Annotated in this window: 45 protein-coding genes and 2 pseudogenes (1 of these 47 running past the window's edge); 21 read left to right on the top strand and 26 right to left on the bottom strand. The window is 42.7% G+C overall.

What is annotated here, in order from left to right; all coding sequences use genetic code 11:
- Positions 1–45, bottom strand: partial view of a M3 family metallopeptidase gene (locus RMY16_RS15930; protein WP_322737216.1) — the beginning only. The gene continues 2,061 nt to the left of window position 1, outside the view; the window shows 45 of its 2,106 coding nt (coding positions 1–45); the start codon lies at positions 43–45; the stop codon falls past the left edge of the window.
- A 451-nt stretch (positions 46–496) separates the two neighbouring features.
- On the opposite strand from RMY16_RS15930, the gene RMY16_RS15925 reads away from it, so the two are divergent.
- Both RMY16_RS15925 and RMY16_RS15920 read left to right on the top strand, forming a co-directional pair.
- A complete protein-coding gene (locus tag RMY16_RS15925) occupies positions 497–1,171 on the top strand; it encodes a Uma2 family endonuclease (protein ID WP_322737215.1) in 675 nt (224 codons plus the stop codon).
- Positions 1,172–1,478: 307 nt separating this feature from the next.
- Positions 1,479–2,435 carry a hypothetical protein gene (locus RMY16_RS15920; RefSeq protein ID WP_322737214.1) on the top strand — a complete coding sequence of 319 codons (957 nt, stop codon included), beginning with the start codon at positions 1,479–1,481 and terminating at the stop codon, positions 2,433–2,435.
- Between the two features lie 330 nt (positions 2,436–2,765).
- On the opposite strand, the gene RMY16_RS15915 is transcribed toward RMY16_RS15920, so the two are convergent.
- On the bottom strand, positions 2,766–4,586 hold the full coding sequence (locus RMY16_RS15915; RefSeq protein ID WP_322737213.1) for an ABC transporter ATP-binding protein: 1,821 nt from the start codon (positions 4,584–4,586) through the stop codon (positions 2,766–2,768).
- A gap of 87 nt (positions 4,587–4,673) precedes the next feature.
- Positions 4,674–5,474 carry a DUF6816 family protein gene (locus tag RMY16_RS15910; protein ID WP_322737212.1) on the bottom strand — a complete coding sequence of 267 codons (801 nt, stop codon included), beginning with the start codon at positions 5,472–5,474 and terminating at the stop codon, positions 4,674–4,676.
- Positions 5,475–5,682: 208 nt separating this feature from the next.
- Between RMY16_RS15910 and RMY16_RS15905 the strand changes: the two genes are divergently transcribed.
- Complete coding sequence (locus tag RMY16_RS15905; RefSeq protein ID WP_322737211.1) at positions 5,683–6,021, top strand: carbon dioxide-concentrating mechanism protein CcmK; 339 nt, start codon at positions 5,683–5,685, stop codon at positions 6,019–6,021.
- A gap of 5 nt (positions 6,022–6,026) precedes the next feature.
- Here the strand turns inward: RMY16_RS15905 and RMY16_RS15900 are convergent, their stop codons facing one another.
- The 7 genes from RMY16_RS15900 to RMY16_RS15870 form a co-directional block, all read right to left on the bottom strand.
- Positions 6,027–6,431, bottom strand: a complete 405-nt coding sequence (locus RMY16_RS15900; RefSeq protein ID WP_322737210.1) for a ChuX/HutX family heme-like substrate-binding protein — start codon at positions 6,429–6,431, stop codon at positions 6,027–6,029.
- Between the two features lie 25 nt (positions 6,432–6,456).
- Positions 6,457–7,410 (bottom strand): PhoH family protein, encoded by a 954-nt coding sequence (locus RMY16_RS15895; RefSeq protein WP_322663290.1) that lies wholly within the window; start codon positions 7,408–7,410, stop codon positions 6,457–6,459.
- Positions 7,411–7,935: 525 nt separating this feature from the next.
- Positions 7,936–8,367 carry a KH domain-containing protein gene (locus RMY16_RS15890; protein ID WP_322663291.1) on the bottom strand — a complete coding sequence of 144 codons (432 nt, stop codon included), beginning with the start codon at positions 8,365–8,367 and terminating at the stop codon, positions 7,936–7,938.
- Positions 8,330–8,590 (bottom strand): 30S ribosomal protein S16, encoded by a 261-nt coding sequence (gene rpsP, locus RMY16_RS15885; RefSeq protein ID WP_292783039.1) that lies wholly within the window; start codon positions 8,588–8,590, stop codon positions 8,330–8,332. Before rpsP ends, RMY16_RS15890 begins: the two co-directional genes overlap by 38 nt.
- A gap of 223 nt (positions 8,591–8,813) precedes the next feature.
- On the bottom strand, positions 8,814–10,277 hold the full coding sequence (gene ffh, locus RMY16_RS15880) for a signal recognition particle protein (protein WP_322663292.1): 1,464 nt from the start codon (positions 10,275–10,277) through the stop codon (positions 8,814–8,816).
- Between the two features lie 256 nt (positions 10,278–10,533).
- Positions 10,534–11,208, bottom strand: coding sequence for a response regulator transcription factor (locus tag RMY16_RS15875; protein ID WP_322737209.1), 675 nt, complete (start codon positions 11,206–11,208; stop codon positions 10,534–10,536).
- A gap of 1 nt (position 11,209) precedes the next feature.
- Positions 11,210–12,313, bottom strand: coding sequence for a HAMP domain-containing sensor histidine kinase (locus tag RMY16_RS15870; RefSeq protein WP_322737208.1), 1,104 nt, complete (start codon positions 12,311–12,313; stop codon positions 11,210–11,212).
- Between the two features lie 274 nt (positions 12,314–12,587).
- On the opposite strand from RMY16_RS15870, the gene RMY16_RS15865 reads away from it, so the two are divergent.
- From RMY16_RS15865 to RMY16_RS15840, 6 genes are all read left to right on the top strand, one after another.
- On the top strand, positions 12,588–12,869 hold the full coding sequence (locus tag RMY16_RS15865; RefSeq protein ID WP_322737207.1) for a TrkA C-terminal domain-containing protein: 282 nt from the start codon (positions 12,588–12,590) through the stop codon (positions 12,867–12,869).
- A gap of 27 nt (positions 12,870–12,896) precedes the next feature.
- Positions 12,897–14,582, top strand: coding sequence for a potassium-transporting ATPase subunit KdpA (gene kdpA / locus RMY16_RS15860; protein WP_322737206.1), 1,686 nt, complete (start codon positions 12,897–12,899; stop codon positions 14,580–14,582).
- Between the two features lie 76 nt (positions 14,583–14,658).
- The gene (kdpB, locus tag RMY16_RS15855; protein WP_322737205.1) at positions 14,659–16,728 is read left to right on the top strand and encodes a potassium-transporting ATPase subunit KdpB; all 2,070 of its coding nucleotides are present in this window, start codon (positions 14,659–14,661) and stop codon (positions 16,726–16,728) included.
- A 35-nt stretch (positions 16,729–16,763) separates the two neighbouring features.
- Positions 16,764–16,985 (top strand): potassium-transporting ATPase subunit F, encoded by a 222-nt coding sequence (locus RMY16_RS15850; RefSeq protein ID WP_322737204.1) that lies wholly within the window; start codon positions 16,764–16,766, stop codon positions 16,983–16,985.
- Positions 16,985–17,566, top strand: a complete 582-nt coding sequence (gene kdpC / locus RMY16_RS15845) for a K(+)-transporting ATPase subunit C (RefSeq protein WP_322737203.1) — start codon at positions 16,985–16,987, stop codon at positions 17,564–17,566. Before RMY16_RS15850 ends, kdpC begins: the two co-directional genes overlap by 1 nt.
- A 140-nt stretch (positions 17,567–17,706) precedes the next feature.
- Positions 17,707–18,828 carry a sensor histidine kinase KdpD gene (locus RMY16_RS15840; protein ID WP_322737202.1) on the top strand — a complete coding sequence of 374 codons (1,122 nt, stop codon included), beginning with the start codon at positions 17,707–17,709 and terminating at the stop codon, positions 18,826–18,828.
- Between the two features lie 231 nt (positions 18,829–19,059).
- Here RMY16_RS15840 and RMY16_RS15835 read toward each other — a convergent pair whose 3' ends face one another.
- The 8 genes from RMY16_RS15835 to RMY16_RS15800 all read right to left on the bottom strand — a co-directional run bounded on the left by RMY16_RS15835 (position 19,060) and on the right by RMY16_RS15800 (position 37,376).
- Positions 19,060–22,263, bottom strand: coding sequence for a GAF domain-containing protein (locus RMY16_RS15835; protein ID WP_322737201.1), 3,204 nt, complete (start codon positions 22,261–22,263; stop codon positions 19,060–19,062).
- Positions 22,264–23,108: 845 nt separating this feature from the next.
- Positions 23,109–23,345 carry a 50S ribosomal protein L28 gene (gene rpmB / locus RMY16_RS15830; RefSeq protein WP_322663302.1) on the bottom strand — a complete coding sequence of 79 codons (237 nt, stop codon included), beginning with the start codon at positions 23,343–23,345 and terminating at the stop codon, positions 23,109–23,111.
- A 202-nt stretch (positions 23,346–23,547) separates the two neighbouring features.
- A complete protein-coding gene (htpG, locus tag RMY16_RS15825; protein WP_322737200.1) occupies positions 23,548–25,533 on the bottom strand; it encodes a molecular chaperone HtpG in 1,986 nt (661 codons plus the stop codon).
- A 222-nt stretch (positions 25,534–25,755) separates the two neighbouring features.
- Positions 25,756–26,397, bottom strand: a complete 642-nt coding sequence (locus tag RMY16_RS15820; RefSeq protein WP_322737199.1) for a class I SAM-dependent methyltransferase — start codon at positions 26,395–26,397, stop codon at positions 25,756–25,758.
- Positions 26,398–26,963: 566 nt separating this feature from the next.
- A complete protein-coding gene (gene metH, locus RMY16_RS15815; RefSeq protein ID WP_322737198.1) occupies positions 26,964–30,482 on the bottom strand; it encodes a methionine synthase in 3,519 nt (1,172 codons plus the stop codon).
- Positions 30,483–31,173: 691 nt separating this feature from the next.
- On the bottom strand, positions 31,174–31,611 hold the full coding sequence (locus RMY16_RS15810; RefSeq protein WP_322663306.1) for a DUF6918 family protein: 438 nt from the start codon (positions 31,609–31,611) through the stop codon (positions 31,174–31,176).
- A gap of 371 nt (positions 31,612–31,982) precedes the next feature.
- Entirely contained in the window at positions 31,983–35,294 is a 3,312-nt protein-coding gene (locus tag RMY16_RS15805) for an efflux RND transporter permease subunit (protein ID WP_322737197.1), read from the bottom strand.
- Between the two features lie 414 nt (positions 35,295–35,708).
- Entirely contained in the window at positions 35,709–37,376 is a 1,668-nt protein-coding gene (locus tag RMY16_RS15800; RefSeq protein ID WP_416211674.1) for a mechanosensitive ion channel family protein, read from the bottom strand.
- A 387-nt stretch (positions 37,377–37,763) separates the two neighbouring features.
- On the opposite strand from RMY16_RS15800, the gene ahcY reads away from it, so the two are divergent.
- The 5 genes and pseudogenes from ahcY (at position 37,764) to RMY16_RS15775 (ending at position 40,702) form a co-directional block, all read left to right on the top strand.
- The gene (gene ahcY, locus RMY16_RS15795; protein WP_322737196.1) at positions 37,764–39,041 is read left to right on the top strand and encodes an adenosylhomocysteinase; all 1,278 of its coding nucleotides are present in this window, start codon (positions 37,764–37,766) and stop codon (positions 39,039–39,041) included.
- A gap of 156 nt (positions 39,042–39,197) precedes the next feature.
- Positions 39,198–39,588, top strand: a pseudogene (locus tag RMY16_RS15790) (XisH family protein).
- A gap of 11 nt (positions 39,589–39,599) precedes the next feature.
- Entirely contained in the window at positions 39,600–39,932 is a 333-nt protein-coding gene (locus RMY16_RS15785) for a XisI protein (RefSeq protein ID WP_322737195.1), read from the top strand.
- A 25-nt stretch (positions 39,933–39,957) separates the two neighbouring features.
- Positions 39,958–40,320 (top strand): hypothetical protein, encoded by a 363-nt coding sequence (locus tag RMY16_RS15780; RefSeq protein WP_322737194.1) that lies wholly within the window; start codon positions 39,958–39,960, stop codon positions 40,318–40,320.
- Positions 40,321–40,372: 52 nt separating this feature from the next.
- The gene (locus tag RMY16_RS15775; protein WP_099102638.1) at positions 40,373–40,702 is read left to right on the top strand and encodes a hypothetical protein; all 330 of its coding nucleotides are present in this window, start codon (positions 40,373–40,375) and stop codon (positions 40,700–40,702) included.
- A gap of 35 nt (positions 40,703–40,737) precedes the next feature.
- Here RMY16_RS15775 and RMY16_RS15770 read toward each other — a convergent pair whose 3' ends face one another.
- Positions 40,738–41,019 (bottom strand): hypothetical protein, encoded by a 282-nt coding sequence (locus RMY16_RS15770; RefSeq protein ID WP_322737193.1) that lies wholly within the window; start codon positions 41,017–41,019, stop codon positions 40,738–40,740.
- Positions 41,020–41,231: 212 nt separating this feature from the next.
- Complete coding sequence (locus RMY16_RS15765) at positions 41,232–41,477, bottom strand: hypothetical protein (protein ID WP_322737192.1); 246 nt, start codon at positions 41,475–41,477, stop codon at positions 41,232–41,234.
- A 33-nt stretch (positions 41,478–41,510) separates the two neighbouring features.
- On the opposite strand from RMY16_RS15765, the gene RMY16_RS33045 reads away from it, so the two are divergent.
- Together RMY16_RS33045 and RMY16_RS15760 are read left to right on the top strand one after the other, a co-directional pair.
- The gene (locus RMY16_RS33045; RefSeq protein WP_416211675.1) at positions 41,511–41,711 is read left to right on the top strand and encodes an element excision factor XisH family protein; all 201 of its coding nucleotides are present in this window, start codon (positions 41,511–41,513) and stop codon (positions 41,709–41,711) included.
- A 47-nt stretch (positions 41,712–41,758) separates the two neighbouring features.
- Positions 41,759–42,094, top strand: a complete 336-nt coding sequence (locus tag RMY16_RS15760; RefSeq protein WP_094353379.1) for a XisI protein — start codon at positions 41,759–41,761, stop codon at positions 42,092–42,094.
- A 100-nt stretch (positions 42,095–42,194) separates the two neighbouring features.
- Here RMY16_RS15760 and RMY16_RS15755 read toward each other — a convergent pair whose 3' ends face one another.
- Positions 42,195–43,001 (bottom strand): pentapeptide repeat-containing protein, encoded by an 807-nt coding sequence (locus RMY16_RS15755; RefSeq protein ID WP_322737191.1) that lies wholly within the window; start codon positions 42,999–43,001, stop codon positions 42,195–42,197.
- A 10-nt stretch (positions 43,002–43,011) separates the two neighbouring features.
- Positions 43,012–43,653: a hypothetical protein gene (locus tag RMY16_RS15750; protein WP_322737190.1), complete on the bottom strand. Its 642-nt coding sequence runs from the start codon at positions 43,651–43,653 to the stop codon at positions 43,012–43,014.
- A gap of 389 nt (positions 43,654–44,042) precedes the next feature.
- On the opposite strand from RMY16_RS15750, the pseudogene RMY16_RS15745 reads away from it, so the two are divergent.
- A pseudogene (locus RMY16_RS15745) lies at positions 44,043–44,690 on the top strand (nitrogenase component 1); the annotation flags it as partial.
- Positions 44,691–44,740: 50 nt separating this feature from the next.
- Positions 44,741–45,994, top strand: coding sequence for a glycoside hydrolase family 10 protein (locus tag RMY16_RS15740; protein ID WP_322737227.1), 1,254 nt, complete (start codon positions 44,741–44,743; stop codon positions 45,992–45,994).
- Between the two features lie 63 nt (positions 45,995–46,057).
- On the opposite strand, the gene RMY16_RS15735 is transcribed toward RMY16_RS15740, so the two are convergent.
- Together RMY16_RS15735 and RMY16_RS15730 are read right to left on the bottom strand one after the other, a co-directional pair.
- Positions 46,058–47,539: a site-2 protease family protein gene (locus RMY16_RS15735; RefSeq protein ID WP_322737189.1), complete on the bottom strand. Its 1,482-nt coding sequence runs from the start codon at positions 47,537–47,539 to the stop codon at positions 46,058–46,060.
- A 927-nt stretch (positions 47,540–48,466) separates the two neighbouring features.
- Positions 48,467–51,184 carry a DUF3536 domain-containing protein gene (locus RMY16_RS15730; RefSeq protein ID WP_322737188.1) on the bottom strand — a complete coding sequence of 906 codons (2,718 nt, stop codon included), beginning with the start codon at positions 51,182–51,184 and terminating at the stop codon, positions 48,467–48,469.
- A gap of 531 nt (positions 51,185–51,715) precedes the next feature.
- On the opposite strand from RMY16_RS15730, the gene cax reads away from it, so the two are divergent.
- Positions 51,716–52,807: a calcium/proton exchanger gene (gene cax, locus RMY16_RS15725; RefSeq protein ID WP_322663323.1), complete on the top strand. Its 1,092-nt coding sequence runs from the start codon at positions 51,716–51,718 to the stop codon at positions 52,805–52,807.
- A gap of 51 nt (positions 52,808–52,858) precedes the next feature.
- On the opposite strand, the gene RMY16_RS15720 is transcribed toward cax, so the two are convergent.
- A complete protein-coding gene (locus RMY16_RS15720; protein WP_322737187.1) occupies positions 52,859–52,981 on the bottom strand; it encodes a hypothetical protein in 123 nt (40 codons plus the stop codon).
- Positions 52,982–53,531: 550 nt separating this feature from the next.
- Positions 53,532–54,497 (bottom strand): acyltransferase, encoded by a 966-nt coding sequence (locus RMY16_RS15715; RefSeq protein WP_322737186.1) that lies wholly within the window; start codon positions 54,495–54,497, stop codon positions 53,532–53,534.
- Positions 54,498–54,556: 59 nt separating this feature from the next.
- Between RMY16_RS15715 and RMY16_RS15710 the strand changes: the two genes are divergently transcribed.
- Both RMY16_RS15710 and RMY16_RS15705 read left to right on the top strand, forming a co-directional pair.
- The gene (locus RMY16_RS15710; protein ID WP_322663327.1) at positions 54,557–54,712 is read left to right on the top strand and encodes a hypothetical protein; all 156 of its coding nucleotides are present in this window, start codon (positions 54,557–54,559) and stop codon (positions 54,710–54,712) included.
- Between the two features lie 260 nt (positions 54,713–54,972).
- On the top strand, positions 54,973–57,671 hold a 2,699-nt coding region (locus RMY16_RS15705; RefSeq protein ID WP_322737185.1), incomplete at its 3' end, for a DUF4347 domain-containing protein.

The raw sequence follows: 57,671 nt of genomic DNA, 5'->3' as shown, positions 1-57,671 counted from the left end.
GCCTTGGAGTAAGGGATTATCGGAAATAATGGTACTTGCACTCATGATTTTGTGTGAACTGCGAACGAAAAAAAATCATTGTTGATTTTTATTTATATATCTTCTAATGTAACGATCGCTGTGCTATTTAGTATTGCCATTGTGGCAAAAAGGTAAAAAAAACGATAATTCCTCACAAAAGTATCCCGATATGACTATTTTGTTTGGTATTTGAACAAAATTGTTGGGGATTGGGCATTGGGCAAAACGCCCGCTAACAGCACTCATTACTCAGCACTCTGGAGGGACATTGGACATGGTTATTCTCTCATCACCTTTATCTCCTTCATTTACTCGGCAGTTCTAGAAATTTCAAGGAAAGTCCTTGAGATAATATAATCATCCAGGCATCTTCTCAACAGGTGGCTAATGATGACCGAAACAGAAAAGGATACAGGCAATTAAATTTATTTATGGAAATTGTTAATTTTGAATTTTGAATTCGGAGCGAAGCGACGTGACTAGCCTCTTACCCAGTTCTCGATCAACAGAAGTTTTTTACCCAAGCTCGGATGGTGAACCATTGGCAGAAAGTTATGTTCATTTATATGCTCTACTGGTAACTTTAGAAGTATTGAGGCAATATTTACTGGGTCGGCAAGCAACGGTTTTGAGTAACCAGTTTCTTTATTATGCTCAGGGTTTTCCGAGGTTACGGGTAGCTCCAGATGTAATGGTGATTTTTAATGTCGCTCCTGGAGGTCGGGATAATTACAAGATATGGGAAGAGGGACAAGTGCCTGTAGTCATCTTTGAAATGACCTCCGAGGGTACTAAAAACCAGGATACAGGTTTCAAAAAGACGCTGTATGAGCAGTTAGGGGTATTGGAATACTGGTTATTTGACCCCAAGGGAGAGTGGATTAAGGAGCAATTACAAGGGTATCGGCTGCGAGGCGAGGTATATGAGCCAATTACAGATAGTCGATGTGAACCTTTGCAGCTGCGCTTGCAAATAGAGGGGCAACTGATTGGTTTTTATCGAGAAGACACTGGAGAAAAGTTGCTGATTCCAGAGGAGTTGGCAGAAGCACTGAAACAGGAAAGATTGGCGAGGGAACAAGCACAGTCGCAGGTGGAAAGTTTGAAGGAACAACTGCGATCGCTTGGCGTTGACCCTGATACTATCTAGCTATACATTTGCGATCGCATATGGCGGCTGTTTCGCACTGTCGCAAAAAGACACGATAATGTAATATGTCAAACAGGTAACTCGTCCGTCAGCATGGGCGTTACCTAAAAAGTAGAGTTTCAGTCCGAGAATTGCACGTTTTCAAGGCGTAGAAGCGTACAAATTAACTGAGCGTCAATGAGCGTCCTTAGCAAACCGAAAAGGAAGGCTCCAAATTTCCATATTTATGATATTATTTGGCAACTCATCTTTTTACTCGTAAAATCGAAGACAAGATCAAGGTCAGTAGAAAAGAGTCCCTAAATTAATGAATACGTTAATCAGTCAGGGTGGAAGAGCTATCACTAAATTTCAGATGGTAGACCGGATAAACGATATAGCTTGGCAAGCTCACCAAGGCAGCGTTGCGGCGATTATTCAGCTATTGAACGAAAAGCTAGCCCAGTCTTGTGTCAGAACCAGAGCCATTTTTTCTGATGGTGTCTTACAAATTCTGTGCGAGGCAGCTAAAGTAGAGCAACTTGAGCAATCTCCCCTGGTAGAACAAATCCAGCAAATTCTTGAGTCTATCGCCCCACGTCACATTCGCCGCGTCAAGATCAACAGTCGGATTGTTCGAGAACAACAATTGCTGTGGTTAAAAGAAATAGATAGCGATCGCGAAAATCAATTGCTTTGGTCACAGGAAATTACATTAATTCAGCCAAATGTTGTAAAGCAATTAATTAAAGATTTCACAGAAGCTCAAGCTGAACTAGGAAAACCAAATTATCCTAAAACTCAAGTCTCTCGTCCTTTAGTACTCATTAACAAAGAAAAATACAAAAATAAACCTAAAACAAAGATATTAGCAGCAGCAGGTTTATGCTCGCTGTTATTGCTTAGTTGGGTTGTTTATGCCCAGCTAGGTAATAAATTGAAAAACCTAATGCAACCAGAAACTTCCAAATCTTTAACTACAGAAAACACTAACGATAGCAAAGCCCAAACACCGTCTCGCGCTTCTAACAATAGCTTTTCTGAGACTTCTGACGATCCATTTCAAATATCTGTGCGAATTGCAAACCTTGCTTCTGCATCTGGAAAAACAGCTACAACCTCAACTCAGTGGTTAGAGATTGCTGCTAAGTGGCAACGGGCTTCAGATTTAATGAGTACGGTACCACAAACCCACAGCCGTTATCAAGAAGCTAAAATTCGTACTCAACTTTATAAAAAATACAGTGAGGCGGCACAGAAAGAATCAGGTAAGAGCAAATCTTAATTTTTTCTGATTGGAAGACTTTGACTAGTGATTAGTATTCCAGCAGTAGTCAATGGATTATTTACTTTACTTATCACGCTTCATCCAAGCGCGTAAAACTAATTTCAATGGCTAACAGTTTTCTTGGGGAATAGGAGCAAATTCCCCACTTGATAATATTAGTTATACCACCGAATAGGCGCGCAAGGGTTTTAGATAACACATATTTAATTTTTGAATATGTCTATAAAAAAATCGACCTTATTGTGAATAAAGTCGATTGAATCAGGCGGATTCATTTGTGGGGTCAATCCAAAATCCAAAATCCAAAATCCAAAATGTGTATGTCCCCTAACTCAGGAGTTCTCCTGTTTCTTGCAGGGAGTGCAAGCGGCGGTAAATACCCTCGTGACGCAAAAGTTCATCGTGGCTACCCACTTCTACAATCTTTCCTTGCTCTAGAACGACAATTTTATCAGCTTCTCGGACTGTGCTTAAACGGTGGGCAATCACAATGGTGGTACAAGTACCCTGAATCGATCGCATTGCTAGCTGAATTGAACGCTCAGACTCATAATCTAAACTAGAGGTAGCTTCGTCAAAAATCAGCACGTCTGGTTCCACTAACAACGCCCTAGCAATTCCCAAGCGTTGCCTTTGTCCTCCAGATAACCTGACACCTCGTTCTCCCACGACAGTGTAATAACCTTTGGGTAAGTGCTGCACTACTTCATCGACTCTGGCAATTCTACAGGCTTCCTGAACCTGCTCGAAAGTTGCATTTGGTCTACCGTAGGTGAGGTTATCCAATATAGTACCGTTGAAAACGTCTACTTCTTGGTGAACGATCGCTAATCTCCGTCTATACTTACCTACATTCAAAGTACGAATATCTTGACCATCAATCAGAATTTGACCTGCTTGAGGTTCAAAATATCGCAACAGCAATTTTACTAAAGTAGACTTACCAGAACCGGAACGCCCCACTAATGCCACTGTTTGGTATGGCTCAATCAACAAGTTAATATCTTGCAAAACTTGACGGTTGGCATCATATCCAAAACTGATATGAGATAACTCAACTTTTCCAGTAAATTTATAAGGTGATTCTGTCTGGTTGCTTTCTTCTAAAAGACTAGCTGAATCAGATGCAGTTGGCTCTTGCAAAAATTCGTGAAACCGCAGCATAGGAGAATAACGACGAGCAAAAACTTCTGCCAAGCTACTGATAGGTTCTAATTCGGCATAAGCCATGCTAGAAAGAGTTAAGGTCATGACAAAGTGACCGAGAGAAATTCTGCCATTTACTGTTGCTGCTAAAGTCAAACCCAGAATTGTAAATACACAAAACTGAATTACGGTTCTTTGCCAAGTACCCAATATCGTATAACCTTTGTGGATGCGATAATCAAGCACCGTTAGTTCGCGATCCAAACGTTGCTTTTGCCGCTTCAATTCCCTAGCTTCTGTAGCAAATGCTTTTACCGTTTTGATATTGGTGATTAATTCGGAAGTGCGGCTTTCGGTGTCCTCTCCATACTTATCCAGACGACTTTCGTACCTAATTAGCTGTTGTAAACTCCTCAAGCTGAAACTGAGAATAATTACAAAGGAAATTAGATATAAAATTGCAATCCGCCACTCAATGAACAAGATAAACACAAAAATACCCAGCACACGAGCCAGTTTAGGAATCAACTGTCCGGCAACTTCAGGGTAACTAAAAGTATGATTAGAAATACCTCTAGCTACTCTTCCGGCAATGCGTCCAGGGTTATTTTCATCATAAAATTCTAGTGGTAGAGTAAGAACTTTGGCGATCGCTGTTTCGTTTTGTTCTCGACGCGACCTGAAGGCTATATCCCAATGAAACCAATTGGTTAACCAGGGTTGTGTTGGCGCTCTCACTACCGTGACAACGAAAATTAAACCCAGTAATACACCCAAAGATAGAGTTTTATTCACTGGGTAATTGGTGATGTCCGAAAAAGTTGCGATCGCACTTTGAATTGGTTTGTCCAAAGGTTGAGCAGACAAAACGTTTAAAATCTGCCCGATCGCATAAGGAACAACCAAATCAATAATTTCGTAAACGCTAGATGCTGTAATACTGAAAACACTCGGCTTCCAGTAAGAGCGAAAGTAATTGACAATATCTTGAAATTTGGCCATGATGCACACCGTCCAAGAGCGCGATCGTAAACTTGGAATCTATATACTACAAACGTGTTACAAAGTAGTCAAGAGCTAGATGACAAATCACTCTTTGGGAGTAGTTGGTAGTTCTTGAGGGAAAAATTTGAGGCGATAGCGGTAGAGAGCAACTGGTTTAGAACCCGCCTTAAAGTAATCTGGATCTTGGGGTGAAAGGTAGACAGCAGTAACTTGATCTGCTTCAATCGCTGGATTAAATGTTGAAACTTTATGATAAGCCGTAGTCGATTCTACAGAGTTTAAATAGGGGCGTGAGCCACCTTTAAATAGTTGTTGAAACACTTCTGTGGTAATGAACTTGCCATCAGGGGTAGTTTCTGTAGCACGTGCAGTCACAATAGAAACTAGTTGGCGACTGCTACGCAAGAACGTAATTTGACGATTAGGTGAATCTGGATCTACTTTGACTGATAACACTGCTTCATCCCCTAAATAAGCCCTTGCCAAATTCAAGCTATTAAATGCTCTATCCGCTACTAAAATTGGGAATTTGTAACCTATCTGAGGAAGTATTTTTAACCGAGAAATAGATGGTTGCTCTTTCACAAATCTTACTACAAAACTCACAGGTTGATTTAGTTGTCGGCGATTACCTTCAAACCCTGGTGTTACAATCTCTGGTGCTAAGGGCGCAGCTAAATCTACTAACGTACTTGTAACTTTCCAAGTACCAGCCATCCATTCAGGGTAAACCAAATCACCCGAAGCCGGTTGCACTGAAGTTAGTTTTTCCCATTGGGGAAAATTTGCTAACCTTTCAGACAACTCTCCTGCAAAAGCTTCACCACCCCACAATAGGAATAAAAACAGCAAGCAAAAACTCCAAATTCCCTTCATTACAAGCATTAGCAGTTTTGTATTTAATGTTTATTATTTATCGATGATAAATTACAGCAATTTTCATGTATTTGAACCACACCTGTCGTAGGGGCGCAAGGCCTTGCGCCCCTACCGCGTGGTCTATTTATCTGAAAATAGCTGTAAGTAATTTTCTGTAATAAATTAAAACTTTGTAGTGAGATAATTAGCCCTATCCCGAATTTATAGTGATAGCATGACATTGGCATTAGGCATGATTGAAGTTTATGGCGTTCCCACAGCTTTGGAAGTGGGAGATGCCATGTGTAAAGCTGCCCGTGTAACCCTTGTTGGTTATGAAAATACTGATTTGGGACGAATTACTGTCTTAATTCGAGGAGTTATAGGCGAGGTGAATGTAGCAGTGACAGCAGGATTAAAGGCGGTGCTGCGAGTTGACGGTGGCGAGGTACTTTCTCATCACATTATTCCCCGTCCCCACGAAAATTTAGAATGTATTTTACCGATTCATCGCAGCATTAATATCGAGCAGTTCAGTGCAGATATCCGATTTCCTCCACCCCTATCAGTTTAGCTGTATTAAATTTCTGCTGGTAAAGGTTCCCAAACTTCACCATACTTCTCTTTTAAAATTTCCCAAGCTTCCACTTGTCCTGGTTCATATTCTCCTGGTTTACCCCATTGTAAAAACAGGCTTAAAGCAGATTCCTGTTTATCATCTAAAAATCGGATGGCATAGGTTGTAAAGTTACCTCTCTTCGCTTCACCTGTTTCAAATTTCACCTGAGTGATTTTATCCATATTCAAGTGAAACTCAAAGCCTTCAGTATGCATATTCGCATATTTACCTTTAGGCAATTCTGCATAAAATAACTTTTCTATTTTGCCTCGTGCTTCTAATACAGCAGCACTGCTAGTAACAATTAAACGCAACGTTCCAAGAGTCTCGCAAGCTTCTAAAAATTCTTTCAATGTTGTGGTCATTTATCATTTGTCCTTTGTCATTTGACTATTTTTCGTATTGTTCATAAGCAGCGACAATACGCTGAACTAGAGGATGGCGTACAACATCTCTTTGGGAAAATTCGCAAAAGGCGATGCCTTCAACGTGTTTTAAAATTTGTAAAGCCACTCCTAAACCCGATTGTTGATGAAGCGGTAAATCAGTTTGTGTCATGTCGCCTGTAATCACCATCCGCGAACGGAAACCCAAACGAGTCAAAACCATTTTCATCTGAGCAGGTGTAGTATTTTGAGCTTCATCGACAATTATAAAAGCGTTATTGAGAGTGCGTCCCCGCATATAGGCGAGTGGTGCAACTTCAATCACACCGCGTTCCATTAAACTGGGTACTTTTTCTGGGTCGATGAATTCATAAATAGCATCGTAAAGTGGACGAAGATAGGGATTAACTTTTTGCTGTAAATCTCCAGGCAAAAAACCGAGTTTTTCACCGGCTTCGACGGCAGGGCGAGTTAAAATTAGTTTTTCAACTTGGTTGGCAAGGAGTGCTTGCACGGCGACAACAACAGCCAGATAAGTCTTGCCGGTACCAGCAGGGCCAATTCCAAAGGTGAGATCGCGTTTACGGAGTGCGTCAATATATTGGCGCTGGCGGAAGGTTTTGGCACGGACTTCTTCACCCCGGCGACTTTTGGCAAGGACATCTCGCTGTAAATCTTGCAGTTCCCCTTGGCGATCGCTATCTATGGCTTGACGGGCTGTTAAAATATCGGCACTGGAAATAGTATTGCCTTTAATCCAGAGGTCTTCAAGCGATCGCACTAATCGAGAAGCCAGATCAATTTGCTTTTCGGTACCAGAAATTACTAATTCCTGTCCACGTAGAACTAAAGCAGCTCCTGTTTGCCGAGATAGCATTTTGAGATTTTCTTCTCCATCTCCGGCTAGAGCGATCGCACTGGTAATATTCGGCAGCTGAATTGTTAAGGCACCTGCCATAGTATTTCTTAATTGGTGAGGATCTGTATTTGACAAAGGTTAATTTTTTCTCGCTAACGGCGAAATTATGCTTTTATTACCTACATTTTGAAAAATATTTGCAACAAATTAATCATCCGTAGGGGCGTACAGCTTGCCCTCATCCCCTAACCCCTTCTCGCTATCGGGAGAAGAGGAACTGGAGAATTTACTCCCCTCTCCCATCTTGGGAGAGCAGGGTGGTTTCATACGAAAAAAGAAAAATACATAAGTCTTGATTTCTCGTTTTGTGGCATAGCTTTTTCCCTCTCTCCAAACCTCTCCCCCACGGGGGGAGAGGCTTTGAAACCCAGTTTGAGTTTTTCTCTGCTTGTATGAAACCACCCTGCCTCTCCCATCTTGGGAGAGGGGCTGGGGGTGAGGGTATAGCCCCTACTGGGGAAGAGTCCAAAAAAAGATTTAAAAATCTTTTTGCTACTTTCCATCTTTATAAAAATTCTGAGCGGAGGTAACAACAACCGCTCAGATTTGCTCTCTAGTTTCAACCTAACGGAGGCGCGGTTTAACAATGGGTTTAGGCCCATCATTTCGCGGTTCTCTCTTAGTCGGCGGTGGCGATCGATCTTCTGTGTCTTCATCAAAAGACATACCCTCGCGGCCCGGCGTGGTGCTGCCGTAGATATCCAGGTATGTTGATTGCCCAGCTGCGGCTGCGGCTGCGGCAATTACTGTCCGAATCGCCTGAATATTGCGTCCCCCTCGACCAAACACTTTTCCTTTATCTGTGCTTTCAAAGGCGATGCGAACCCAAACCCGGTTGAGGGCCTGAGAAATTTCGCAATCGACACTTAATGTCTCTGGAGATTCCAAAAACGGCTGCACCAAAAACCGAACCAGCTCAACATAGTTGGGGCTAGCTGTTGGGAGTTTTGTTCCGAAATTATGATGCGGCTGTTGCACTGACCTGCTCAAAAACATTAGCTTTTACTAGAATGCGACGAACGGTGTCAGTAGGTTGAGCGCCTTGTTGTAGTCGCTTGACGATGGCGGGAACGTCTAGTCGCACTTCATCAGTTCTGGGGTTATAAAATCCCAATTCTTCTAAGGGACGACCATCGCGGCGAGCGAGGTTGTTAATGGCGACAATGCGGTAACTTGCTTCCCGCTTTTTACCGAATCGTTTCAAGCGCAGTTTGATCATGGTTGAAGAATCATTCTCCTGTTGTTAGATATTAGTTAGCAACTAATTGGTGAGGAAGTAACTTAAAATCTGGCTGCTGCCGAGAAATTGAAGGTTAGTTTCCTCTGCTGATAAATTCTGAGGTCGAAATGCTAATTTTAGCACTGCCTAGCATTTGCTGCTATTTGTCATTAGTCATTTGTCCTTTGTCATCGGTTAATGACCAATGACCAATGACTCTTGACTAAAGATTGCCAAAGCCTTTTTTCTTTTTATCTTTGGGTTTTTTCTTTTTTGTGGCTGGGACACCATCATAACCTCGCCATCCAGGGGCTGCGGGACGATTGCCTGCACCTGCGAAGGCGTTGCCCATGCCACCACCGCCGAACATTCCTGGCATTCCAGGGAAGCCGCCTTGACCCATTTGCTGCATGAGCGATCGCATTTTTTGGAAATCACCTACCAGTTTAGTCACATCTGACTCTCTATAGCCTGAGCCAGCAGCAATCCGCCGCCGCCGACTGGGAGAACTAGCTAATAAATCGGGGTCATGGCGTTCTTGGCGAGTCATGGAGTTAATCATCGCCTCACAGCGCTTTAGCTGGGTTTCTCCGTGCTTGAGTTGATCGTCTGAGAGCTTGTTCATCCCTGGAATCATCTTGATCAAGCCTCCCAGAGAACCCATATTCTTCAGCATCCGCAACTGCTTGAGAAAGTCAGTAAAGTCAAACTTCGCTGACAAAATTTTCTCCTGCATTTTCTCAGCATCTGCTAAGTCAAACTCTTCCTGGGCTTTTTCTACCAGGGTCAGCACATCGCCCATACCGAGAATCCGCGATGCCATGCGATCGGGATAAAACGGTTGCAGTGCCTCGACTTTCTCGCCTACGCCCACAAACTTAATCGGCGCTCCCGAAATCTTTCGCACCGAAAGCGCTGCACCACCACGGCTATCACCATCTAATTTGGTGAGAATTGCCCCAGTAATTCCGATCTGTTCGTGGAAGGTGCGGGTAAGATTTGCAGCCTCTTGACCAGTCATCGCGTCCACCACCAACAGAGTTTCATGGGGTTGGACTGTTGCTTTGATGCGGGCTAATTCCGCCATCATGTCTTCGTCAATTTGCAGACGACCAGCAGTATCAATAATTACTGTGTTTACACCTTCTGCCCTAGCGCGTTCTACACCTTGCCTTGCGATTTCTACGGGATCGGCGTCGCTTCCTAGTTCAAATACTGGTACTTCAATTTGCTTACCCAACGTTAGCAACTGGTCGATCGCTGCTGGGCGATATACGTCTGTCGCCACCAACAAACAGCTACGCTCTAATTTTCTCAGATGTAAGGCTAACTTAGCGGTAGCTGTGGTTTTACCAGTACCTTGCAACCCAGCCATCAGAATAATAGTAGGCTGTTCCTGGGCTTCTGCGATGGGAACATTCTCTTCTCCCATCACCTGTACCAGTTCATCGTGAACAATTTTGATAAACTGTTGGTCAGGTCGCACGCCGGCAATCACCTCGGCTCCCTGTGCTTTGGCTTCGACTTCGCTAATAAAATCTTTGACTACCTGGAGATTGACATCTGCCTCCAACAAGGCGCGGCGCACTTCGCGCAATGCATCTTGAATGTTGGATTGAGAAATTTTGTCCTGTCCCCGCAGTTTTTTCCAGGCGGATTCTAAACGGTCAGATAATGCATCAAACATAATGTAATTACAGGTAGTTCGCCAATGGGAAATTCTAAACCGCCGATGAATGCGTCGGCGTAGCCTGCCGCAGGCATCGCGAATTTCCGCTAAATTTTAAATGTGCTATCTACCAGCTTAATATTTTTCACCCCGACTGTAGCAACCAGATATCTCAATACGCTTAGGTTAAGCAAATTTATCTGTTAAGGCAGAGGGAGCAGGGGGAGAGAAAAAAGCTTAACTGAACTGTATTGCCACATACCTACCTTTATTTCTACACAAGTCCTTTAATTAAACTTTTTTGTAGAGCAACAACAACAGCTTGAGCGCGATCGCGCACTTCTAATTTCTGCAAAATCGCATGAACATGAACCCTCACAGTCCCAGGTGTGATGTAGAGTGCCAGAGCAATTTCTTGATTAGTTTTTCCAGCTGCCAGCAGTAATAAAATTTCTTGTTCGCGTTGAGTTAGGGGGTTGGAAAGTTTTGAGATATTTTCTGAGTTAGGTTTTCCAGGATCAGATGCAAAAGTAGAACGAATTTCTTTAGTTGCAGTTTCATCCCACCAAGATGCCCCAGCAGCGACAGAACGAAGTGCCAGCACTAATTTTTCTGCTGCCACTCCTTTGAGGCAGTAGCCTTGAGCGCCTGCTTCAATTAATCGGGCAATTAGAGAGTTTTGAGAGTGGGAAGTCAAAACTAAAACTGGTAACTGAGGATTTTGCTGCTTAATTTGACGACAGGCCTCTATTCCCCCAATTCCTGGCAATCCCACATCTAGTAGCACTACATCGAAAGATTTTTGGTTAATTAACTCAATAGCTGTTTCTCCATCTTCGGCCTCAGCGATAATCTCTAAGCCAGTTTCTTGTTGCAATCGCACGTGCAAACCTAAACGAAAAAGTTCATCATCTTCTACTAGGAGAATTTTGATTGGGGTAGATGGCATCTCACACAGTAAGAGAAGATTGAGATGGGTAAACGGGGAGCTTGAAAGCAAACATTGCACCAATAGGTACTCTGTTCTCTGCCCAAATTATACCGCCGTGGGCTGCAATAATTTGCCGAGATAAGTAAAGCCCTAATCCAGAACCTTTAGCTTGGCGTTGGCTATGTCCCTGGTAAAATCGTTCAAATAAATGGGAGAATTGTTCAGGTACAATACCTGCACCGGTATCTAAAATTTTCACTACTTGATAGGAAGCTTGCGGTTCTAATACTATTTCCACACGCTCACCGCGCCGAGAATGGTTGATAGCATTAACTAAAAGATTAGTCAGAACTCGTTGAAGTTGCAAAGCATCACCTTTAACCCATAGCGATCGCCGCCAATCAGATTCACCATAGTTAAGTGAAAGATAAACGCGACGGCTAGCTGCTAACTCCGAGAGAGTACTAGCAGCTTCTTCTGCCAAAATAGCCAAATCTATAGGTGCTAAGTTGAGTTTTAAGCCTTCTGTATCATTGCGATAGATATCTAACAAAGTTTCTAGCAGTTGTAGGGAAGTTTGATGACTACGCGTCATTGTGGCTAAAACTTTTTGCTGTGCCGATGAGACAGCACCAAATTTTTCTTGTTCAAAAGCTTTGAGAGTTTCAATTGCTCCCAGCAACGGAGTTTTGAGATCGTGGGTGAGAGTAGAAGCAAAATCTTCACGCACTCTGGACAATTCCTCTTGAGCTTCTAGTTTGGCACGAGTCAGGGCGATCGCTTCTTCCGAACGACGTAGGCGATCACTCAAAACACCTGTGACAATCAATGCGATCGCAGCGATCGCTCTACTGGCGATCATAGAAACCTTCATGACTTCACCACCTGGCATTACAAGATTCAGGATGGTTAGGCATACTGCAACGAAGGTAGCTTGAAAAGTGCCACGTCTCCCTAACCAGGAGTTTGCTAACAAAATGGGCCCTGTGTAGAGATAGCTAAACACATATTCAGTTGGTGTAGAGTAGTCCAGAATTAGTGCAACTACAAATAAACCTGCAATTAGCAAAGATTTGCCTAAAGGCGATTCTTTATGAAGTGATCTAACTTTGAAATCTACCATTTAGGGCATGATGGTTAATTTTTTTATTATTTTAACTAAAAACCATATTTACCTAAATTAATTATATCAAATTATTAACCAATGAATGAAGTATTTACCTAAAAATAAACGTCTTAAACGCTTGATATATATTGTTTAATAAACACTATAAACAAAAAATAAACGCTATTTTATACCCTTCTATTACTTGTTTTAGCTCATAAATTAGTTGATTATATTTAGTAACAACTAGAGAACATTGTTCTTATTTTTCTCTTAATTACAAAAATGCGTTATGGCATTAGCTTTAACAAGTGTAAAAATTGTGAGTAACAGCTGCCATTGTGGCAAAGCTTTAACTAGCTTATTATTGCCAGAAAATTGCATATTTCTCGGCATTGTTAGAAATAATCAAGTCATCCTAGCAAGTGCTGAACCCATCATCTGGCATGGAGATTATGTACTAGCTGTTGCTTTAAGTTCAGCCTCAGTTCCCCTGCTAAATTTTGTCCTTAACAAAAAGCATCCAGTTCTCTATTCAGCTAAAGAGTGTTTCATCAAAAATTCGACAATATAAAAATGTATCAGGAGCTTTTTTAAATTCATGTTACAAGGATGGATACAAATTGCTTTGACATTACTGATAGTCATAGCAACTACTCCCCTACTGGGGAAATATATAGCTCGTGTTTTCATGGGAGAAAAAACACTCCTTGATGCGCTAATGAATCCCCTAGAAAAAGCTATTTATGTCTTTAGTGGTATACGTCCCCAAGAAGAAATGACAGGTTGGCAATATGCCAAAGCAGTACTGTATAGCAATCTCGTCATGGGGATTTTAGTTTATTTAATCCTGATGCTGCAAGGATGGTTGCCGCTGAATCCTACAAATTTAGGTGCGCCAAGTTGGGATTTAGCGCTGCACACTACACTTTCCTTTCTCACCAACACAGACCAACAGCATTATTCTGGTGAGACAACCTTTAGCTATGCTAGTCAAACTTTCGCCCTTGGGTTCTTGATGTTTACTTCAGCGGCGACGGGTTTAGCAGTAGGAATTGCCTTTATTCGTGGTTTAACTGGTAGACCATTAGGCAACTTTTACAGCGATTTGATTAAGTCAATCACGCGAATTTTGTTACCCATATCTGTGATTGGTGGCTTGTTATTAATCTTGGCGGGTGTACCAGAAACTTTGGCAGGCCCAGCCACAGCAACCACCTTAGAAGGGGCAACTCAAGTAATTGCCCTTGGCCCAGTTGCCCATTTTGAAATTATTAAACAATTAGGAGAAAACGGTGGTGGCTTCTTTGGGATCAATTCAGCCCATCCTTTTGAAAATCCCAACGGCTTTACGAACTTATTAGAAATGTGGGCAATGATTTCTATTCCCACAGCACTGATTTACACTTACGGCATATTTGCTAATAACCGTAAACAAGCATGGCTAGTGTTTTGGATGGTCTTCGTCATTTTTGTATTTTTAATAGGTATTGCCGCAGTAGGTGAATTTCAAGGGAATCCCCTTGTTAACCGACTATTGGATGAACAGCAACCCAACTTAGAAGGCAAAGAAGTTCGATTTGGATGGGCACAAACAGCATTATGGGCAGTCATCACTACAGCAACTATGTGTGGTGCTGTTAATGGTATGCATGATTCCTTAATGCCTCCAGGTGGATTTGCAACTCTCTTTAATATGTTTTTGCAAATTATTTGGGGAGGTCAAGGAACTGGCACAGCTTACCTATTTATCTATCTAATTTTGGCGGTGTTCCTGACTGGGTTAATGGTGGGACGGACACCAGAATTTTTAGGACGCAAAATCGAGAAATCAGAAATTGTCCTAGCCAGCGTTGTCTTATTAGTTCACCCCTTTGTTATTCTCATTCCTTGGGCTATTACCTTCGGTTTTCCTGATACCCTTTCAGGTATTAGTAACCCAGGTTTTCATGGTGTTTCCCAGGTAGTTTACGAATACGCTTCCGCCGCAGCGAATAACGGTTCTGGCTTTGAAGGATTAGGTGATAACACTCTGTGGTGGAACCTCAGCGCCAGTGTCAGTATGTTGGCAGGGCGTTATATCTCAATTATTGCACTGTTACTTTTGGCGGATAGTATGTCCCGCAAGCAACCTGTTCCTATGACCACCGGCACTCTCAGAACTGACACTAGACTCTTCACAGGAGTTACAAGCGGAGTAATTTTAATTCTTGGCGCTCTCACCTTCCTTCCCGCACTAGTTTTAGGCCCCATAGCAGAAGCATTTCTGATTGCCAGAGGTGGATAAATATTCTCTTGTTTGCGCCATTTTACAAGAACGCCTAACGGCGAATGTGTGAACTTTTTAAATTAATTAATCACCAATGACACCATCTACAAAACCGCGACAAGAACGCAAACATACAACCAAAGCCAAATCAGCCGGACTTTACAGGCGTGCATTTCAGCAAGCATTTGTCAAGCTGCATCCGCGTAATATGCTGAAAAATCCAGTGATGTTTGTAGTTTGGTTGGGTACGATCATCACAGCACTGGTCACAATTGCACCAAACTTATTTGGCCCAACACCTGGTGACAATCCCAGATTATTCAATGGTTTAATTACCCTGATTCTGTTCTTAACCGTTGTTTTTGCCAACTTTGCCGAAGCTGTAGCTGAAGGACGAGGCAAAGCTCAAGCAGATGCCTTGCGATCGACAAAATCCGATGCTAAAGCCAAAAAACTCCTTGCTGATGGTTCCATCCAAGAGGTTAGTTCTACAGCCCTACGTCGTGGCGACCAAATCAAGGTAATTGCTGGAGATATTATCCCTGCTGACGGAGAGGTAATTAAAGGTATTGCCTCTGTGGATGAATCTGCTATCACGGGAGAATCAGCACCAGTATTGAAAGAACCAGGGTCAGATATTGCTAGTTCCGTGACTGGAGGAACGCGTATCACCTCTGATGAACTGATAATTCGGGTGACTGCTGACCCTGGACAAGGCTTTCTTGACCGCATGATTAGTTTAGTAGAAGGAGCTTCTCGCAGCAAAACACCCAATGAAATCGCCTTGACGGTTTTGTTGGCAGTTCTCACTCAGGTGTTTTTAGTTGTGATTGCCACTTTACCTACGGTGTCAGTCTACATTGATTCGCCTATTAGTATTGCCGTACTCATAGCCTTACTTGTGGCGCTGATTCCTACCACTATTGGCGGATTATTAAGTGCTATTGGGATTGCTGGGATGGATAGAGTCGCCCAGTTTAATGTAATTGCTACTTCTGGACGGGCGGTTGAAGCTTGCGGGGATATCAACACCTTGATATTGGACAAAACAGGTACGATTACTTTGGGAAACCGTTTGGCAGAAGAATTTATTCCTGTTAACGGTCATTCTATGGAAAAGGTAGCAAAGGTTGCTTTAGAATCAAGCATATTTGATGAAACTCCAGAAGGAAAATCCATCGTCAAACTGGCAGAAAAATTAGGGGCAAAATTAGATTTTGATCCTAAACAAGCAGAAGGTATCGAATTTTCTGCCAAAACGCGGATGAGTGGTACTGATTTACCCAACGAGGTACAAATTCGTAAAGGTGCAGTGGACGCGATTAAAGGATTTGTGCGATCGCGTAATGGAAAATTAACTCCTGAACTTGATACCACCTTTGAACGAATTTCTCGATTAGGCGGTACTCCATTAGCACTTTGTAAAAATGATGAAATCTTTGGTGTAATTTATCTCAAAGACATCATTAAACCGGGTATTCGAGAACGTTTTGATCAAATGCGGCGAATGGGAATTAAAACCATTATGCTGACCGGAGATAACCGTATTACTGCATCTGTGATTGCCGAAGAAGCAGGAGTTGATGACTTTATTGCCGAGGCTACACCTGAAGACAAAATTGAGGTAATTCGGACAGAACAAGCCCAAGGTAAACTCGTAGCCATGACTGGAGATGGTACTAATGATGCCCCAGCTTTAGCTCAAGCAAATGTAGGTGTAGCAATGAATACAGGTACTCAAGCAGCAAAAGAAGCTGCTAATATGGTAGACCTAGATTCTGATCCTACTAAGTTAATTGATATCGTCACTATTGGTAAACAATTACTGATTACCCGTGGCGCACTCACCACTTTTTCTCTTGCTAACGATATCGCCAAGTATTTTGCCATTCTTCCTGCAATATTTTCGGGCATTGGTGTTGGCACTCTCAATATTATGGGTTTGGCAAGTACCCAATCTGCGGTTTTATCAGCTTTGATTTACAACGCCTTAGTGATTCCAGCACTCATCCCCTTAGCACTGACTGGGGTTAAATTCCGACCATTAACCGCAGATCAACTTTTGCAACGCAATATCTTTATTTATGGACTTGGTGGCGTTGTGATTCCCTTCATTGCCATCAAAATAATTGATGTTTTGATTGTGTTCATAGGTCTAGCTTAGTCCAAAACTCTGCATTGTAATTCACTATTTTAATTATGAAGAATGTATTTGACTTTATTGGTGAAAAAACAAATCGTATTCCTTTATCTCTATTTGTACTGCTTTGCTTGAATGTATTTCTAGCACCAGCAGTACAAGCCGCAACACCGTTCGCAATATCACGTTCTGCATCTTATGCTATTGCCCTTTTAGGACTCATGACTTTGAGTGTGAGCATTTATTTGTTCGTAGTCATTTTTCAACCGGAGAAATTCTAATGAGCCAACTCAATAAAGCTGTTCGTTCTACTTTAGCTTTGTGGTTACTAACAGCCTTTCTCTATCCTTTATTTATGCTACTTTGTGGACAGATAGCATTGCCTTTTCAGGCTAACGGTAGCTTAATTACTAATAGTCAAGGTACAGTTGTAGGCTCTGCCTTAATTGGTCAACCTTTTAATAGCGATCGCTATTTCTGGAGCCGTCCCAGCACTGTAAAATACAGCATAGCCCCAGAAGTTGCAAAAACTGGGGTATCAGGAGCTAGCAACCTCGCACCCAGCAATCCTGAACTCCTCAAACGCATTCAAGTGGATGTAGCACGGCTGAAACAAGCCAATATACAACCAACTGCTGATTTAGTTTATACTTCCGGCTCCGGTTTAGATCCTCACATCAGTATTGCAGCAGCCCAAGCACAGGTGCGGCGTATCGCCAGCGCCCGTAATCTGAATCCAGCCCAAATTCAAACTTTAGTATCTCAAAACATCGATGGCAGATTCCTGGGAATTTTTGGTGAACCTGGAATCAATGTTTTGCAGCTAAATATGGCTTTGGATGCTTTACAGCCTGCAAGTTAAGTTCTTGAAGGAGTCAATAAAAGAAGCGATTAATTGCTCTGATTACAGTCCCAATAAACGATTAACTCAAAAAAAGTAACCCTCTCATTTTCTCCCAGCTTTCTAAATTAACTATTGTCAATTTACCTAATATCTTGTTAATGATTCATTCTCATACCCCATCTCCTGATAGTTCTTATATTCGTCCTCACCGACGCGGGAAACATAAGATTTTTATTGGTATGGCTCCCGGTGTCGGCAAAACTTACAAAATGCTGGAAGAAGCACATCAACTCAAACAAGATGGAATTGATGTAGTTATCGGTGTCTTAGAAACTCATGGACGCAAAGATACGGCAATGAAAGCTGCTGGAATAGAGGTAGTTTCTCAAAAAGCCTGCATCCATCAGAACGTCACTCTACAGGAAATGGATACAGACGCAATTTTGCAACGCTCTCCCCAACTGGTTCTAGTGGATGAACTTGCTCATACTAACGTTCCTGGTTCTCAACGAGAAAAACGTTATCAGAACGTGGAAGTAATTTTGTCCGCTGGAATTGATGTTTATTCCACTGTCAATATTCAGCATTTGGAAAGTTTAAATGACCTAGTGGCAAGAATTACAGGTGTGGTGGTGCGAGAGCGTATTCCTGATTATGTACTTGATGAAGCTGATGCTGTGGTTGTCATTGATGTTACTCCAGAAACTTTAGAAGAGCGCTTACAAGAAGGGAAAATTTATGCTCCTGAAAAAATCGAGCAATCCCTGAAAAACTTCTTTCAGCGTCGTAATCTTATTGCTTTAAGGGAACTAGCATTAAGAGAAGTAGCAGATACAGTTGAGGAAGAAGCAAACACTTCCAGCTTAGTAGGACAAAATTGCAATGTTCACGAACGAGTTTTAGTATGTGTATCTACTTACCCTGATTCCGTGCAGTTGCTACGTCGAGGCGCACGCATTGCCAATTATATGAATGCGCGACTATATACTGTGTTCGTAGCATATCCCGAACGTTTCCTCACCAAAGAAGAAAGTTTGCATATCGATATCTGCGAGAAATTATGTCGAGAGTTTGGTGGCGAATTTTTACACTTCAAGAGCCAAAATATCGCCAAGAAAATTGCTCAAGTTGCAATAGATTATCATATTACTCAAATTATTATTGGTGAGAGCCAGCAGTCTTCATGGAAAAGATGGCTCAAAGGTTCTTTCACACAAAGATTGATGGAGTTAATTAGGCATCAAAAAATAGATTTACATATTATCGCTACCGATAAATGATTAAATATAAGATAGTTCGTATTGCGTTGGCGTCAGCCTTCGCAAAGCGTCTCTAAGAGTTGCGATCGCAAAGACTGAGATTGCCACGCTTGACTTCCTTCCGCTCGTAATTACTACATCTTATATTTAATTGCGTCTACTTCCTTAATACTGCCGTGATCAAAGCAGTGCTGAGGGCTAAGTGATAATTTTTCAGGTGAGTTGGCAAAAATCATCACTTTGCCTCTTTGCTTATTCTTGGTCTAATCCGTTGACTTTAGCTACTGATTTTCTAGCTGCAACCTGACGAATCGGCAACTCAATCACAAACTCTGTACCTTTACCAAGTTCAGATTGGCAGTATATCTTGCCGTTATGTTTTTCTGTAACTATCTGATAGCTGATAGACAATCCCAATCCTGTACCTTTACCGACAACCTTGGTAGTAAAAAATGGATCGAACAGTCGAGAAAGAACTTTTTCATCCATGCCGAGTCCGTTGTCGACGATGCGAATGACAATCCAATCTTTATTGAGCAGGGAGGTAGAAATTTTGATTTTGCTGGGGTTTTTTGCCAGTGCTTCAGAAGATTGCTGCGTGGTTCGTTCTTCTAATGCATCAATGGCATTGGAGAGCAAATTCATAAATACCTGATTCAACTGCCCGGGATAGCATTCTATTAGAGGTAAAGTAGCATAATCTTTACTCACATGAATGGTAAGGCTATCGGCTGAGGGCTTCAAACGGTTTTGCAAAATCATCAATGTACTGTCGATGCCTTCGTGAATATTTGCTGGCTTGAAGTCAGCTTCATCTAGGCGTGAGAAGTTCCGCAAAGAGGTAACAATTTCGCAAATGCGCTCAGTACCAACCTGCATGGACTGAAATAATTTAGGTAAGTCCTCGAATAAATACTCTATTTCAGCTTTATTGAAAAACTCTTGGATCTCTGGTGCAGCATCGGGATAATGATGCCAAAAAAGCTCCACATAACGAAGTAATTCTTGCGTGTATTGGTGAGCGTGTTCTAAGTTGCCGTGGATGAAATTAATCGGGTTATTAATTTCATGGGCAACTCCTGCCACTAGTTGCCCCAAGCTAGCCATTTTTTCAGCATGGATAATTTGCATTTGGGCAGTACGCAGCTCATTCAGTGCCTGGGCGAGTTGATTCGCTTCTTCACGAGTTTGACCTAGCAAACTGGATTGTTGAAACAGGTTGGCTTGACGCAGCGCTACACTGAGTTGAGCCGCCACTTGGGTGACAAATTCCAATTCAGCTTCTTCCCAATGACGTGTATGAGTGCATTGGTGAATGCACAACAACCCCCACAGTTCATCACCTTCCATCAACGGCACAATAATCTGTGCTTTGACTTGGAATCGCTCAATCACATCAAGATGAGGTACTTTGGAGCCAACGCTGTTGACATCAGATATAACTTGCACTTCCCCTTGACGATATTGGGGTGCGTATTGATCGCCAAAGCAATAGTCTTGCACCTTCACGGCGAGGGCAGAATCGAACTTGGGCAACACATCTTCAGCAATAAATTCACCACTGCAAAAACCAACATTAGGATCGAAGCGGAAAATGCCAACTCGATCTGTATTTAGCGATCGCCTCACTTCCTGTACTGTAGTCTTAAAGATCGTCTCCAAATCCAAAGATTCCCGAATTTTGACGACCAAATCAAATAAAATCCGGCGCTGTTCAGCCGATTGTTGCAGTTCATCAGCGCGAGTTTGAATTTGAGTCACCATTTGAGAACTTTGCAGTGCCACTCCTAGTTGGCTAGCAACCTGTCCCAAAAATTCCACTTCCACACTATCCCACTGGCGCGGTGCAGAATGTTGATAGGCTGCCAGCAATCCCCATAAATTCCGTCCCACAAAAATTGGGGTTAACGCATAAGCGCGAATTTTGAACTGCTCCAAAATATCTAGGTGACAGCGCGAGTGTCCAGCTTGATAAATATCCTCTACAGCAAAATTTTCGTTGTTGCGGTAGCGTCCACCTTTGGTTTCTTGAAGGTGGGTATCTTCCCAAACGAGATTTTTGCCAAAGGGATTAATGCTGTCCCACTGTGCCTCAAGCATGCCGAAATTACTGACGAATTCACCACTCCAGTCTTCATTGAAGCGATAAACGCCAACCCGCTCAACTCGCAGCAGTTTACATACTTCTTGGCAAGTGGTTTTTAGGATTAAATCAATATTTAAAGAGGAGCGAATTTTCCCGACTACTTCAGTTAATGCTCGTTGCCGAGCGATCGCATCTTGTAGGGCAGAAGCTTGTTGTTTCGACTGAGCCAAATTCTCGGCTTGCTGAATCGCGACTCCCAATTGTGCCCCTACTTGTCCCAGGAATTCAACTTCGTAATTTGCCCATTGACGCGGCCCGGAGTGTTGATAGGCTGCTATCAGTCCCCACAGTTTTGGCCCGATGAAGATGGGCGCTAAGGTATATGCCCGAATCTTGAATTGCTCCAGAATATCGATGTGACAACGCGAATGTCCGGCTTGGTAGATGTCGTTGACAACAAAACTTTCGTTATTGCGGTAGCGTCCACCTTTCGTTTCTTGGAGGTGGGTATCTTGCCAAACGAGATTTTTGCCAAAGGGATTGATTCTATCCCACTGCGCCTCTACCATGCCGAATTGGCTAACAAATTCGCCGCTCCAGTCTTCATTAAAGCGGTAAATTGCTGACCGCTCTAGCTTCAGGAGTTTGCAGAGTTCTTGACAGGCAGTGTCTAGAATAATTTCGGTATTCACAGAGGAGCGAATATTTCCTACTACTTCAGTTAATGCTCGTTGCCGTGCGATCGCATCTTGCAGTTCTGCTGTGCGTTGTTTGGTTTGTTCTAGGGTTTCTGTCTGCTGCATTGCTAGACCAAGATGGCTGGCAGCTTGAGCGAAAAATTCAACTTCGTGAGGACACCATTGCCGAGGAGCGGAATGTTGATAGGCTGCCAGCATTCCCCACAATTTTGCACCAATAAAAATCGGTGCGATCGCATACGCCCGAATCTGAAACTGTTCTAATACTTCAATATGACAGCGAGCGTGCCCTGCATCGTAAATGTCAGCTACAGCAAACGGCTCATTTTTGCGATATCGTCCGCCTTGGGTTTCTTGCAAATGCGAATCTTGCCAAACCAAGTCCTGTCCAAAGGCGGTCAATGCATCCCAAGGATGTTCTGCAAAGCCCAAGCGATCAATAAAACTACCGCTCCAATCTTCATTAAAGCGGTAGATTGCAACTCGCTCAATCTTCAATTGCCGACAAATATCTTGGCAAGAAGTCGAACATAGAGATTCGATATTTACAGATGCACGAATCTTAGCCAGAATCCTCGCCAATATTTTTTGATATTGAACCGTTAGCTGTAGCTGTTTGTGACACTCTTGCAGGTCTAAGTGTTTTGATGCTTCATAACTGTTCGCTGTCATAAATTATAAATAAAATAGACTACCTGCTTTCAGTATTCCCTTGTTTATTTGTAATTGCTCAACTAGTCTTGGTTAGTGGAGAGTCTTGATTACTTGTAGTTTCCTCTGCGGTTTTTAGTTTATGGATTTTATTTCATAGCTTTACTATCAAGGCTTATTTTGCCTAGTTCTATAGTCGTTTTAGGTCGGGTAGCTTTTCTATTTATTTAGGTAATCTCTATCTCAGCCTCTTGTTAATAGTGTTGAGCAATTACAAAATCAATTCATCATTAGTTTTGGGTATAGAGGGTCTAACTTTAATTATGAAAAATAGAAAACTGGTAAGTATTTTTATTTAGAGATACCGCGATTTACCCGTAGTGTAAAAATTACATAAATAACTCATATTGATTGCGTCAAAAAGCTCAGTATAATTCAAAGAGTCTTCTTTATTTTGCCTCTTGCCTGCTAAATAAACGTGAGTTCCATGAACCTCTCCCTCCCAACCTCCCTCTCCCACGGGGAAAGGGAGGAGCAACGAGAAATTAGGGTTTTGGCTCCCCTCTCCGTGTCGGAGAGTTGGGGGAGAGGTCAAAAAAGGGCTTGTCGAACTCACGTCACGTTAATAAACATTAGGGGCGCACAGCTAGCTGTGCGCCCCTAAGAATCACCTATAGCGATTCCCAATTGCATAGAATACAAACCTAACCCCCAGCCCCTTCCCTACTAGCGTTGGCAAGTAAGATTCAAAGCCTCTCTCCTTTTAGGAGAGAGGCTTGGAGAGAGGTCAAAACTGTACTGTACCCAAGCAAGAACCGCTATATATTCCAACCTACAAAAGTTTCGGGCTATGAAATCCGGATTATTTAGTAATGATTCAGGTTAATCCCAGCTTCTTTTGCCATTGCTTCTAACCCATTAATTTGCAGAGTTTTAATTGCTTTGGTAGACAATTTTAATCTTACCCAGCGATTTCCGGCTTCCCACCAAACACGCTTGTCTTGCAGATTAGCCTGCTGAAGGCGTTTAGTACGGCGGTGGGAGTGGGAAACAGCAAAAGCGTTATTTGCCTTCTTACCAGTTAGTTCACAGCGACGGGACATAGCAACTATCTCCAGATTGTTATTTTAATACAGCCTTTCCATTTTAGGTCTTAGGCAGCAGAAGTGGGGAGATGAGGAGGGGGAGCAGAGGGGCAGAGGGGCAGGGGAGCAGGGGAGCAGGGGAGCAGGGGAAAAATAACTCCTAACTCCTAACTCCTAACTCTTAACTTCCTACTCAGCACTCAGCACTCAGCACTCAGCACTATTTACTCGCTTGTTCCGTCAGCTTGGTGAGTACGTCATTCGATCGCTCGACGAAGGATTTCATTCCCTCAGCGTCAAATCCTTTCTGAGACATCAGCGCTAAATCGTAAACGTGTTGACAAATCAAGTTGACTAACTGATCTGTAGACGATTCACCGTTACCTTGGATAATACTACCTTGGTTCAGATTAGCCAGATTTTGAATTAGCGGGTGAGCAGTATTCACCAGCAAAATGTGATCTTCGGGAAACTCTGCTGACTGCTGCTGCATCATGGCGTTCATTTCCCGCAGGCGGCGAAGAATTTCTGGTAAAAGCACGATCGCAGGTGGTGTACCTTGAGGATCGTCTGATTTCAAAGCTTCGGTACGGATGTTGAGTTTGGGTTTGTTGAGGGATTTCTCAAATAACTCTTTAATCGTCTCACTCCGGGTTTTGTTCGTCTTGGGATCGACAATTTCCTTATCTTTATCTTGTTCCAGCAGAGTGTTATCTAAATCTGAGTCTACCCGCGTAAACTTGACATCCTGATATTCGCGCTCTAGGAAGTTTATAAAGTGGGTATCGATGAAGGAGTCCATAAACAGGACTTCTAAACCTTGATTTTTGTGCAATTCTATGTATGTAGCTTGGGTTGCTTCATCGGTGCTGTAGAAAACCCGATTTTCGTTGCGTTCTTTGTTGCGTTCTAGATACTCTTTCAGCGTAGTATATGGAGCGCTGGGTGCTGAGTCAGAAATGGGTGCAGGAGTGACATCTTGCCAAGCATCCCCGTCTGAAGATTGGACTTCAACCACTGGCGTTTCAGCCGCAACTTTTTCTGTCAACTTGGCAGTGGTGCGGAAGACGATGATATCTTCGATTTGTTTTTTGAATTTCTCGTCGTTGAGAACGCCGAATTTTACGAAAGTGCCGAGGTCTTTCCAGGCGCTAATGTATTGTTCACGATTATCGCGGAAAAGTTCTTTGAGGCGATCGCCTACTTTTTTGGCAATGTAGTCACCAATTCTTCGCACGGTGCGATCGCCTTGCAAGGCACTACGCGATACGTTTAGAGGAATATCGGTACTATCAATCACACCCCGCATCGGCATCAGAAATTGCGGGATAATTTCTTCGCAGTTGTCGCTAACAAAAACTTGATTGCAAAATAGCTTGATCTGCCCTTTGGTAACATCTACATCCGGTCGCATTTTCGGGAAATACAGAATCCCGTTGATGATAAAGGGATAGTCTGTATTTAGATGTACCCATAACAAAGGTTCTTCTTGAAAAGGATACAGATAGCGGTAAAACTCTAAATAATCTTCTTGAGTCAGATTACTCGGAGACTCTCGCCACGGTGCTTTTTGCTTATTTATTACTTCGCCATCTAGTTTAATTGGGACTGGCAAAAAGTCGCAGTATGTCTTGACAAGATTCTTAATTCGTGCAGATTCGAGAAATTCCTCTTCTTCCCCTTGCAGGCTGAGAATAATAGTAGTACCGCGAGTTGTTCGGGAAGATTCTTCGAGAGTGAAAGCTGGGGAACCATCACAAGTCCAGTGAACCGCCTGCGCCCCTTCTTGATAGGAAAGGGTATCAATTTCTACCTTTTGCGCCACCATGAAGGAAGAGTAGAAACCAAGACCGAAGTGGCCGATTATCGGTTGATCTGATTTGCCTTCATATTTATGAATAAATTCTTCAGCACTAGAGAAGGCAACTTGATTGATATATTTCTTAACTTCATCTGCGGTCATTCCGATGCCGTTATCGGAGATGGATAGAGTTTTTTTATCTTTGTCAATGGCAATTTCAATTTCTGGTTCGCCGATATCTCCAGCATAATCGCCGGCGCGGGATACCATTTTTAGCTTTTGGATGGCGTCTACAGCGTTGGATACCAGTTCCCGCAAGAAGATTTGGTGATCTGAGTAAAGCGACTTCTTGATGATCGGGAAAATATTCTCAGTATGAATACTGATAGTGCCTTGTTCTAGCATAATTGGTAATTTTCGATGTTAGTATCTGAAACGATGATAGTAGGTAATACAACCTAGCCCTCTGTTTTCCAGGATAAACCCGGAGAACACAGAAGGGCATGATACCAATTAGGATTTTAAAAGCATAGCTTAGGCGATCGCACCTTTTTTGAGCATTGTTTGCCGCCATTTTCTGATTCGGATTCCCCTACTTCCGACTCTCCACTCCCTACAAATTGCTGTTTAAGTATTACTAAAATTCTTCTCCAACACTAAAAAATAATGGTAGGGATAACTGGGATCGATAAATTCTTGCTTAACAGTTAACCCAGCTTTGGCAACAGAGTTTAAAATCCGCGTTTTCGGATATCCTTTTAAACCCATTTCCCAGCAGTGTTCGTCACAGACTGGCGTTGTACTCCAGAATTTGGGGACATTGAATAGTAAATGCCTTGGTCTGCCTGAGAAAGAGGTTTTCACCTGAAACGAGAGGTATTGAGTGCAATAGGGAATCGAAATCACCAAAAATTTCTTGGTTGCAATAGCAAGTTTTCTCAATGCTTCTTCTGACTGAGGGTAGGGAAAGTGTTCCAGAACTTGAAACAGGACAATCGCATCAAATTTATCTTTTGGTAAGGAAAAATCTGTAGTCAAATCCAAAATTATTTCTGGTTTGAGGCTGGGGTCAACATCAGCAGTGGAAACGTTGTATCCATTATTCTTCAAGATATCTGTTAATAGAGAATTAAAAATCCCAATTTCCAGAACGTTTTTTACCTGATTACCCAGCGAAAAAATTAGACGCAACTGGTGATGATAACTGATGAGGCGATTTTTGGATAAATATTCTGAATTTCTAATATCTAACGAGCTGATGAGTTGCATAAATAAGCCTACCTAAGCTGAGAGATTAATAAATTTGGTGGGTATACAACTACAGGATTCCCGGAAAAATCATCAAAGTAACAGTACCTTGTTTCGTTTGTATACACTACATCTCCTAGAAGGATACGGTTTACACACATCTTGGTAATGAAGCCCAAACTCTGGATTTACCCCCCTTAATCCCCCCGATGTATTGGCTACGGTGTACACACAAGTCTGAAACAGTTCACTCATCAGAGTTTAAGCGTAAGTTTTACCCCACCCTAACCCTCCCCGTATGTATTGGGGAGGGAACTGTATTTCTAGTTTTCCCCCCAATGCATCGGGGGATTATGGGGGGTAATTCGACTTGTGTGTACACCGTAGCTTGTAAAGGGGGGAAATATCCAGTTCTCCCCTTCGGTAAAGGGGGAAATATCCGGTTCTCCCCCTTAGAAAGGGGGAGTTAGAGGGGGTGAGAAGGACTTGTATACACACCGTAGCCTAGAAGAAGAGAGGTTTTGAAAGGGGATTTTCCAGGGCGAAATATCACTAACACCGAGGCTATTGCTTTAACGAGTAAGATTCTACGCGCTAAAGTATTTGGCTAACGGGTGATAGGTAATAATCGCAGTGGTAGACTGTTCTGGATAAAGTTGTTCGCTTTCATCCATATACAAGTTAATCCTGTCAGTCTGCAATAACTCCAGTTGCTTGTACTGATCCTGAATATTTGGACAAGCTGGATATCCAAAACTATACCGGGAGCCACGATAGCGTTGTGCTAATATATCCCGAATATTGTCGGGTTCCTCAGCAGCAAAACCTAACTCTCGGCGTATTCTAGCGTGTGTCCATTCAGCTATAGCTTCCGCCACCTGCACCGCCATACCGTGGAAATACAGATAATCGGTGTATTGATTGTCTGCAAACAGCTTTTGAGCGAACTCTGTGGCAATTTCCCCTACAGTCACCGCTTGCATTGGGAAGACATCAATAATTCCCGACTCCTTTGGTGCAAAGAAATCTGCTATGCACAGCCGTCTTAAAGACTTTTGTCTAGGAAACTCAAAAGTTGTAACCTGCTGTGATTGGTTCCATACATGTAGAGAATTTCCCTCGGCTTGACAAGGGAAATACCCATAAATCACCTGGGGATGCAACAGATTCTCTTCAATAATTCGCTGTTTCCAACTTTCTAAAACTGGGTAGACTTTCTCAGCTAAGAAAGCCTGATATTCTTCCTTAGATTGTTCCTTTGGTTTGCGGAATTGCCACTGTCCAGCAATTAAAGCTTGTAAATCTAAATGCCAGAATATTTCCTCAATGGGAATATCACTAGGCTGCAATAACTTCGTTCCCCAGAAAGGCGGCGTTGGACGTTCAATATCTACAGCTACGGCTTCGGAACGTCTTGTATCTACTTCTTTTAGTTCAGCAGACGTTTCTTCAGCAGTTGTAGCTTTTGGTTCTTTGTGACCATTTGTCGAAACTTCAGCAGTTTCAATTTCGTTCAAAAATCCCTGCAAATCTTGCCAGTTACCAGTAGCTTTAGCTGGCATTAATTTATCCATGAAGTGCAAGTCAGAAAAGGCATCTTTGCCATAAACGACTTTACCTTTATAGGTATTTTGGCAATCTTCATACACAAATTTGGGAGTCAGCGCCGCACCACCTAAAATCACGGGTACACTAATTCCCTTCTCGTTAAATACCTCCAAATTCTCTTTCATGAAGGCGGTGGATTTTACCAGCAAACCACTCATAGCAATACAATCAGCTTTGTGCTGTTCGTAAGCGTTGATGATATTTTCCACTGGCTGCTTAATTCCCAGGTTAATCACCTTGTAGCCGTTGTTAGATAAAATGATATCCACCAAGTTTTTACCAATGTCGTGGACATCGCCTTTGACTGTGGCAATGATAAAGGTTCCCTTGGCATTGTTGCCCGATTCTGATTTTTCCATGAACGGTTCTAAAAACGCTACCGCCGCTTTCATGGTTTCCGCAGATTGCAAGACGAAGGGTAGCTGCATTTGTCCAGAACCGAATAATTCTCCGACAACTTTCATGCCATCTAGCAGGAAGGTGTTGATAATTTCCAAAGGAGGATATTCTTCTAAGGCTTTTTTCAGATGTTCTTCTAAGCCAATGCGTTCGCCGTCGATGATATGGCGTTTGAGACGTTCTGGGATGGGGAGACTTTCATCTAAGGAGCGATCGCGCTTAGTTGTCACCCCAGCAAAGGCTGTGGTAAGCTCTCCCAAGGGATCGTAAATGCAAACATCACCCTCAAATTTCCGCTCATCATAAATCAACTGACGACAAATTTCTTGATGGCGTTCCTCAATCTTCGATAACGGTAAAATTTTGTTAGCACTGACAATGGCTGCATCCATTCCCGCCGTTGTCGCTTCGTGCAAAAATACCGAGTTCAGCACCATCCGCGAGGCTGGAGTTAAACCAAAGGAAATATTGGAAACACCCAAAATCACATGACATCCAGGCAATTCTTGACGAATCCGCTGAATCGCTTCAATTGTGGCTTTACCGTTTTCTCGGTCTTCTTCAATCCCAGTGGAAATGGGTAACGCTAGGGTATCAAAGAATATTTCTGTGGGTGGTATGCCATATTCTACAGCTTGACGGTATGCGCGTTGGGCGATCGCAAACTTTTTATCTGCTGTCCGCGCCATCCCATCTTCATCGATAGTACCAATGACTACACCAGCACCGTATTTTTTCGCTAACTCCAGCACCTTTAAAAAGCGCGATTCCCCATCTTCGTAGTTGGTGGAGTTCAGCAAACACTTACCACCGGCGACCTTTAAACCCGCCTCCATTTTTTCCCATTCGGTGGAGTCAAGCATTAAGGGTAATGTCACATTATTAACAATGCGCGAAACTAATTCGTGCATATCCCGCACGCCGTCACGTCCCACATAATCGACGTTGACATCAAGGATGTGTGCGCCTTCTTTTACTTGCGCCCTCGCCATTGAAACGAGTCCATCCCAATCTTCGGCATTTAGCAAATCGCGGCACTTCTTGGAACCACTGGCGTTGAGACGTTCGCCAACAATCAAGAAAGAATTATCTTGGTCATAAGGCTGAGTGGTGTAAATTGATGCTGCTGCTGGTTCTAAACTTGGTTGTCTAACTTTTGGCTTCAGACCTTTAGCAACTTCTGCCAATTGTTGAATGTGTTCTGGACGCGTCCCACAGCAACCCCCGATCACTTGGACACCCAAATCTTCAACAAAATGCATCAACGACATCCGTAATTCCAACGGTGTCAGGCGGTAGTGCGCTTGACCGCCGACGTTCTCAGGTAAACCCGCGTTGGGAATACAGGAAACGATGAAAGGTGAATGTTCTGACAGATACTTGATATGTGGTTTCATCAAGTCTGGGCCAGTGGCGCAGTTTAGACCGAGAATGTCAATTGGGTAAGGTTCCAAAATTGTCAGCACAGCACTGATTTCTGAACCAACCAACATTGTGCCCATGCTTTCCATTGTCACAGACACCATCAACGGTCTGCGATCGCCTTTTTTGGCAAACACTTCTTCAATGGCATTCAGCGCCGCTTTAATTTGCAGCACATCTTGGCAAGTTTCCACCAGAAATAAATCGACGCCACCATCCCACAGCGCCTCTGCTTGTTCAGCAAAGGTAGCTTTCATGGTGTCAAAGTCAATATGTCCCAAGGTTGGAAGTTTCGTTGTCGGGCCGATGGAACCTGCCACAAACCGGGGTTTTTCTGGTGTGGAAAATTCCGCCGCCACACGCTTCGCCAATTCTGCGGCTGTCTTGCTGAGGTAGTAGGCTTGGTCTGCCAAGTCATATTCTGCCAGCACCAGAGACGTACTGCCAAAGGTATCCGTTTCAATTACATCTGCACCAGCAGCAAGAAAGTCGCGGTGAACCTTAGCGACAGCTTCGGGTTTCGTGTGGACTAAGTATTCGTTACAACCTTCATACTGTGGGCCGCCGAAGTCTTCAGCAGTCAGGTTTTGGGTTTGTAAGTTGGTTCCCATCGCCCCATCGAAGACGAGGACTGGGCTATCTGGACTACGCAGGCGTTCAAGGAAAGGATGAGTCATATTTTCCTAGAAGAAATGAGGAAATCAAGTGAGTCATGTGATACTCGACTTACTTTATTATTTTCCAAGATTGTGATATTTTCGGCATCTTTTAATAAAGTCTGTTTTGCTAAAACTCACTATTCGCTCATTTTGACCTGATTTCTGAAGATTGGCGACGACAGAATTATGCAAAAGCGCCCTCAGATCATGTCCGCTTGATCCGAATGTGAGTTTGAGCGATCGCCATCTCTGCAACGATATCAAGTAAGAGTCAAGCGATCGCACTTTATAGAATTATCTTAGCCGATGGCTACGGCAATGAAATACGCTTTTTTGCACAGCTGTACATATTCTGATGTTTACAATAAAATTGCCGTACAAAACAGAACGAAAATAATGCGTCGCCGGATTAACATCACCTTGCCAGATGAGCCAATTGAACTAATCGATCGAGTTATTGAAAAAGGCGATTCTCTGGAGGAGACGCTAGGCGATCGCAGTCGATTCATTAACTAAGCTGTGCAATATTATACTACTCAAAAAGCCTGAATCAATCTCAGAGAACAGTTAAAAGAAGGAGCCATCCAACGGGCAGGACTTAATTTGGAGTTGGTGAAGTTTTGAGACGATATCTGGTGAAAAGCTACTTTGCATCTGCGCTTCCCACGTTTCTAGAAGACGCGATTAATCGCGTCTTTACTCGTTTTGCTCAGGACTTAGTGTAATTATTGATTACTTTGGCTAAATCTGGCACTGCTTCTTCTACGTGCTTTTTGGCTGAACCGCGAAGTTTTTCATAGGTTCCTCGCACGATTTGGCGGTTTGAGTTCTTGACTCTCGCATCGGTAACACCCAGTAGTGCGTCTGCTGTATCAGAGCGATTCACACTCAGATATTCAACTGGATCGCCTTTCTCTACGCCTTGACTCCAAATGGGATCAAGTGCCGTGAAGCATTGCGGCAAAATCTGCTCAACCACATAGGGAATATACCCTGGCTTAACCCCCTTCAGGGCGGCAAAGGCAGTTTTCAAAGCGATGCCGCTCATGCCTGACTTGGATGCAAGCTGTCCTTCGATCATGTTGCAACAGTCCTCTATGACCATAGCCTTTTTGGTCGGGTTCAAAAGTCCGTCGCTAAGTCCCATTTCACTCTTCCTTATCTAAGTACTTAATTCTACTTCGACTAAATTTTTTAGCAAGCAGGAAATTACAGAAAATGGTATCAGAGTTAGAGGATGTTGTGGATAAGCTGATACGCTTTTAGGCTGCATAGTTGAGAAGAGGCAGGGGGCAGGGGGGCAGGGGAGCAGAGGGGCAGAGGGGCAGGGGGCAAAGACCTCTTATCTGCTGCCGTGAATCAGAGCGGAACATGGGGCTAAGTCCATCCACTTCTTAATAAGTGGTTCTTCGTACCCTACGGGAAACTAGCGCAACAGTGGGGTTAAGTTTATATTCCCCCTGCTCCCCTGCCCCCTTGCCCCTCTGCTCCCCCGCCTCCTTGCCTCCTTGCCCAAACTTAGGTTATCCCATCCTCCTGAGACCTAAGTTGCGTCTCTGGCTGACTTGAGCCAGCAGGTATAGCTTCATCTCTAGTTCCCGAAGTTCCTGGAGAATTTGGAGGATTTGAACCTCCTCGCTTCCGAGGTAATATAGCTTGAGCCAAGGTTTTAACCAAAATATAGAGAATTGGTACTAAGAACAAACTCAAGAACGTCGAAAGCATCAACCCCCCAAACAGCGCTGTTCCTAAAGACCAACGGCTGCTGGCTCCAGCTCCTTCAGAGATTACCAAGGGCAAAAATCCTAACAACGCTGCAAAGGATGTCATTAAAATCGGTCGCAGACGTTCTTCCCCAGCTTTCACTGCCGCCCGCGTGTAGCTCATGCCCTGCTCATGCAGTTGATTGGCAAATTCTACGACTAAAATCGCGTTTTTCGCAGCTAGACCAATCAAAGTCACCAAACCTACCTGGCAATAAATATCATCCACCACTTTGGGGAAGAGGCTATCTGTCATGAAAATATTGGAACGCAGCCAAATCGCTGTCATTGCTCCCAAAACTGCTAGGGGAACTGTCAGCAAAATAATAATTGGGTCAATATAACTTTCATACTGAGCTGCCAGCACCAGAAAGACAATAACGATCGCTAAGGCAAAAATAAAGCCTGTAGCTCCCCCAGATGTCTTCTCCTGGAGATAAGTCCCTGTCCACTCATAACCAAACCCTTGAGGTAAGTTTTCTGCTGCTAGTTGCTCCATCGCTTTAATCGCCTGTCCAGAACTAGCACCGGGAGCCGGAGCGCCCTGTACTTTGATTGACCTGTACAAGTTGTAATGGGCGATGGTTTTCGGCCCTACGAAGGGAGTAATTTTCACCAAACTGCTCAACGGAATCATTGCCCCACTGGCAGAGCGAACATACAGCTTACCAATATCATCTGGATTAGAACGGAACACTCCATCTGCTTGGACATATACCCGATACTGTCGCTGTCCCTGCACGAAGTTATTCACATATTGCGACCCCAGATAAGTTTGCAACGCCCCAAAGATGTCGTTAATTTCGACATTGAGAGCTTTGGCTTGGTTGCGGTTTACCTGAATGTCAAATTGGGGAGTATCTGCGGTGAACTGAGTGAAGACTCCTTGGAGAACAGGGCTTTTACGTGCCGCCCCGATCAATTTTTGAGCAGTCTCAATTAGGGTTTCAATGGGCGCACTGCCAGTTTTGTCTTGAATGATAAATTCAAAACCACCCGTAGTACTTAATCCTCTCACTGGAGGAGCATTTACTGCGATCGCTCTGGCTTCTGTAATTGTAGAGAGCTTTTTGTTTAGTCTTTGAAGTATGCCATAAACAGATTGAGATTCTTCAGTTCTCTCTTTCCAGGGTTTCAGGTTAGCAAAGGCAATACCTAAATTGGAAGCATTACCATCGAAACCAAAGCCACTGATCATAAAACTAGCTCTAACTTCGGGAGCCGATGTGACTTCTTTGACTACCTTGTCCATCACAGATTCGGTATATTTCAAAGAAACCCCGTCAGGCCCTTGGACAATGACAAAGAAGTAACCCTGATCTTCTTCTGGAATAAATCCGGTAGGTACTGCTCTGTACATCAAAACTGTTGCTAATAAACCAGTAATAAAAACCCCAATTACAATCGGTTTGACATGGGTAAGGTAGCTAACAAACCCGACATATCGCCGTGTGAACCAGCTAAATCCCCGATTAAACTGTGTAAAAAACCACCCCAAAGGGCCCCGTGGAGTCTGAGCAGGGCGCATGAGAATGGCTGCCATACTCGGAGAGAAGGTTAAGGCATTGAAGGTGGAGATGCCAATAGAGCAAGCAACGGTTAAGGCAAATTGTTTGTAAACAATCCCAGTAGTACCCGGAATGAAGGCAACTGGAATGAATACCGCCATGAGTACAAGTGAAGTGGCAATGATTGCCCCAGTTAACTCCTTCATGGCTTCGACAGCCGCTTCAAAGGGTCTCATACCCTGTTCTAGTTTGACTGCAACTGCCTCAACCACAATAATGGCATCATCCACGACGATCCCGATCGCGAGTACGAAACCAAACAAGGTCAGTGTATTAATCTGAAATCCTAAAACCAACAGAGCTGCACACGTCCCAATCAAGGAAACAGGGATCGCCACAGTCGGAATGATCGTGGTACGCCAGTCTTGTAAAAAAACAAAAATTACCAAGACCACTAGGACAATTGCCTCAACCAGAGTGTGCAGAACTTCTTCTAAAGAAATTTCTACAAACGGAGTGGTATCAAATGCCAACTGGGCTTTGAGTCCAGGTGGAAAACTCTTTTCTAGTATCTTGATTTGTTCTTCAACAGCATGAGCAACCTTCAGGGCATTACTACCGGGAAGTTGATATATCCCCAAACCCACGGCTGCCTTGGGAGCATTTCCTGGAATAGTGAATTTGGCATCAGCCAGATAGTTCTCTGCTCCTAGTTCAACTCGACCGACATCTCTGACTTTAACTAGGGTGCTATTAGTGGGGTTATTAGTAGTGCTACTAGTGCCAGCTGGACTTACCTTTAGCACCATATCCTCAAATTCAGCCGCATCTTTAAATCGACTGGTTGCCCGTAAAGCAAATTCAAAGCTTTGATTATCTGGTGCTGGTTCCTTACCAATTGCCCCTGCACCCACTTGAATATTTTGTTGTTGCAGGGCAGCTGTCACATCTTGCGGAGTTAGTCGATGTTGGGCAAGCTTGTTGGGATCGAGCCAGAGACGCATGGCATATTTGCGTTCTCCAAAAACCCTGGCACTTCCTACACCAGGAAGCCGTTTGATCTGATCAAAAATATACAGATCGACATAGTTACTGATAAAAATGTTGTCATACTCATTATTTTCTGAGTAAAACCCATAGACAAGTAGCAAACTGCTCGATGCCGTTTCAACGGTGACACCTGTTCGTTGAACAGTATCTGGCAATTGAGGTGAAGCCAGTGCTTCTTTATTTTGAACGTTTACTTGAGCAATATCGCTATTGACATTAGTTGGAAAGGAGACAGTTATATTGCTCGAACCATCATTACCCGTATTAGAAGATATATAAGATACATCTTTAACACCATTAATTTGTCGCTCAATAATGTTAGTGACAGTATTTTCTGTTGTTTGAGCATCCGCACCAATATTGTTGGAGCTAACTGTAATTTGTACTGGGGCAAGGTCTGGTAGCTGAGAAATAGGAAGAATCGGTATACAGATGCTTCCCAGGAGCAAGATGATGAACGTGCAGACCGTCGTCAGCACTGGTCGTCTGATGAAGGTATTGACAGACATAAATCAAGGAAAAGTTCAAGAGTCGTTAGTAAGGTAGTAGCTTTTTATTAATATAAGGATTTATTAAGGTTTAATGTGAGATATTTTCTTTTTTCTATTGTCAGTATGGGAATGCATATATTTATGCTAATGACTCAATGTATCATTAGAGGCAGAGCGATTAACTAAGGTTTTAGCGTCAGTTTTACCCCACCCTAACCCTCCCCTTGTAAAGGGGAGGGAACAAGATTTTCTAGTTTCCCCCCTTTATAAGGGGGGATTAAGGGGGGTAATTTGACTTGTGTGTACACCGTAGCCCTGCTCCCTGCCCCCTGCCCCCTGCCTTATTTTCAAGGCAGGTTTAATGTAGCTCGATCGCGGGAGAGTTAGGATTTAGTCTCATCAACTGAAAAATGCAGTAATCAATCTAAATTTCTAATTATCTTTGCCATTACTCGAAAAATTTAACAATTGATCGTCATTGACCCAAATTGCTTGTTGAGGTACAGAGATGGAAATTCCAGCTTCGTCTAAGGCAACTTTTAGGCGGCGGCGAAACTCGCGTGCTACATCCCATTGCTTGAGGGGCAGTGTTTTAATCCAGACACGAATAATCAAACCGCGATCGCCAAATTGATCTATTCCCAAAACTTGCGGCGGTTCCAAAATTTGACTCTGCCATTGCATTTCTTGATTCATCTGATCGGCAATAGTTGCAATCAAGTTCAAAGCCTTTTCTGTATCGGCTTGGTAAGCGATGGGAATTGTTAAATCGGCTCGCGACCAACGACTAGAAAGATTAGCAACAACTTTAATTTCACTATTGGGAATTGTGATTAAGCGTCCTTCAGAATCCCGCAGTTGGGTCATGCGCAGATTCAGATTTTCTACTAAGCCTCCCACGTTTCCCACATTAATCACATCGCCTAAAGCATACTGGTCTTCTAAAATGATCAAAAAACCGTTAATTGCATCTTTAATTAAGTTTTGCGATGCCAAAGACAATGCAACACCAACTAAACTGGCACCCGCTAGTAAGGGAACGATATCTATCCCCAAGGATACCAGCGCGATCAAGAAACCTACTCCTACCCAGATAACAGTAGTGATACTTTTAGTTACACCAGAAAATGTGGAAACTCGCAGCTGCAACCGTGCAGAACTTTCTGGGGTGAGGAAAGCACCACTGCTAATCAGGGTGGAAGCGAAGCGGTCAATCAGGGCGTAGGTCAAACGAATTGCTACATAGGTTGCCAGGCATACCACACCTAATCGCAAAGGAAATTGGGCAGCTGTGAGAATTGCTACCTGCAAACCTCGTGTATAAGGAAATAAACCCAAAATAAAGAAGCTTCCACCTCCCCAAATTCCGGCTTGACTGAGCTGAAACAATCGTCTTTTGGCTTCTTGGAGATGTTGCTGTTGTCGTTGATTTAATTGTGTTGTAATTGCTTGATCTGCTGGTTTTGGGTAGTTGAAGAGTTCCCTCTGGGGTTGAGAGGCAATGGAGTTTTCTAAATTCTTTTGGGAACGCCGCTGCCAGCTATATACTCCCCAACTCATGACAATCATTGCTAGTCCGATACCGCCAGCAATTTTACTTTGGTCGATTAAAGATTGAATTTGCCTTTCTTGTTTTGCTTGTTGCAAGTCTTCTTGTAATGATTCGGCGACTTGATTTGCCGATGTCGATATATCTACCTGTCGCAATTCCGCATCTTCCGAAGTAACGGTCATCAGATATTGACCATTGACATAAATTACTGGTAATTCGTTTACTTTGCGAACTTCTACCTTGACTGGTGTGTTTGCTGGTGATTGAAAGTAATTTTGGCCAATTTTCTGCAACTTCTTTTGAATATCTTCTGAACGCTCAGGAAAATTAGTTCTTGTTGCCGCTATTTGAAATAACCGACGACCATCTAAATAAATCCAGCCCGAAACAACTCTGTTATCTGAATCATTACTAATACTGCTGGGAGCTTGCAGTTGCGGTACAAAAGGTATCTGGGCTGTGGCTTTTGGCACAGATACAACGCCTATGGCCATTGAACTGGCGATGCCTACGGCGGGCAAAGCCAACGCCAAAAATTGAAAGCGCACTCAAACACCTCCTTGAGTAAAATCTATTAATTACTACTTTAACTATCCTGCTTAATTCCTTTGGGTAGATGTACCTATCTAAAGTTGAGGTTTTCCTTTTAAACAATGAAATTTTGATGTTTTTTTGTTTTTTTCTATCTTTAGAGAGATGACAATAAACTGAGAATTACCAGTAAGGCTGATTAGAGTCTTACTCTTACCAAAGATAAAACAAAAAGGAAGAAGCTGGAGAGGAAGTTGACATTCCGGCGATCAAGCGTCAAGCTAGTTTTGAGGATTCTTGACTAGCGATTTGCTTTCATACAAGCAAAAATCGCCAGTAGTAGAATAACCTAGTAGAGTGCGTAAAACTTACGTAGCTTTTTTAATTTTTTGAGGTAACTTTTGATGACCGCAACTTCTCCCCGATTAAAGCACGAGGTTAAAGACCTCGGCCTAGCTGCCTTGGGAAGACAGCGCATTGAATGGGCTGGACGCGAAATGCCAGTTTTGAAGCAAATCCGCGATCGCTTTGCGATCGAAAAGCCCTTCGCTGGTTTACGCCTTGTAGCTTGTGCCCACATCACAACAGAAACAGCACATTTGGCGATCGCTCTGAAAGCCGGTGGTGCAGACGCGCTTTTAATTGCTAGCAATCCCTTATCAACTCAAGATGACGTAGCAGCTAGCCTCGTCGTCGATCATGAAATTCCCGTCTTTGCTCAAAAAGGCGAAGATAACGCAACTTATAACCGCCACGTCCAAATAGCTTTAGATCATCGCCCCAACATTATTGTTGATGACGGTAGTGATGTGGTTGCAACTTTGGTACAAGAACGCCAACACCAAATTGCTGATTTGATTGGTAGCACCGAAGAAACCACAACTGGGATCGTTCGGTTACGCGCCATGTTTAGAGAAGGCGTTCTCACCTTCCCCGCAGTCAACGTCAACGATGCGGACACCAAGCACTTCTTTGATAATCGCTATGGTACTGGGCAATCAACCCTAGATGGCATTATCCGCGCCACAAACATTTTGTTGGCTGGGAAGAACGTTGTTGTCGTCGGTTATGGCTGGTGTGGTAAAGGTACAGCCCTCCGCGCCCGTGGCATGGGTGCTAACGTCATCGTCACCGAAATCGACCCCATCAAGGCAATTGAAGCCGTAATGGATGGCTTCCGCGTCCTGCCAATGGCTGAAGCTGCACCCCAAGGTGATATCTTTATCACTGTGACTGGTAACAAGCACGTTGTTCGTGGCGAACACTTCGATGTCATGAAAGACGGTGCGATCGTTTGTAACTCCGGTCACTTTGACTTGGAACTTGATTTGAAATACTTGGCTGCACAAGCTAAGGAAATCAAAGAAGTTCGTCCTTTCACCGAAGAGTATAAATTGAAAAATGGTAAATCAGTTGTCGTTCTTGGACAAGGACGCTTGATTAACCTAGCTGCGGCTGAAGGACACCCCAGCGCCGTAATGGATATGAGTTTTGCCAACCAAGCTTTGGCTTGTGAATTCCTGGTGAAGAATAAAGGTAAGTTGCAACCTGGTTTGCACTCAATTCCTGTTGAAGTCGATCAAGAAATTGCTCGTTTGAAGTTGCAGGCTATTGGTATCACAATTGATAGTTTGACAGCAGATCAAATTGAGTACATCAATTCTTGGACATCAGGAACTTGATACATTGATTAATTAATTTTTTTGGGGATAAGCTTTTGGGCTTATCCCTTTTTTGTGTTCGCACATTCCCTGAAGGCATTCCCGCAGAGTAAACTCAAGTGCAATAGCTTACTTAAAAAATTAGATAAGATTAGAATTTAGATTATTATTTTTTATATGTCAGCAAAAGATATTTTCCATAATACTGTGAAAGTAGCCTTAGAAAAAGATGGCTGGAAAATTACACACGATCCCTTGTTCTTTCAATTTACAAATTAGAATTAAAATAGACATGGGAGCGCAAAAGCTAATTGCGGCTGAGAAAGATGAGCAAAAAATAGCAATAGAGGTAAAAAGTTTTATTGGGATGTCCGCAATCTCAGAATTTTATACAGCTGTCGGTCAATTTTTGAACTATAGAGTAGCGTTGGAGCAGAAGGACTCTGAACGAGTATTATACTTGGCAATAGCTAAAGATATATATCAAGAGTTTTTCATGGATTATTTTATTCAAAGTGTATTAGAACGATATGAAATCAAGTTATTAGTTTTTTATGTTCAAAAATAGGAGATAGTATTATGGAAAAATTAAATTATCAGGAACTAGTAAAAAAAATTATCTATAAATATGTAAATGAGCAACCAAAGGAAGATTTAGAAAATACTGAAATTGTCTTTGATACAGAACGCGATCGCTATTTATTAATATATGTAGGATGGAATGATGAGGAAAGAGTCTATGGATGCCCAATTCATATTAGTATCAAGGATGGAAAAATTTGGATTCAGCGCGATTTTACTGAAGAAGGAATAGCTAATCAATTAGTAGAATTAGGTGTGCCGACAACAGATATTGTTTTGGGTTTTAGATCACCTTATGTCCGGCAGTTTACTGGTTTTGCATCTGTTTAGATTAATTAACTTAACAAAAAACTTTATGTCTGATTTTAACGATTACATACGTATAACTTTAGAAAGAACAAACTTACCTGATGGGTTAATTGGTGATTTTGGACAGTTGATAGCTTGTGGAGAATCTTATGAGTATATTTTACAATCATTTAACAGAACATACTATCCTATTTCAGAGGAAGACCTTGCTGTGGTAAAACGATTAGCCTGGCATTTTAACTATCCTCTATTTAAGCTTTTTGAGGCAGTAGGAATTGATTGTGATACTGCTTATAAGATTTGTGAGCTAAAATGTCAGGGCGGCAGTTTAAAGCTACTATGGCAATACTTTGATAAAACACTTTTTACAGAAGATGCTATAAAAATATTAAATTATATGTTTAAGTAATTGGTAATAAAAATAGTATATTTTATACAACAAGGGATGGGTTAATCTATCTATGTTTCAGTGTCAAATAGAACTTTTAATTAATGTTCTGCCTGAAAACTCAGAGGCAGATTATATAACCGTAGCCAAATATGATTTTGAACCTCCAGATTTACAAGTAGGTAAAGAAGTATGGGTTCATTGGGAGGTTTGGAATAAACTTTATTCCCTTAAATGCAAGGTTACAGGACGTAAGAATGTAATATGCTCGAAAGGAACTCATCCAGATTATAAAGACAAATATGTTTTTTTACTTAGAATATTTCTTGAAACAGAAGATAGGGAAGATAAATTACAAGAAATTAAAGAAAACTTAAAAAAACACAACCCACATTTAAAATAATGAAATCTTAATATTATCTCCATATCCAAAATAAATTATAAGCTGTTTAATTTATCTAGAATTTTTTTACTAGATATTATTTGGTTGTGTTTACTGGATATGAGCTTTTCAATATTTTCTAACTGATTGATATAATTTATTTGATTTTCTAGTTGCATCATTGCGTGTTTATATTGATAAGAATTAATAACTGATGTTTTTAGTAAATTTTCAATAAAATTTTCTATCTGTTTTCTTAATTCGAGGTTATCTTGTTTAATTAATTCTCTAAGACAAATTTGGTAGAGTTCTAAAATATCATTTTGGTAACTTGTCATTTTATTAATTCTAATGCATTGAAGTTACTTTCAAGTATCTAATTGATATGATATCGTACTAAGATTCTACTTTAGATGTCAAGAGTATCACCAAGCGATTATAAATCACCAGGCTTTTTTGCATCTTTCCGCGAGTTCAAAAATATTGATAACTTCATAATAATGGTCAATATAACCGGGCGAATAGATTTAGGGTATAGATGACACTGCTATTACTTTACTAATTGCTCAAAATCTGGAATAGAATAGCCTTTCCATTTTAAAAGTGCATAAGAGTATGCTTTTTTAAGCATTAAATAATCAGCACTTACTTGGAGCGAACGCAACAATAATCTATCTGATTCACTTAATTGATTATTTTGATTTTTTTGTAAAAGTTGTAAATGTAGTTCTTGTTGACTTTCTGGAACTTGACTTTGAGCAATAGTTAATAAATCCTCAATCATTAATTCTTGCATGGCGATTAATTCCCCTTGTAATTCTAGAGGTGCATAATCAACAGTAGGGGGAGCATTTGTTTAGTTAGTCATAATTTTTGTAGAAAATGCTTTAGGGCAATATATCAATATATCTTATATTACTATATTCTTACTCACTTAGAACCTGACCGCCGGTTGTATCTGGCTATTCGTCAAGGAACTTACTCAGAACTATTTCAAGAATCAATTGGTAAAATTTTATTAGAAAATTAACGCCTTTGTTTACTTGTCTTCGACTCAAAACGAAAGGTGGTACTGCAATGGATACCTTAGATAATTATCGCCAAATCATTCAAAAAATATTAAACGAATACGCCCAACTCCCCTACGCTTACGGAGAACTAGAAAGACAGCTAATTATAGACCAAACCGCCAACCATTACCTACTACTAACACTAGGCTGGGAAAATAATCAACGGGTGCATGGTTGTTTAGTCCATATTGACATTATCAACGATAAAATCTGGATTCAAAGAGACGGTACAGAATACGGTATAGCCAACGAACTTGTTAACGCTGGTATTCCTAAAAATCAAATTGTTCTCGCCTTCCAACCAGTCGATGTCAGGCAGTATACTGAATTTGCTGTTACTTAATTAAGCCTAAAAACTAAGCTTTACATAAATTTTATATACTTTTTGTGGGAAGAGATACCCCAAAAAATGAATCTAAACGTCAATTCCTTGTTCTTGTAAACTAATATTTTGTTAAAGTGTTAGGCATAATTGTTTCTTGAAGATTTACGCCGCTGAGGTTAGCTCCCCGAATGTCGGCTCCTCTAAGGTTAGTTCCTCTAAGATTTGCCCCTGCCAAATTCGCATCTTTTAGGTTAGTCCAGCTCAAGTCAGCTTGACTCAAATCAGCTTCACTTAGGTTAGCCCGCAACAAGTATGCACCACTTAGGTGAGCCTTGGTCAGATTAGCTTTATATAGATCAGCTTTGTAAAGATAAGCCCCTAAAACTTCTGCTTCGTACAAACTCGCCTCGCTGAGGTCAGCCGCAATCAAGTTAGCTTCAATGAGGTTGGCAAAAGAGAGGTTAGCCCGCATCAACTTTGCTGCACCTAAATCGGCATCTCTCAAGTTAGCGCCTTTTAAGTCAGTACCAATTAGATTAGCAGATGCGATCGCAGCACCCCTAAGATCCGCTTGACTTAAGTCAGATCCAATCAAATTGGCATGACTCAAATCTGCCTGAGTAAGTATAGCGCCACTCAAGTTAGCAACACTAAAGTTAGCCGCACTCAGGTTAGCTTCATTCAGGAGGGCTTTGTAGAGGTTGGCACTACTGAGGTCAGCACCACTAAGATTTGCTCGCACGAGTAAAGCATTACCCAAATCGACTTTTCTCAGGTTTACCCCCTGGAGGTTTGCACCTCTAAGGTTATCGCCATGTAGATTCGCGGCGCTGAGGTCTGGTTCAATCTGGGGATTTTTCTTTCTCCACTCAATCCATTTAACTGCACCTGCTTTGAGTAAAGTTAGATGCTCTCGATTTGCCATTTTCTCTCCTTTACTCCTGACGCCCACCCAGAGAATTTACCCGACCAGCGACACTTTCAATAGCCGTTAATGCTCCTGCTGCTCCTGCTAGAATATCCTGTTCTTGTCCACCTAAGTAAAGTCGTCCAAAACTACCTACAGCTTGAACTTCTAAAATGTTAATCCTCGCTGCTTTCTCCGCTTCATTGGCAGCCAGTGCGGCGTAAGCAGCAGGCTCCACTTCTAATACATACAGCGTTTGACCTGCTAGTAGTAGCTGTCCTCGGCGCGTGCGATTAATCAGTTGTGTTTGATAAGCATCGATGTTGCGGATAATCTGACTAGAAATAACACGCGGTTTCAGACATTCCTCTCTTTTGACTCCCAGTGCCGCCAAAATAGCTTCACCAGCAGCTCTGGTTTCGCCTTGGGAGCTAGAATGAACTTCCAATAGTCCGTATAGTCGTTCAACTACCTGTACTCCCGGACGGACAGAGGCAGATTTCAGGGCTATATCTGTAATCTTATTAATTTCGATACCAGGAGAGATTTCAATCCACAGTGATGTATCTCCTGGTAATGGTAAGAAGCCTTGGGCTACTGTTCCCATATATGCTGCATGTTGAGGTTGCAGGTTGTCGAGAAATACGAAACTGCGTAATTCTATGCCCAAGATTTTGCTCTCCAGTCGTGAGGGTAAAAGTTATCTATATGCAAGATATAAGCGCCTAACTTGACAATATAGGGTACAAAGGAGCGCAAAATCCGTCTAACGGATCTACACCCGTGTGTCAAATGGCAATTATAGAAGCTAATGCTTATTTAAAAGACCATTGTCGTTCTACTTTGATCGGACGACATAATTTTTGTTTAACACGGCTGCTTTGTAAACATCTTGACCCTTTTACATTACCCCAGTTTTACTCCAAAATATTTCCCCAACATCTCCCAACTGGAACCGCAAGGATTAGATCCCAATGAATATGGCTCTTTCTAGCTCAAGTTGTTTTTATTTTCATTCCTATCCTTCCAATCAGGTAAATAAGCAGATATAAAGCACCTAATGGTACTACTTTGACACAGTTGCGATCGCTTGGCAGTTCTGTATTCACTTTGGCACTAGGTGATAGTATGCGCGGTGGGGCGCAAATTTTGGAGCAGAGATTCAATATACCTTATGAGGTATTTGGCGAATTGACGGGACTAGCAGCAGTAGATAAATTCTTGCAAGCTTTGGCGGATATCAGTGGTGTCAGCGTACCGGATAAATACCGCCATCAACGCCGTCAGTTAAAACATGTGATCTTGGAAAATCACTTTTACTTTGGTTGCAAGCGAGTTTCTTTGGCGCTAGAACCAGATTTGCTTTGGTCAACAGTTTCTTTTTTGCGATCGCTAGGTGTGCAGATTCACTCAGCGGTGACAACAACACGCTTTCCTCTACTAGAAAAACTCCCGATTCATAGCGTCACCATTGGCGATTTGGAAGACTTTGAGCAATTGGCGGTTGGGTCTGATTTACTAATTACCAACTCTCATGGAGTAGCGATCGCTCAACGCTTAAAAATTCCTCTCTACCGCCAAGGGATTCCCATTTTTGACCGCTTAGACTATGGTCAGCTCACAAAGGTTGGCTATGGAGGTACTATGCAACTTTTATTTGATATTGGCAATCTGTTTTTAGAGCAGGAAACAAAGGTTAAGCATTAATATTAGTTATCCCAATGTTTCCTTCACTGACACAGACATTTTAAATAATGATGAAAAGGTTTGTAGAGTGGTGTGTTGAGTTTTCTTCTTGGTGGAATATTCGCCAAAGTAGAAAATCTCTTTTGTTTATCGTTATGCTGACCTTAAGCGCGATCGCTACAATGATGTTGTCGTTCCCCTTGAACGCTCAAATTAATCTGCCGTCAACGCCAAAATCTGAGTTAAGGGGGGTGTGGTTAACCAATATTGATAGTGATGTGTTATTTGAGCGCGATCGCCTCAAGGGATCTTTGCAACGCCTTGACGAACTCAATTTTAACACTATATATCCGGCGGTTTGGAATTGGGGATATACATTGTATCCTAGCAAAGTTGCCCAAAAAGTTATCGGGCGATCGCTCGATCCCACACCCGGACTCAAAGGGCGAGATATCCTGAAAGAAATTGTCGATGTGGGACATCAAAAAGGATTAACAGTGATTCCCTGGTTTGAATTTGGCTTCATGGCACCAGCGGATTCTCTATTAGCTAAAAATCGTCCCCAATGGCTCACCAGTCGCAGTAATGGGACTCGGATTGTCAAAGAAGGGACACATAATCGCGTTTGGCTAAATCCCTTTCGTCCAGAAGTACAACAGTTTATCCAAGATTTAATCGTTGAAATTGTTAGAAACTACAATATTGATGGTATTCAATTTGATGACCATTTTGGCTTACCATCAGAATTAGGATACGATGCTTATACGGTGGCACTTTACAAGAAAGAACACCGTGGTAAAGCTCCTTCCAAAAACTTTAAAGATCCAGAATGGGTGCGCTGGAGAGCTAACAAAATCACCGAGTTTATGAAGCGGGTATTTACAGCCATTAAAGCTACTAAAAAAAATTGCCTGGTTTCTGTTGCTCCTAATCCTCAACGTTTTTCTTATGACTTCTTTTTAGCAGACTGGCAGAAGTGGGAACGAATGGGAATTATTGAAGACTTAGTTTTGCAGATATATCGCGATGATTTGAATGTTTTTATCAGCGAATTAGAGTATCCAGAAGTGAAAGCGGCAAAGAGGCATATTCCAGTGAGTGTGGGCATTTTGGCTGGGTTGAAAAATAGATCCGTGCCGATGCAGCAGATTCAGACACAAGTGCAAAAAGTACGCGATCGCAATTTTGCTGGAGTCTCTTTCTTTTTCTATGAAACCCTCTGGAACATGAGTAAAGAAAAGCCTCAAGAGCGTCAAACTGCCTTCCAGAAAATTTTCCCCACACCAACGGCTTACCCGAATTTGCTAGCAGGCTGGAAACCGTAGAAATGTACAGAGTGAGGAGATAGACAAAGTTCTTTAAACTCCTAACTCCTCACTCAGCACTCTCTATCCTATTCCCAAGCGCCCAGCCAAACCGGGAGTTAGGGGTAGAAGCGTGGTAATCATCAAGAATAGAGCCAAAAGACCCAAAGCGGCTCTAGCATCATCAGGTTCAGTGACTTCATTCAAGCTAGGGCGTTCTTGATCTCGTTGCAAAAAGAAAATCACGATCGCCCAGTACATGGCAAGAGTATTACCAAGAGATACTAATGCCAGTAAAATTAAGGTTGCGATCGTTGCTCGTCCTGCGGTTTTGCGTCCATAAATCGCCTGGATAATGCGTCCACCATCGAGTTGTCCGGCTGGCATTAAGTTCAAAGCATTAATTACTAACCCCAGCCAACCAATTATCACTAAGGGATGAACACTTACCAACGACGACTGCAAAGCCGAACCAAGGACAACTCGCGCCAAACTTACCACCAAAATCGACCCTTGGAAAAACTGATTTGGCAATTGAAATAAACTACCTGGGCCAGAAAGCACCAAGCCCGTCACCAGCATTAACAAAGAAACAATCCCACCTGCGGCTGGCCCTGCCAAGGCGATATCAAATAATACCTTGCGGTTGGGCAATAGAGACTCAAAGCGGGTAATTGCACCGAAAGAACCAATTTGCACAGCCGGCAGAAAGAAAGGCCAGCTAAGACGGATTTGGTGACGCCGAGCAAGTAACCAATGACCGATTTCGTGAGCTACTAAAATCGCAAATATCCCAGCGCCTATGGGCAAAGCTTCTTGAAACCGCCCTGGATTGCCAAAGAAATCAAAATTCAGCAGTAATCCCGCAGCTTCTAAACTTGTGCCAATGGTCGCTATCAACAGAATACCTGCAAAAGCTTTTTGCGATAACAACATCGGCCGGGGATCGTTGCGACTCGGCAGGACAATTACCACTGGTTTACCGTCTGTATTTTCCACTAAAAACAGACGATATCGATCGCCAAGGCGTTGTCGTAAACTTGCAGTTAGACGGTTGTGAGTCTCTTCTGGTTCTCCCCGCAAATTGCCTTTGAAAATGGCTCCATCTTGGTAAGCGATCGTTTCTGTAGCAAAAAATGTATCGATACCGAAAATACCTTTAACTAAATTCAAGTCATCTTCCGGTATCGGTGGGATCTCCGGTTTCAGTTCTGCTGCTGTTGGTTGTGGGGAATTTGCTTCAAGTGAGGAAGCCGCAGCGAGTCTTTCTGTGGCGCGTTGCTTGAGGATGGCATCTTGCCCAGCTGCGCGTAACTGTCTGCCCAAATAAACGTACAATCCGGCGGATGTCACCACTAAGAACAATATACCCGCTATATTGATGTAAATCCCTGCGGCAAACAATCCAAAAAACAGGAGCCAGGGAGTCATCAACACCACCGACTGTAACCAGGCTAAGATTCCCAGTTTACCAAAAGGTCTGGCGCGATAAAAGCCCCAGCCCAAAATGCCTAAAGCTACCAGTAGGATTGCCGCCAGGATAGAAGTTTCTGATAAAGTAAACATCTCCAAACCTTTGCTATTGAGACTAAGCCAGAACAAGTCCGGTATTGCAGATACACTTATTAATGTATAACGTTGCCTGTCCTCTGCTCAAATTATCTCGCTTTAAGTCTAGTTAAACGATTGTTGAAAATGTCATATTTGTGGACTGGTTCAATTAATGGTGTCAAGTTGTAAATTTGGGCAACTTGGCTATTTTATGATTTTTAATTGATGTGGTTGATACAGTTGCTAATGAATTCGAGATAGAAGCTGAAAAAATTTCAATTGAGATGTTATTCCGCTCATTTTATCACTTTTATCACGCCTATAATCAAGAACTTTGGGCGTTGCTGAATCAAAGGATGATTCTTGTAGGGTGGGCGAAACGAGCGCCCTGAAATACAAGGGACGGGCAAGATGCCCATTCCACAAAACTAGCAAAATCATCCCGCAAATATGCAACGCCGAACTTTGAAACGACCTTATTACTTATCTTAGCTTCTCCCCAAAATCAAGATTTGGGCGTTGTTAAATATCAACCAAAATCTGAACAGCGAGACACTTTGGACTTATCTCCACACCCCACTTGACATTTTGGCGTAGGCGTAGCCCGTCGTAGACATCGCTTGAAGTTGTCACCAATAGTTTTTAGCCGGGAACGAGGTTTTTTAAGTTGATACTAATGTATCACTGTCAATACAGTTCGGATAAGCATTTTTCACTTTCCTTGTGGTCTGGGGAATGGGTTTGCGGGTAAAGGGTAAAGGATGTATTCAAAACCTTTCCCCTTTCCCCTTTAACCGAACCGTATTGGTATCACTGTGAGTTCCTACATCTATCCCAATACTTTTCAGGTTTTGGGGGAAAGAGGAAAGGATTTGAATTTACCTTTCCCCATTGCCCAGACAAAAAGAGAGATTATTGGGTTTATCCGAAAAGTATTGACATCTATCTCAACTGATTTGAGATCGAGCTAACATCAACGGCTAATTTTTTACCCAACTTGAGCAACTGAAGACATTGATTATCTGCTTCATTACCAAGGCTAGTGATACATACTGGCGCTATCTGACTGTGCAGACAACTAAAATATAGTTCCTGCGATCGCTGTAGGGAAATATCAATATTTAATTGATCCCCGACATCAATCAATCGTTCCAATAGTTGGATATCTGCATTAAAACTACCATTGGCATCATGCAACAATTGCCAGAGCGATCGCGCAATTAACTGTTCTAACATCTGCTTTCCGTCGGGAATATTCAGCCGACAACGCAGATGTTTTGCTTCAGTAGCGATCGCCTCTAATTCCAAGATGTGATTCCAACTCTTTTGGGGATCGGCAATATCTTGCTCAAGCGATCGCAATGTCATCAAACAGCGATGCCCTAAAGCAATATCTGCTGCCACTTGCAATTCTTGCGGTACTGCAATTTCATCACGATGAAATGCCATCAGCACACCGTAATTGTCACGGTAAGCTTGAGTATACAACTGTCCTAAACGTGCCAGTGTTTCCTGACTCAACAGCCGCATAATCCGGTGGCGTTCTTCAGCAAATAGATTTTGCAAGTTAAAAGCTTCTTCCCCAAATAGCTGTGTCATTGCCAAGATCGTATGAGCCGCACTTGCTTGTTTTAGCGCCCCAAACAGCTTTTCTTTTAATTTGCTGTAGTCACGCCGCCCAGTAAATTGTTGAATGCAGCAGTGGAAATCCCAGCCTCCCAAATGTAGAACCGCAAATACCAAATGCTCACTTTCCCAAGTAATCTCTGATACCAGCTTTAAATTTCCCACAGCCAGAGTTAGCGATCCCATCCGTTGCAGTTGGTAATCTAGCTCATTGGCAGCATAGCAATAAACCCGCTTCTGGTAACGCTGAGACTGTTTGTCAGCAGCATCTTTTCTCGGTAGAGAATTGTGCGTTTCTGCTGGTTTCTGATTGGTAAACAGGGAAGTAATAGCGTAATGGGCTGCTACTTGCTTAAAGCCAAGTTGGGCAGTTAAGACGAGTTGCCGATAAATTTCTGCACCGTGTTTGAACTGATCGACATTACTGGGGGCTAAACCAAGATGTTTGACGAAGCCTTTTTCCAGTTGCACACCAGCCACTTCCCCTGCCAATTCCAAAGCACGGGCGGCATAGCGCAGAATTTGTGTCCCCTCTGGACGAGAAATTTCTTCAAAAAACCAACCACAACTAGTGAACATCAACAAAGCGTGACGCTGCATTTCCAATAGGCGCAGGGCGTCTACTTGTTCGGCTGCGGTTAGTTTGTGGGTTTGATGACGGGCGAGGAAACGGTTGACATTGGTAGCAGAGCGATCGCGCATTACTTGGATATATTCATCTCGCGCTAGCCAGGGATCGCGAAATAACTGTCTACCATGTTCTGCATACACTTCAGTTAGCTGATCCCGCAGCCAATTTAGGGCATCCCGCAGTGGACGACGCCATTTCTGATGCCAAACTGAGCCTTCCCCACCGCAACCGCAGTCATCCTCCCATCTGCCGACACCGTGGGCGCAACTCCAAGCTGTGACTGACTTTAATTCCACTTCCCAACTGGGAGAATTTAAGCTGAGGTAGTGGGCAAAGTTCGTTACCGTCCAACCCTGTTGCGGAAACTCTTTGGTAAAGGCGTAGGCTAAAGTTTTCTCTGTTCCCTTTTTGTGGTGTCCAAAGGTTTCCCCATCTGTCGCCACAGAAATTAACTGTGCCAGACGATGATCCCCACGCACTGCTGAACCGATACGTCCGGCAAAGTGACTGGAATTATAAACGACATCACTAAAACCCATGTCCCGCGATATCGGGCCATCGTAGAAGAAGATATCAATGTAGGGTAATTCTTCTTTACTACCATCGTTGGGGCTAGTAGCGATCGCACTCAGAGGTGAAGATGAAGTGTCTAGTGTGGGCTTCAAATAACAACGATAGGGACGGGTAGAGTCAATCTGACTACCACCAACTTCGATCCATTCAGGATGGGGACGATCTGGAGTCGGGAGGGGACGGCAACGCAATGCTTGAGACGGTGCTAGGACAATGAAGCGAATACCCTCAGCGACAAGAGCTTCTAAGGTTGCGTAGTCTACAGCAGTTTCTGCTAGCCACATCCCTTCGGGATCGCGGCCAAAGCGGGAGCGGAAGTCTTCTTTACCCCAGCGAATTTGGGTATATTTGTCGCGTTCATTCGCCAGAGGCATGATGATGTGATTGTATACTTGCGCGATCGCATTACCGTGACCATGCAAGCGTTGGCTACTCTTGGCATCCGCCTCTAAAATGCGCTGATAAACTTCCACATCGTAGCGTTCTAGCCACGACATCAGCGTTGGCCCGATATTAAAACTGAAATACTCATAATTATTGACGATCCCCACCACTTCGCCTTGGTCATTTAAGACTCTGGCAAAGGCGTTTGGACGATAGCATTCCCAATGAATCCGCTCATTCCAATCATGGAAAGGTGCAGCGCTCGGTTGGCGTTCAATTGCGTCCAGATAAGGATTTTCCCTTGGTGGCTGGTAAAAATGACCATGCACCGTTACATAAACACCATTAGCCTTTCTCAGGGGATCAGTTTCTTTGGTGTTATTGGGATCTGAATGTAATGTTAACGTTGAGCCAGAGCTAGCTGGCATTTCAGCAGCAGAAGTCATGTATATTTATCCAAAACAAAAAACTTGCAGTTGCACCGAAAATATTGTGCGTAAACCTTTCTACAATAGTTTGCACACAAAATCCGGTATAAACAACAACTATGAAACCCAACCAAATTTTTGACAAAGCGGTCTTATTGTAGTGGGAAATCTGCGTTATCGCACAGCCCTTTCCCTGAAGGCTTAAAATAATTAGCCATTGAACAAAGCCTCAGTTAGGGGTTTTTTCTTCTTTAGCGCCAATCAAAATTTTAATTGTCTTTTAATATATTAAACCCCATTTTTGATGTAATATTTTGGCTCAAATTCATAGTTTTGCAACAAAAGATTACAAGAACTCATTATATCGCAATTTTGCTTTACACAACATCCGCAGCGTTGAATAGAAAACAGTACAATTTCTGAATTGCTCTACAGGCGGTTGAGAGTATCCTATGGGAGTGCTGAGTGAAAGTAATTGTTAATTCAACACTCCAAATTTGAAACTTAGGATTGCTCGCTGTGAATGATACCCTCAACTTAAGACAACAAATGTCAACCAAAAACATTATTCTTTTCGCTTTACTACTGTTTATCCCGGTTTCTGTAGCAGCTCACTTTCTGGAATGGGGAGAATTGACAGTTTTCATTACAGCTGGATTAGCAATTCTGCCCTTAGCAGCTTGGATGGGTACAGCGACAGAAGAAATTGCCGTGGTGGTTGGGCCATCGCTGGGGGGCTTGTTAAACGCCACCTTTGGCAATGCTACAGAATTAATCATCGCCCTAGTAGCGTTGAACGCTGGGTTAGTAGATGTAGTCAAAGCTAGTATCACGGGATCGATTATTAGCAACTTACTACTGGTGATGGGTTTTTCCATGCTTTTGGGAGGACTGCGCTACAAAGAACAGACATTTCAGCCAATCGTGGCGCGGGTGAATGCTGCTTCGATGAATTTGGCAGTGATTGCCATTTTGATGCCAACAGCAATGAATTATACTTCTCAAGGAATTAACGAACAAACACTGCAAAATCTTTCTATTGCTGTTGCCGTAGTTTTAATCTTGGTTTATGCCCTAACGCTGCTATTTTCGATGAAAACCCACTCCTATTTGTATGATGTGGGTGTAGCGGAGACAGAAGAAGAGGAAACCCCTCACGCGAAACCAAATATGATTTTGTGGGTTGGCGTGTTGCTAGTATGTACTTTACTAGTGGCAATTGAGTCAGAAATGCTAGTAGATTCCCTAGAAGTGGCCACATCTCAGCTAGGTTTGACGGCGCTGTTTACAGGGGTGATATTGGTTCCCATCGTCGGTAACGCGGCTGAACACGCTACAGCAGTCACCGTGGCAATGAAAAATAAGATGGATCTTTCCCTTTCGGTAGCTGTGGGATCAAGTATGCAGATTGCCCTATTTGTTGCACCTGTGTTGGTGATAGCAGGGCGGGTATTAGGTAAACCAATGGATTTGGATTTCAAACCCTTTGAATTAGTAGCTGTGGTTGTGTCAGTGCTGATTGCAAACAGTATCAGTTCTGATGGTAAGTCCAATTGGCTCGAAGGCACTTTGTTATTAGCTGCCTATACAGTATTGGGGTTCGCCTTCTTCTTCCATCCAGTTATGGAAGGTATGGGGTAATTTAGCAGTGTGACACCGAATAGCCCGTCGTAGCGATCGCACTTGATGATTTTAGATTTTAGGATTGCTGAGAATTGCAGATTGAAAACAAGCGATCGCTTTTTCTAAATTGTTCTCAGCTACTTGGATAATATAGCCGTAGTCACACAGATTAGGACAGTGTTGATTGCTCAAAGTCTTGAAAAAACTGGATTTTTACTCAGCACTCAGCACTCAGAACTCAGCACTTAGCTATACCTAAATTCTTATGTGCATACTCATATTTATGTTGAATTGTCAATGCCTGTTTTTAACTAGAACAGCTTGGTTAGTTTGTCCTTAATTGTCCGTAATTACCCCCAACTGATACCAAGCAGGATATTGTTGGGCGATCGCTTCTGTAAATTGTAGTTGTTTTTCTAAAGCTAATGCTTACTGGTAAAGCTTTTCTGCAAGAGAAATGAGGTGGATTTTGCTCTTTTATTCCCGCTTGTCATACTAGATCAAGAACCAGTATTTTTACTGTTAATTATAAATTCTCTTTGTATATTTTTATATAAATTAATTGTCTGCCTTATTGAAAATATATGGCAATAAGCATTAACAACCTCAGTAATTCATCCTCTAATAATCCTGTACAATCCCAATCAGTATCAACTGATGAGAGTGAACCTAATTAGTAATAAAAAATTCTCCTTTACTAGATAGGTATAATCAAAAGAAGTTTTCCGTCTATCAACATCCTTTAATTGTGTTGTTTTCTAATTTTTTTACGTAAAGCAATTACTGGCTTCTCAAAACAAAAAAAACCTATTCCTGAAAGAAATATAGAAGTTAATAGCATTACCAATATCCACTGAAAATTCCAGCGTATCTCTAATTGCTCAAACTCAAAAATAACTAAATAATGAGATAAAAATAATCCGTAAGATAGATTACCAAAAAAATCATCTAAATATGTTCTTTTAGTTTTTATTAACAGATGTATAGACATAATTCCTAATATTAATCCTGTTAAAACTTCTCTATTAAAGGGTAATATCAAACGGGAATCTAAAAAAGTTGCTGCTAATAATAAGCAAGAAAAAATTAATGTAAACTTGACTGGTTGATTTGTATTAATATTATTGTTCTTATATAAAAAGCTACCGCAAATAAAGATAAATGTTGTTCCAAATATTAATCTATAACCAAAATAATCTGTGTGAATAATTCCCAAATAAGCCATAAAGAAAATTATATAGGATAACAAAAAAAAAAGTTTTTCTAACTTATATATTAATATAAATGGAATTAATATATAAAAACATCCTTCAAGACCTAGCGACCATGCTGGAGGAATAATCATAAATTTCTCTCCTACCCAAGGAATCATATAAAATCCCATAGGTATTATCAAAAGATTTTGTAATAATCCAATTTGTGAAGGTTGACTGAGATAATGTGAGTTTAATCCAAAATTATAATAAATAATTAAAACTGTTATTATGTTAAATAAATACTGCGGATAGATTCTAAAAATCCTATCAAGATAGAACCAAGCAATTTTTTTAGGATCAAAATAATTTTTATATATCAAGGCTGTCATTACATATCCACTTATAATCAAGAATGATATTACAGCTATCACTCCGGGGTTTAAGCCGTTTATAAGCACTCCTGCATGACTTATGGCAACAAAGATTGATAACAAGAAACGATAGATTCCCATTGTTATTCCTTTTATTTGAGAAAATATGACGGTAAAGCTGGTTTCCGTTCTTTATTACTGTGTATATCTGCGTAGATGCGAAGCGGCTTGCCGTTCGCGTAGCGTCTCGTAGAGAAGGCATCGCTTCTTCAATTGCCTCTTTTGGGATAGCTGTTTCTAAGGCTTTGAGTACCGTACCTGATTTAACTACAGGTGAGATCAATGAGAATTCTTGAAGTTGCATTCAAGCTCAGTGTACTTGAGTAATAACCCTCAGTTTATCTGGTTTTTGCTTTAACCGAACCTTATTGCTGTATTAAGTCTGGCTACGCTTACGCATCATCTTAATACACATCATTATTCTTACCCCATATATTCAGTATACTAGTTAAATTTATACTTATATAATCAGCATAATTATTTAAGCGTAATCACTGCTATATGAAAGTAATATTATTTTAATTTTACACGGTTATTATCTGTGTATTATGTAGTTATGATGTTGTCTTCTGTTTTCTTCCTGGAGATAAACACAATGTCTTTTGAGCTTCCCCAGTTGGGTACGTCTTCTACGGATGTGCTGTCTAAAAACTGCCTTGCGCCTGTCTTGGACGAAGGCAGTTTGACAACTTCTTTAACGGGACTGGGACGATCCAACCAATCTCTCTTGTTTGTCGATAAGTCAGTGACGGACTATGAGCAGTTGCTGGCGGGTGTGACTACGGGCACGGAGATCCATGTGCTTGATCCGGGACAGGATGCTGTTACCCAGATTACCAACACCCTGCTGGGGCGGCAAAACATCGCCAGTTTGCATATCGTTTCCCACGGGGAAGCGGGGGGAGTGGATTTTGGTAGCAGCGCCCTTAACCTGACCGATCTGCCTCAGTACGCAGATCAGCTAAAGACCTGGAGCAAAGTGCTGGCAAACGATGCGGATATTTTGTTCTATGGCTGTAACGTTGCCCAAGGCCAACTCGGTCAGACGTTTGTCCAAAACATCAGTCAGATTACAGGAACCGATGTTGCCGCCTCCGATGACCTGACGGGCAATAGTTCTCTAGGCGGCGACTGGAATTTGGAAGTTGCAACAGGAACAATTGAAAGCTCCCCAATTTTCAGTGCTGATGTTCTAAACAGCTATCAAGGAACCCTGAAATATACTCTCACTGTTTCTGACACCAGCAGCTATACAGAGAATGCTACCGCTGGCTTGGTTGCCCCTAACTTGACCGTGACTGACCCTGACAGTGAAAATCTCGACGGAGCTAGAGTCTCGATTGGCACTAACTTTGATATAAACGATCGACTTGGCATTGCAGGACAAAGCGCTACCAGTGGCACGATCAATGACTTGACTTGGAGTTACAATACCACTACGGGCATTCTGTCCTTCACGGGTGTCGCATCGGCTGCGATTTACCAGGAGGCACTACGACAAGTAACCTACAGCAATATTAGTGAAAATCCCACAGTAGGCGATCGCACCATCCAGTTTGCCTTGGGCAAAAACCTGGCAAACCCCGATAATGGTCACTTCTACGAATTCGTCAATGCCGACAGCTCCATTTCCTGGACAGCGGCTAGCGATGCAGCCGCAACTCGCAACTATTTTGGACTCCAGGGCTATTTAGTGACTGTTACATCTGCGGCTGAAAGCAGCTTTGTCTCTAGCAAGCTTCAAGGGCAGGGCTGGTTGGGAGCCAGCGACACGGCGGTAGAAGGCCAATGGCGCTGGGTCACGGGTCCTGAATCTGGTCAGCAATTCTGGCAGGGACTCGGCAACGGTGGTTCTCCAGTGGGTGGAGGGTATAACAATTGGAATTCTCTAGAACCAAACAATTCAGGCGATGAAGATTATGGTCAATTCCTGCTAAACGGGAAGTGGAATGACCTACCGAACAACCCTGGTTCCATTTCCGGTTATGTTGTTGAATATGGTGGGCTTGAAAGCGATCCAGCCCTGCAACTGACTGGCAATGCCACTGTCACCGTTACCGCAGTTAACGATGCCCCAACGATCGCCGCTCCCGCTAGCGTCACCGTTGTAGAAGACAGCACCACTGCCATCACAGACATCACCTTTGCCGATGTCGATGCCGATTCTGGCAGTGTCACTGCCACCTTTAGCGCGGCGACAGGCACTCTGGGTGCCATTGAGAGCAGCGGAATCACTGTAGGTGGCACATCCAGTAACCTCACCCTGAGCGGTACGATCGCCAACCTCAACGCCTTCATTGCAGCCAGCAAACTCACCTACCAAACAGTGTTGAACTCCAACACCGCCGTTGCTCTGGGAGTCAGTATCAACGATAACGGCAACACACCTGCGCCCGGCCTCACTGCCACGAAGAACATCGCGATCAACATCACTCCTGTCAACGATGCCCCTAGCTTGACTGGCAATGCAACACTGGCAGCCGTGACACAAAACACCATCAACCCCAGCGGTAGCACCATCACCAGCTTATTTAGCAGTCTGTTTACTGACCCTGATACGGGTGCCAGTCTGAGTGGTGTGGCGATTGTTGGCAACACTGCCGACAGCAACACACAAGGTCGATGGCAATACTCAATTGACGGCACTACCTGGGCAAACGTCGGTGTAGTTACCGATGGTGCCACCGCCCTGGCGCTCTCTGCTAGCACACTGGTGCGTTTTGTCCCAGCAATTGGTTATAAGGGCACTCCCTCTGGCTTAACAGTACGCGCCCTTGAGAACTCCTATAGTGGTGGATTTACGAATAGCACCACACTAGTTACGGTCAACACGACGACCAATGGTGGCACAACGGCGATCGCTGCTACAACCGTTGCTCTCAACACCAGTGTGACCCAGAGCTTGCCCAATCTACTGTGGCGCAACAAGGCAACCGGGCAAAATACCATCTGGGAAATGAATGGCTTCTCTGTGCAAAGCAACAACTTGATTACCCAGGTGGCTGATCAAAACTGGCAGATTGCAGGTACAGGCGACTTCAACGGCGACAGCAAATCTGATATCGTCTGGCGCAACAAGGCAACCGGGCAAAATACCATCTGGGAAATGAATGGCTTCTCTGTGCAAAGCAACAACTTGATTACCCAGGTGGCTGATCAAAACTGGCAGATTGCAGGTACAGGCGACTTCAACGGCGACAGCAAATCTGATATCGTCTGGCGCAACAAGGCAACCGGGCAAAATACCATCTGGGA

Origin of the sequence: Nostoc sp. DedQUE12b (assembly GCF_034530835.1) — a bacterium.
Taxonomy (GTDB): domain Bacteria; phylum Cyanobacteriota; class Cyanobacteriia; order Cyanobacteriales; family Nostocaceae; genus Nostoc.
This window is presented reverse-complemented; position numbering and strand designations above follow the sequence as displayed.

Excerpts from the sequence above, each read along its gene's own strand:
- RMY16_RS15920 (WP_322737214.1), top strand. The coding sequence starts at position 1,479 with ATGAATACGTTAATCAGTCAGGGTGGAAGAGCTATCACTAAATTTCAG.
- RMY16_RS15915 (WP_322737213.1), bottom strand. The coding sequence starts at position 4,586 with ATGGCCAAATTTCAAGATATTGTCAATTACTTTCGCTCTTACTGGAAG.
- RMY16_RS15910 (WP_322737212.1), bottom strand. The coding sequence starts at position 5,474 with ATGCTTGTAATGAAGGGAATTTGGAGTTTTTGCTTGCTGTTTTTATTC.
- RMY16_RS15905 (WP_322737211.1), top strand. The coding sequence starts at position 5,683 with ATGACATTGGCATTAGGCATGATTGAAGTTTATGGCGTTCCCACAGCT.
- RMY16_RS15900 (WP_322737210.1), bottom strand. The coding sequence starts at position 6,431 with ATGACCACAACATTGAAAGAATTTTTAGAAGCTTGCGAGACTCTTGGA.
- RMY16_RS15895 (WP_322663290.1), bottom strand. The coding sequence starts at position 7,410 with ATGGCAGGTGCCTTAACAATTCAGCTGCCGAATATTACCAGTGCGATC.
- RMY16_RS15890 (WP_322663291.1), bottom strand. The coding sequence starts at position 8,367 with ATGTTTTTGAGCAGGTCAGTGCAACAGCCGCATCATAATTTCGGAACA.
- rpsP (WP_292783039.1), bottom strand. The coding sequence starts at position 8,590 with ATGATCAAACTGCGCTTGAAACGATTCGGTAAAAAGCGGGAAGCAAGT.
- ffh (WP_322663292.1), bottom strand. The coding sequence starts at position 10,277 with ATGTTTGATGCATTATCTGACCGTTTAGAATCCGCCTGGAAAAAACTG.
- RMY16_RS15875 (WP_322737209.1), bottom strand. The coding sequence starts at position 11,208 with ATGCCATCTACCCCAATCAAAATTCTCCTAGTAGAAGATGATGAACTT.
- RMY16_RS15870 (WP_322737208.1), bottom strand. The coding sequence starts at position 12,313 with ATGGTAGATTTCAAAGTTAGATCACTTCATAAAGAATCGCCTTTAGGC.
- RMY16_RS15865 (WP_322737207.1), top strand. The coding sequence starts at position 12,588 with ATGGCATTAGCTTTAACAAGTGTAAAAATTGTGAGTAACAGCTGCCAT.
- kdpA (WP_322737206.1), top strand. The coding sequence starts at position 12,897 with ATGTTACAAGGATGGATACAAATTGCTTTGACATTACTGATAGTCATA.
- kdpB (WP_322737205.1), top strand. The coding sequence starts at position 14,659 with ATGACACCATCTACAAAACCGCGACAAGAACGCAAACATACAACCAAA.
- RMY16_RS15850 (WP_322737204.1), top strand. The coding sequence starts at position 16,764 with ATGAAGAATGTATTTGACTTTATTGGTGAAAAAACAAATCGTATTCCT.
- kdpC (WP_322737203.1), top strand. The coding sequence starts at position 16,985 with ATGAGCCAACTCAATAAAGCTGTTCGTTCTACTTTAGCTTTGTGGTTA.
- RMY16_RS15840 (WP_322737202.1), top strand. The coding sequence starts at position 17,707 with ATGATTCATTCTCATACCCCATCTCCTGATAGTTCTTATATTCGTCCT.
- RMY16_RS15835 (WP_322737201.1), bottom strand. The coding sequence starts at position 22,263 with ATGACAGCGAACAGTTATGAAGCATCAAAACACTTAGACCTGCAAGAG.
- rpmB (WP_322663302.1), bottom strand. The coding sequence starts at position 23,345 with ATGTCCCGTCGCTGTGAACTAACTGGTAAGAAGGCAAATAACGCTTTT.
- htpG (WP_322737200.1), bottom strand. The coding sequence starts at position 25,533 with ATGCTAGAACAAGGCACTATCAGTATTCATACTGAGAATATTTTCCCG.
- RMY16_RS15820 (WP_322737199.1), bottom strand. The coding sequence starts at position 26,397 with ATGCAACTCATCAGCTCGTTAGATATTAGAAATTCAGAATATTTATCC.
- metH (WP_322737198.1), bottom strand. The coding sequence starts at position 30,482 with ATGACTCATCCTTTCCTTGAACGCCTGCGTAGTCCAGATAGCCCAGTC.
- RMY16_RS15810 (WP_322663306.1), bottom strand. The coding sequence starts at position 31,611 with ATGGGACTTAGCGACGGACTTTTGAACCCGACCAAAAAGGCTATGGTC.
- RMY16_RS15805 (WP_322737197.1), bottom strand. The coding sequence starts at position 35,294 with ATGTCTGTCAATACCTTCATCAGACGACCAGTGCTGACGACGGTCTGC.
- ahcY (WP_322737196.1), top strand. The coding sequence starts at position 37,764 with ATGACCGCAACTTCTCCCCGATTAAAGCACGAGGTTAAAGACCTCGGC.
- RMY16_RS15785 (WP_322737195.1), top strand. The coding sequence starts at position 39,600 with ATGGAAAAATTAAATTATCAGGAACTAGTAAAAAAAATTATCTATAAA.
- RMY16_RS15780 (WP_322737194.1), top strand. The coding sequence starts at position 39,958 with ATGTCTGATTTTAACGATTACATACGTATAACTTTAGAAAGAACAAAC.
- RMY16_RS15775 (WP_099102638.1), top strand. The coding sequence starts at position 40,373 with ATGTTTCAGTGTCAAATAGAACTTTTAATTAATGTTCTGCCTGAAAAC.
- RMY16_RS15770 (WP_322737193.1), bottom strand. The coding sequence starts at position 41,019 with ATGACAAGTTACCAAAATGATATTTTAGAACTCTACCAAATTTGTCTT.
- RMY16_RS15765 (WP_322737192.1), bottom strand. The coding sequence starts at position 41,477 with ATGCAAGAATTAATGATTGAGGATTTATTAACTATTGCTCAAAGTCAA.
- RMY16_RS15760 (WP_094353379.1), top strand. The coding sequence starts at position 41,759 with ATGGATACCTTAGATAATTATCGCCAAATCATTCAAAAAATATTAAAC.
- RMY16_RS15755 (WP_322737191.1), bottom strand. The coding sequence starts at position 43,001 with ATGGCAAATCGAGAGCATCTAACTTTACTCAAAGCAGGTGCAGTTAAA.
- RMY16_RS15740 (WP_322737227.1), top strand. The coding sequence starts at position 44,741 with ATGAAAAGGTTTGTAGAGTGGTGTGTTGAGTTTTCTTCTTGGTGGAAT.
- RMY16_RS15735 (WP_322737189.1), bottom strand. The coding sequence starts at position 47,539 with ATGTTTACTTTATCAGAAACTTCTATCCTGGCGGCAATCCTACTGGTA.
- RMY16_RS15730 (WP_322737188.1), bottom strand. The coding sequence starts at position 51,184 with ATGACTTCTGCTGCTGAAATGCCAGCTAGCTCTGGCTCAACGTTAACA.
- cax (WP_322663323.1), top strand. The coding sequence starts at position 51,716 with ATGTCAACCAAAAACATTATTCTTTTCGCTTTACTACTGTTTATCCCG.
- RMY16_RS15715 (WP_322737186.1), bottom strand. The coding sequence starts at position 54,497 with ATGGGAATCTATCGTTTCTTGTTATCAATCTTTGTTGCCATAAGTCAT.